66 protein-coding genes and 1 pseudogene (1 of these 67 only partly in view) are annotated in these 53028 nt (G+C 62.3%); 19 read left to right on the forward strand and 48 right to left on the reverse strand.

Annotated elements, in window-relative coordinates:
* The 6 genes and pseudogenes from A9K71_RS09115 to A9K71_RS09140 form a co-directional block, all read right to left on the reverse strand.
* A pseudogene (locus A9K71_RS09115) lies at positions 1–1228 on the reverse strand (hypothetical protein); the annotation flags it as partial.
* 10 nt (positions 1229–1238) lie between these two features.
* Positions 1239–1988 (reverse strand): DUF2612 domain-containing protein, encoded by a 750-nt coding sequence (locus tag A9K71_RS09120; protein ID WP_066993565.1) that lies wholly within the window; start codon positions 1986–1988, stop codon positions 1239–1241.
* 6 nt (positions 1989–1994) lie between these two features.
* Positions 1995–3431 (reverse strand): baseplate J/gp47 family protein, encoded by a 1437-nt coding sequence (locus A9K71_RS09125; RefSeq protein ID WP_066993567.1) that lies wholly within the window; start codon positions 3429–3431, stop codon positions 1995–1997.
* A gap of 3 nt (positions 3432–3434) precedes the next feature.
* A complete protein-coding gene (locus A9K71_RS09130; RefSeq protein WP_066993570.1) occupies positions 3435–3785 on the reverse strand; it encodes a hypothetical protein in 351 nt (116 codons plus the stop codon).
* On the reverse strand, positions 3782–4444 hold the full coding sequence (locus tag A9K71_RS09135) for a hypothetical protein (RefSeq protein ID WP_066993572.1): 663 nt from the start codon (positions 4442–4444) through the stop codon (positions 3782–3784). The genes A9K71_RS09130 and A9K71_RS09135 overlap by 4 nt, the downstream gene beginning before the upstream one ends.
* Positions 4441–5304 (reverse strand): hypothetical protein, encoded by an 864-nt coding sequence (locus tag A9K71_RS09140; protein ID WP_066993956.1) that lies wholly within the window; start codon positions 5302–5304, stop codon positions 4441–4443. Before A9K71_RS09140 ends, A9K71_RS09135 begins: the two co-directional genes overlap by 4 nt.
* A gap of 35 nt (positions 5305–5339) precedes the next feature.
* Between A9K71_RS09140 and A9K71_RS09145 the strand changes: the two genes are divergently transcribed.
* Positions 5340–5588, forward strand: a complete 249-nt coding sequence (locus A9K71_RS09145) for a hypothetical protein (RefSeq protein WP_066993574.1) — start codon at positions 5340–5342, stop codon at positions 5586–5588.
* 133 nt (positions 5589–5721) lie between these two features.
* On the forward strand, positions 5722–6189 hold the full coding sequence (locus tag A9K71_RS09150) for a hypothetical protein (RefSeq protein WP_066993578.1): 468 nt from the start codon (positions 5722–5724) through the stop codon (positions 6187–6189).
* Between the two features lie 192 nt (positions 6190–6381).
* Here the strand turns inward: A9K71_RS09150 and A9K71_RS09155 are convergent, their stop codons facing one another.
* The 19 genes from A9K71_RS09155 to A9K71_RS09245 form a co-directional block, all read right to left on the reverse strand.
* Positions 6382–6690, reverse strand: a complete 309-nt coding sequence (locus A9K71_RS09155) for a hypothetical protein (RefSeq protein WP_066993581.1) — start codon at positions 6688–6690, stop codon at positions 6382–6384.
* The gene (locus tag A9K71_RS09160) at positions 6690–7265 is read right to left on the reverse strand and encodes a phage baseplate protein (RefSeq protein ID WP_066993584.1); all 576 of its coding nucleotides are present in this window, start codon (positions 7263–7265) and stop codon (positions 6690–6692) included. Before A9K71_RS09160 ends, A9K71_RS09155 begins: the two co-directional genes overlap by 1 nt.
* Positions 7265–9385 (reverse strand): phage tail tip lysozyme, encoded by a 2121-nt coding sequence (locus A9K71_RS09165; protein WP_066993587.1) that lies wholly within the window; start codon positions 9383–9385, stop codon positions 7265–7267. The genes A9K71_RS09160 and A9K71_RS09165 overlap by 1 nt, the downstream gene beginning before the upstream one ends.
* 93 nt (positions 9386–9478) lie before the next feature.
* On the reverse strand, positions 9479–9991 hold the full coding sequence (locus tag A9K71_RS09170; protein ID WP_066993591.1) for a hypothetical protein: 513 nt from the start codon (positions 9989–9991) through the stop codon (positions 9479–9481).
* Between the two features lie 9 nt (positions 9992–10000).
* A complete protein-coding gene (locus tag A9K71_RS09175) occupies positions 10001–10432 on the reverse strand; it encodes a hypothetical protein (protein ID WP_066993594.1) in 432 nt (143 codons plus the stop codon).
* Between the two features lie 35 nt (positions 10433–10467).
* A complete protein-coding gene (locus tag A9K71_RS09180) occupies positions 10468–12426 on the reverse strand; it encodes a DUF3383 family protein (RefSeq protein ID WP_066993597.1) in 1959 nt (652 codons plus the stop codon).
* A 31-nt stretch (positions 12427–12457) separates the two neighbouring features.
* Positions 12458–13189 carry a hypothetical protein gene (locus A9K71_RS31995; protein ID WP_066993600.1) on the reverse strand — a complete coding sequence of 244 codons (732 nt, stop codon included), beginning with the start codon at positions 13187–13189 and terminating at the stop codon, positions 12458–12460.
* Entirely contained in the window at positions 13189–13461 is a 273-nt protein-coding gene (locus tag A9K71_RS09190) for a hypothetical protein (RefSeq protein ID WP_066993602.1), read from the reverse strand. Before A9K71_RS09190 ends, A9K71_RS31995 begins: the two co-directional genes overlap by 1 nt.
* Before the next feature lies 1 nt (position 13462).
* On the reverse strand, positions 13463–13855 hold the full coding sequence (locus tag A9K71_RS09195) for a hypothetical protein (protein ID WP_066993605.1): 393 nt from the start codon (positions 13853–13855) through the stop codon (positions 13463–13465).
* Positions 13856–13861: 6 nt separating this feature from the next.
* A complete protein-coding gene (locus A9K71_RS09200) occupies positions 13862–14443 on the reverse strand; it encodes a hypothetical protein (RefSeq protein ID WP_066993607.1) in 582 nt (193 codons plus the stop codon).
* Between the two features lie 17 nt (positions 14444–14460).
* Positions 14461–14904, reverse strand: a complete 444-nt coding sequence (locus A9K71_RS09205; RefSeq protein WP_066993611.1) for a hypothetical protein — start codon at positions 14902–14904, stop codon at positions 14461–14463.
* Positions 14905–14908: 4 nt separating this feature from the next.
* A complete protein-coding gene (locus tag A9K71_RS32000) occupies positions 14909–15280 on the reverse strand; it encodes a hypothetical protein (RefSeq protein ID WP_066993614.1) in 372 nt (123 codons plus the stop codon).
* Between the two features lie 12 nt (positions 15281–15292).
* Positions 15293–15718, reverse strand: a complete 426-nt coding sequence (locus A9K71_RS09215; protein ID WP_066993617.1) for a DUF4054 domain-containing protein — start codon at positions 15716–15718, stop codon at positions 15293–15295.
* A 33-nt stretch (positions 15719–15751) separates the two neighbouring features.
* The gene (locus tag A9K71_RS09220; RefSeq protein ID WP_066993621.1) at positions 15752–16183 is read right to left on the reverse strand and encodes a hypothetical protein; all 432 of its coding nucleotides are present in this window, start codon (positions 16181–16183) and stop codon (positions 15752–15754) included.
* Positions 16184–16479: 296 nt separating this feature from the next.
* Entirely contained in the window at positions 16480–16851 is a 372-nt protein-coding gene (locus tag A9K71_RS09225; protein WP_066993624.1) for a response regulator, read from the reverse strand.
* Positions 16844–18256 (reverse strand): PAS domain S-box protein, encoded by a 1413-nt coding sequence (locus tag A9K71_RS09230; protein ID WP_197504210.1) that lies wholly within the window; start codon positions 18254–18256, stop codon positions 16844–16846. The genes A9K71_RS09225 and A9K71_RS09230 overlap by 8 nt, the downstream gene beginning before the upstream one ends.
* A gap of 232 nt (positions 18257–18488) precedes the next feature.
* Positions 18489–19583, reverse strand: a complete 1095-nt coding sequence (locus A9K71_RS09235; protein WP_197504211.1) for a hypothetical protein — start codon at positions 19581–19583, stop codon at positions 18489–18491.
* 60 nt (positions 19584–19643) lie between these two features.
* On the reverse strand, positions 19644–20594 hold the full coding sequence (locus A9K71_RS09240) for a hypothetical protein (RefSeq protein WP_066993629.1): 951 nt from the start codon (positions 20592–20594) through the stop codon (positions 19644–19646).
* A gap of 72 nt (positions 20595–20666) precedes the next feature.
* On the reverse strand, positions 20667–22658 hold the full coding sequence (locus tag A9K71_RS09245; RefSeq protein WP_082980418.1) for a DUF2213 domain-containing protein: 1992 nt from the start codon (positions 22656–22658) through the stop codon (positions 20667–20669).
* A gap of 81 nt (positions 22659–22739) precedes the next feature.
* Here A9K71_RS09245 and A9K71_RS09250 point away from each other — a divergent pair, with 81 nt between their 5' ends.
* From A9K71_RS09250 to A9K71_RS09260, 3 genes are all read left to right on the forward strand, one after another.
* Positions 22740–23018 carry a type II toxin-antitoxin system RelE/ParE family toxin gene (locus A9K71_RS09250; RefSeq protein WP_066993632.1) on the forward strand — a complete coding sequence of 93 codons (279 nt, stop codon included), beginning with the start codon at positions 22740–22742 and terminating at the stop codon, positions 23016–23018.
* Positions 23018–23332: a HigA family addiction module antitoxin gene (locus A9K71_RS09255; protein WP_066993635.1), complete on the forward strand. Its 315-nt coding sequence runs from the start codon at positions 23018–23020 to the stop codon at positions 23330–23332. The genes A9K71_RS09250 and A9K71_RS09255 overlap by 1 nt, the downstream gene beginning before the upstream one ends.
* Before the next feature lie 107 nt (positions 23333–23439).
* Positions 23440–23691 carry a GlsB/YeaQ/YmgE family stress response membrane protein gene (locus tag A9K71_RS09260; RefSeq protein WP_066993638.1) on the forward strand — a complete coding sequence of 84 codons (252 nt, stop codon included), beginning with the start codon at positions 23440–23442 and terminating at the stop codon, positions 23689–23691.
* A gap of 55 nt (positions 23692–23746) precedes the next feature.
* Here the strand turns inward: A9K71_RS09260 and A9K71_RS09265 are convergent, their stop codons facing one another.
* From A9K71_RS09265 to A9K71_RS09290, 7 genes are all read right to left on the reverse strand, one after another.
* Positions 23747–24568: a phage minor head protein gene (locus A9K71_RS09265; RefSeq protein ID WP_197504212.1), complete on the reverse strand. Its 822-nt coding sequence runs from the start codon at positions 24566–24568 to the stop codon at positions 23747–23749.
* Between the two features lie 269 nt (positions 24569–24837).
* Entirely contained in the window at positions 24838–26286 is a 1449-nt protein-coding gene (locus tag A9K71_RS09270) for a DUF1073 domain-containing protein (RefSeq protein WP_095828317.1), read from the reverse strand.
* Positions 26287–26411: 125 nt separating this feature from the next.
* Positions 26412–28061, reverse strand: a complete 1650-nt coding sequence (gene terL, locus A9K71_RS32455; protein WP_066993641.1) for a phage terminase large subunit — start codon at positions 28059–28061, stop codon at positions 26412–26414.
* A gap of 5 nt (positions 28062–28066) precedes the next feature.
* Entirely contained in the window at positions 28067–28702 is a 636-nt protein-coding gene (locus A9K71_RS09280) for a helix-turn-helix domain-containing protein (RefSeq protein WP_066993644.1), read from the reverse strand.
* A gap of 250 nt (positions 28703–28952) precedes the next feature.
* Positions 28953–29102, reverse strand: coding sequence for a hypothetical protein (locus A9K71_RS31315; protein WP_156752618.1), 150 nt, complete (start codon positions 29100–29102; stop codon positions 28953–28955).
* On the reverse strand, positions 29092–29832 hold the full coding sequence (locus A9K71_RS09285) for a ParB/RepB/Spo0J family partition protein (RefSeq protein WP_066993647.1): 741 nt from the start codon (positions 29830–29832) through the stop codon (positions 29092–29094). Before A9K71_RS09285 ends, A9K71_RS31315 begins: the two co-directional genes overlap by 11 nt.
* Positions 29810–31123, reverse strand: coding sequence for a hypothetical protein (locus tag A9K71_RS09290; RefSeq protein ID WP_066993650.1), 1314 nt, complete (start codon positions 31121–31123; stop codon positions 29810–29812). Before A9K71_RS09290 ends, A9K71_RS09285 begins: the two co-directional genes overlap by 23 nt.
* A gap of 97 nt (positions 31124–31220) precedes the next feature.
* Between A9K71_RS09290 and A9K71_RS09295 the strand changes: the two genes are divergently transcribed.
* On the forward strand, positions 31221–31472 hold the full coding sequence (locus tag A9K71_RS09295; protein WP_066993653.1) for a hypothetical protein: 252 nt from the start codon (positions 31221–31223) through the stop codon (positions 31470–31472).
* A 158-nt stretch (positions 31473–31630) separates the two neighbouring features.
* On the opposite strand, the gene A9K71_RS09300 is transcribed toward A9K71_RS09295, so the two are convergent.
* The 4 genes from A9K71_RS09300 to A9K71_RS09315 form a co-directional block, all read right to left on the reverse strand.
* On the reverse strand, positions 31631–32212 hold the full coding sequence (locus A9K71_RS09300) for a hypothetical protein (RefSeq protein ID WP_066993656.1): 582 nt from the start codon (positions 32210–32212) through the stop codon (positions 31631–31633).
* A gap of 104 nt (positions 32213–32316) precedes the next feature.
* The gene (locus tag A9K71_RS09305; protein WP_066993659.1) at positions 32317–32682 is read right to left on the reverse strand and encodes a nuclear transport factor 2 family protein; all 366 of its coding nucleotides are present in this window, start codon (positions 32680–32682) and stop codon (positions 32317–32319) included.
* A 63-nt stretch (positions 32683–32745) separates the two neighbouring features.
* Positions 32746–34119: a tetratricopeptide repeat protein gene (locus tag A9K71_RS09310; protein WP_066993662.1), complete on the reverse strand. Its 1374-nt coding sequence runs from the start codon at positions 34117–34119 to the stop codon at positions 32746–32748.
* A 101-nt stretch (positions 34120–34220) separates the two neighbouring features.
* On the reverse strand, positions 34221–35483 hold the full coding sequence (locus tag A9K71_RS09315; protein WP_095828316.1) for a tetratricopeptide repeat protein: 1263 nt from the start codon (positions 35481–35483) through the stop codon (positions 34221–34223).
* A 749-nt stretch (positions 35484–36232) separates the two neighbouring features.
* Between A9K71_RS09315 and A9K71_RS09320 the strand changes: the two genes are divergently transcribed.
* From A9K71_RS09320 to A9K71_RS09370, 11 genes are all read left to right on the forward strand, one after another.
* The gene (locus A9K71_RS09320; RefSeq protein ID WP_066993668.1) at positions 36233–36499 is read left to right on the forward strand and encodes a hypothetical protein; all 267 of its coding nucleotides are present in this window, start codon (positions 36233–36235) and stop codon (positions 36497–36499) included.
* Complete coding sequence (locus tag A9K71_RS09325; RefSeq protein WP_066993670.1) at positions 36496–38067, forward strand: DUF4942 domain-containing protein; 1572 nt, start codon at positions 36496–36498, stop codon at positions 38065–38067. The genes A9K71_RS09320 and A9K71_RS09325 overlap by 4 nt, the downstream gene beginning before the upstream one ends.
* 65 nt (positions 38068–38132) lie before the next feature.
* Positions 38133–38489 (forward strand): hypothetical protein, encoded by a 357-nt coding sequence (locus A9K71_RS09330; protein WP_066993672.1) that lies wholly within the window; start codon positions 38133–38135, stop codon positions 38487–38489.
* Positions 38474–38923, forward strand: coding sequence for a hypothetical protein (locus A9K71_RS09335; RefSeq protein WP_066993673.1), 450 nt, complete (start codon positions 38474–38476; stop codon positions 38921–38923). The genes A9K71_RS09330 and A9K71_RS09335 overlap by 16 nt, the downstream gene beginning before the upstream one ends.
* Positions 38924–39134: 211 nt before the next feature.
* On the forward strand, positions 39135–39626 hold the full coding sequence (locus A9K71_RS09340; protein WP_156752619.1) for a hypothetical protein: 492 nt from the start codon (positions 39135–39137) through the stop codon (positions 39624–39626).
* 293 nt (positions 39627–39919) lie between these two features.
* Entirely contained in the window at positions 39920–40522 is a 603-nt protein-coding gene (locus tag A9K71_RS09345) for a DUF6011 domain-containing protein (RefSeq protein WP_066993678.1), read from the forward strand.
* A gap of 47 nt (positions 40523–40569) precedes the next feature.
* Positions 40570–41070, forward strand: coding sequence for a hypothetical protein (locus A9K71_RS09350; RefSeq protein WP_082980420.1), 501 nt, complete (start codon positions 40570–40572; stop codon positions 41068–41070).
* On the forward strand, positions 41067–41591 hold the full coding sequence (locus tag A9K71_RS09355; protein WP_156752620.1) for a hypothetical protein: 525 nt from the start codon (positions 41067–41069) through the stop codon (positions 41589–41591). The genes A9K71_RS09350 and A9K71_RS09355 overlap by 4 nt, the downstream gene beginning before the upstream one ends.
* 134 nt (positions 41592–41725) lie before the next feature.
* Positions 41726–42619, forward strand: a complete 894-nt coding sequence (locus A9K71_RS09360) for an ankyrin repeat domain-containing protein (RefSeq protein ID WP_066993683.1) — start codon at positions 41726–41728, stop codon at positions 42617–42619.
* Positions 42620–42770: 151 nt separating this feature from the next.
* Complete coding sequence (locus A9K71_RS09365; protein ID WP_156752621.1) at positions 42771–44234, forward strand: ParB/RepB/Spo0J family partition protein; 1464 nt, start codon at positions 42771–42773, stop codon at positions 44232–44234.
* A 353-nt stretch (positions 44235–44587) separates the two neighbouring features.
* Positions 44588–45895, forward strand: coding sequence for an SEL1-like repeat protein (locus A9K71_RS09370; protein WP_066993690.1), 1308 nt, complete (start codon positions 44588–44590; stop codon positions 45893–45895).
* Positions 45896–45941: 46 nt separating this feature from the next.
* Here A9K71_RS09370 and A9K71_RS09375 read toward each other — a convergent pair whose 3' ends face one another.
* The 12 genes from A9K71_RS09375 to A9K71_RS32005 all read right to left on the reverse strand — a co-directional run bounded on the left by A9K71_RS09375 (position 45942) and on the right by A9K71_RS32005 (position 51816).
* On the reverse strand, positions 45942–46205 hold the full coding sequence (locus A9K71_RS09375; protein WP_066993693.1) for a hypothetical protein: 264 nt from the start codon (positions 46203–46205) through the stop codon (positions 45942–45944).
* A complete protein-coding gene (locus A9K71_RS09380; RefSeq protein WP_066993696.1) occupies positions 46202–46483 on the reverse strand; it encodes a hypothetical protein in 282 nt (93 codons plus the stop codon). The genes A9K71_RS09375 and A9K71_RS09380 overlap by 4 nt, the downstream gene beginning before the upstream one ends.
* Positions 46480–47604 (reverse strand): SAM-dependent methyltransferase, encoded by a 1125-nt coding sequence (locus tag A9K71_RS30155; protein WP_245299572.1) that lies wholly within the window; start codon positions 47602–47604, stop codon positions 46480–46482. The genes A9K71_RS09380 and A9K71_RS30155 overlap by 4 nt, the downstream gene beginning before the upstream one ends.
* A 21-nt stretch (positions 47605–47625) precedes the next feature.
* The gene (locus A9K71_RS09390; RefSeq protein WP_066993699.1) at positions 47626–47961 is read right to left on the reverse strand and encodes a hypothetical protein; all 336 of its coding nucleotides are present in this window, start codon (positions 47959–47961) and stop codon (positions 47626–47628) included.
* 90 nt (positions 47962–48051) lie between these two features.
* Entirely contained in the window at positions 48052–48360 is a 309-nt protein-coding gene (locus tag A9K71_RS09395) for a hypothetical protein (RefSeq protein WP_066993702.1), read from the reverse strand.
* Positions 48360–48785 carry a hypothetical protein gene (locus A9K71_RS09400; protein WP_066993707.1) on the reverse strand — a complete coding sequence of 142 codons (426 nt, stop codon included), beginning with the start codon at positions 48783–48785 and terminating at the stop codon, positions 48360–48362. The genes A9K71_RS09395 and A9K71_RS09400 overlap by 1 nt, the downstream gene beginning before the upstream one ends.
* Entirely contained in the window at positions 48775–49470 is a 696-nt protein-coding gene (locus tag A9K71_RS09405; protein ID WP_143749650.1) for a hypothetical protein, read from the reverse strand. The genes A9K71_RS09400 and A9K71_RS09405 overlap by 11 nt, the downstream gene beginning before the upstream one ends.
* 5 nt (positions 49471–49475) lie before the next feature.
* Positions 49476–50378, reverse strand: a complete 903-nt coding sequence (locus tag A9K71_RS09410) for a helix-turn-helix domain-containing protein (RefSeq protein WP_066993713.1) — start codon at positions 50376–50378, stop codon at positions 49476–49478.
* A complete protein-coding gene (locus tag A9K71_RS09415; protein ID WP_179294524.1) occupies positions 50375–50623 on the reverse strand; it encodes a GIY-YIG nuclease family protein in 249 nt (82 codons plus the stop codon). Before A9K71_RS09415 ends, A9K71_RS09410 begins: the two co-directional genes overlap by 4 nt.
* 131 nt (positions 50624–50754) lie before the next feature.
* Positions 50755–50964, reverse strand: a complete 210-nt coding sequence (locus tag A9K71_RS09420) for a hypothetical protein (protein ID WP_066993719.1) — start codon at positions 50962–50964, stop codon at positions 50755–50757.
* A 95-nt stretch (positions 50965–51059) separates the two neighbouring features.
* A complete protein-coding gene (locus A9K71_RS31320; protein WP_156752622.1) occupies positions 51060–51611 on the reverse strand; it encodes a hypothetical protein in 552 nt (183 codons plus the stop codon).
* Positions 51580–51816, reverse strand: a complete 237-nt coding sequence (locus A9K71_RS32005; protein ID WP_066993725.1) for a helix-turn-helix transcriptional regulator — start codon at positions 51814–51816, stop codon at positions 51580–51582. Before A9K71_RS32005 ends, A9K71_RS31320 begins: the two co-directional genes overlap by 32 nt.
* A 75-nt stretch (positions 51817–51891) precedes the next feature.
* Between A9K71_RS32005 and A9K71_RS09435 the strand changes: the two genes are divergently transcribed.
* Both A9K71_RS09435 and A9K71_RS09440 read left to right on the forward strand, forming a co-directional pair.
* A complete protein-coding gene (locus tag A9K71_RS09435; protein WP_179294523.1) occupies positions 51892–52515 on the forward strand; it encodes an XRE family transcriptional regulator in 624 nt (207 codons plus the stop codon).
* A 262-nt stretch (positions 52516–52777) separates the two neighbouring features.
* Positions 52778–53028: the 5' portion of a hypothetical protein gene (locus tag A9K71_RS09440; RefSeq protein ID WP_156752623.1), read on the forward strand. It continues 931 nt past the right edge of the window; the window shows 251 of its 1182 coding nt (coding positions 1–251); its start codon is at positions 52778–52780; the stop codon falls past the right edge of the window.

Here is a 53028-nt window from a genome sequence, read left to right on the forward strand (position 1 = left end):
CCCCTTGCCCGCCCGCTCCAAATGAGTTGGTGCCGCTGGAAGAACCGCCAATGCCGCCGGTAGCGACGGCAAGAGCGCCGAAAGAGGTTGTTCCGCCGGTACCGCCGATGAGATCGGAACCGGATGATGGATTGGGGACGCCACCGGCACCGATGGTGACGGTCTGCTGCGAGACCGGACCGAAATAGACCGCCGTTCCGCCCGCGCTTCCGCCGCCGCCAGTGAAGCCGTTTGTCGTGGCATTGCCGCCGCCTGCGCCGCCTGCGCCCGTGACAAAGACGAGCATGCTCTTGGCACCGGCCGTCGGCACGTAGGTTCCGCTCGCGGTCATGACGCGCATGGCCTTCATCGCGCCAGGGAGAATTGCGGCGAGCGCGGAGAGCGTGACCTCGCGGTCCGCACCGTCCGACACCACATGCAGCGGAAGGCTGTCGTTCAAGGAAAGTGCGCCGGTCGGTGCCGGCAAACTCGTGATGCTCAGCGAAAGGACCTGCTGATCGGTCGCGGCAAGGCCCGCATTGGCGGCCACGGTCACAGCAGGGTTGAGCAGACGGAACGACGTCGTCGCGTTGTTGAACTCAAGGATGCCCATGGCGCTGGCCGGCCATTGCTTTGCCGTCAGCGCGGTGCCGTCCATGTTGACGATCGGATGGGTGCCCAGACCGTCAATGTTGCCCGTCATGGCGCCGTTGTTGTCGAAGGCGGCCTTCTGGACGACGAAAATCTGGCCGTCGACATAAGCGCTCGGCGCCGGCAGGACCGCGGCGGTGCAGACATTGGCCGAGCCCGCGTCGGTACCGACCATGATGGGCGCGGATGCGGCTCCGATGTTGACCCAATTCGCGCCGCCCGTATCAGGGTCGGACGTATTGTCGTCGGCCGTGCTCAGCCAAACGACACCGGTCGCCGCGCCGGCCAGCAACGCGCTCTTGGGATACCCGCCGATCGCTGCCGAGAAGGCCGGATCGTAGGGAACCAGACCGCCTGCATTCTGCCACTGCGACCATTGCGTGATCTGCTGCAGAATGCCGTTCATGTCCTGGCCGAATGGCGGCACGCCGCCCGATCCGACCGGCAGGAAGTTGAGTGGCGGAAAGCCGTCGGTCAGGGAGGCCGCGCCATTCACAATCCCGATCTGCGAGCCGAGCGGGATGGAGCGGATGTAGCTCGGGCTCGCCGAAGCTCCCCAAGCTACGGGGAACTTGGCAGGCAAGGCGGAAAGCTTCATGGAAGGATCCTTAGATGATGACGACCGACGCCTTGACGCCGGTCGGCTTCGGCAAGACGCCGGAGTTCTGGACAATCGCGAGTTCGACAGGAGTCAGCTGGAATGCGAAGGTGTAGGTCATCGTCATCGTCTCGATCGACGAGCCCGCGTAGAACGATGCCTGGTTGAAGCCGACGGAGTTCAGCGATTCCTCGAAGCCGAACCATGTTCCGTAATTGCCGCCCTCGGTAACGTAGGCGTTGCCCCTATTAGGGAAGAGGCTGAGCAGGATCTGGTTGATCGCGGGGATCGAGCCGTTAGTGATGTTGGCTGCCGCCTTGGCGAAGATGAGCCGGCGGTATGCCTCGTCCGACAGCGCGAAATTCGAGGTCAGCGGAGCGCCGGAATAGAACGCGCCTTGCCCGAACGGATCGGCTCCTGGCCTCGCCTCGTCGAAGCCGAACCAGTCCCCGGTCGTGACCTGCAAAACCCGGCTGACGCCGACGATGCGGCCCCAGACGTCGAGCCCATAGCCCTGCGCCGTGTCGACGTTCCAGATGTAGTCGAAGAACGCATCGAAGTTGGCCGTCTGGTCGAGATACGAGAAGATGTTCCCGATCAGCTGCGTCAGCGTGGGCGCATTCGCATACTGGCTGATGACAGTGCGCCAAACGTCGAAAGGCGGGAAATCGCCGATCGGGCTGATGCCAATGGCGAATTGGCCAAAGCCGTTCGGTATCCCGGCCGGTGGCCTGGGATAGGGAGGTCCTGTGTCTTCCATGATCGATCAGGTCAGGGTGACGAAGATGTCGTTGGGGGAGATCGTCGGCACCTGGTCGATGTCGACGGCGATGTCGAAGCGATTGGGGATCGCGGCCGTCATGGTCTCGATTGACACGTTCTTGTTGTTCGAGACGACATAGGTACCGGTGCCGCCCGAGCCGGTGCCGAGCGCGGTGATGGTGGTGCCGACGGTCAGCGCGCCGGTGGTGTCGGAAATGATCTGCCCGACCGCCGGCGCACCCGACGCAACGGCGGAGACCGTCAGTATCGTTCCGGCGATCTGGCCCGTGAAGACGGCGCTGGGGTTGTTGTTCGAGCCTACCTCGATCGAGATGATCTGCGCCCACAAGCCAAGGGCAGCCACGGGCGCGTAGAAACGGCTCGCAAATAGCGTGGTGCCGATCTTCGCGCGCGGCCCACCATCGCCGCCAGCAAAGGCGCTGACGATGGCATTCTGGATTTGCGTCGCGGCATCGGCGGGGACGAGATGCGTGTTGACGATGTTGACCGCGAACAGGATCGCCAAGGGATCGGGGATCTCGAAGCTCACCCGATAGGCAGGGTACGGTGGGACATAGCCGGGGCTCTGGTCGTAGACCGTGACCGTCGTATTGCCGTTGTATGCGCAGCCGGGCGCTTTGCGCGACCAGATCGCTTGCGCGACATCGTCAGCGTCGCCGCCGACCACCGCGACATAGAGCGAGTTCGGATAGATCGAGACGCCGCCAATGGTCTGGACGTCATTGCTGGCGTTCTCTGTCACGAACGCGTCGATGACGTTCGGCACCGCCAGCACCGCGCCCAGGACCGACGGAAGCGAGCCCTGCGAATTCAACGCGACGGAGGCAGCACGGCGGGCCTCGAAAGCCGACCGGCTCTCGACATTGTTGCCCAGCACGCCGTCATCCGGGTTCGTGATCGAATCCCATCCGGGGATCGCTCGAAAAATCTGGTCGAGGCTTCCGGCAGGGCATGGGATCGGCCCGACCACCAGGCACTCGAACGGCAAGGTGACAGTGCCGTCGACGCCGATGACGCCATCCTCGGTGCACAGATACTGGTTGCCATCTTCGGCAAGGGCCAACGAGCCCGTCGGGATGGCGACGCCCGGCAAGCCACTGCAAAGCGCCTGCACGACCGTCGGCTGGGCCGGGTTGCGCTCGATGAAGTAGATGCGCGCGATCGCATCCTGCATCCGGCCGGTCGCATAGGCGGGATCGACCTGGTTGGTGAAATAGAGGAACATCGAGTTGACCTCGTCGATGACCGCCGTCTCGCTGCTGGCGAGCTGCCCCTGCGGCGTGTTCAGCGCGGGATTGAGGACGCTGCCGAACGCGCCGTTGATGTCCTCGGTCACGCCCGCCAGCACCTCCGCGGCCGACGGGATCAGGAACCCCCTGTCCGTCCACTGCGGCGGGGGAACGTTGGTGGTGTCGACCATGTGCTAGAAGCTCGCTGCGGTGGTGTTGCCGGCCCCGTCCGTCACCTGCACTTGGCCGGTGACAGTCCGATCGGTCCAGGACTGGATGAAGGTCTGCGCCGAGACCACGCCGGGCACACTTAGGGCGGCGCGGTTGAAGTACGGCTTCATGAGCGAGACCGGCGGAGCCCTGCCCAGGATCTGGTCGAAAAAGGGAATGCCCTGTGTGGTGTCGTAGTAGAGCTCGCCCGCGAAAAGCCTGATCGCGCTCGCGGCGTCCTGCGCCAGCGCATAGGGCTCGTCGGCGACGGCGATGTTGCCCGACGCGTCGGACATCAGGTCCCATGTGTCGGTGTCGAGAAGGAGCGTCTTCATGTTCCGGGCTCCGGTGGGCCAGACGTCCCGCCGCCAGGCTGGACGTTGGTGTGGAGGTGGTTGAGGAGGCTGATGTTCTCGCCGCCCGATCCCGCGATGACGTCGCCCGTCACGCGCAGCTGCGCGGTGGTGATGGTGATGGAGCCGGCCGCAAACTCAATGATCTGCCCGTTCTTGTCGAAGAGCTTGATGCCGCTCTCGGTAAACTGGACGGCCTGGTCCTGGTTTGCCGGGTTGACGATGGTGCCCATGTAGACGCCGTCCGACATGTTGCCGCGGCGAAAGCTGCCCGGGTTTGATTGGGCTCCGCCATTGGCTTTCAGCGCCGAGATGTCGCGGTCGGATATGGCCATGTGGCCCATATCGCCGACTTTGGGATCGTTGATGATGCCGTTCGTGCCGCCCTGATTCCGCATCGTGGCGATGCCGTAGATGATGCCATGCGGCGTCTGGTTGCCCTGCCCGTCCGTCTGATTGATCAGCGGCATCACATCCACCGTGGGCGGCGCGCCGACGCCGCCACCATGCACTGCGACGACCTTGACCGGGATGCCCGTGCGTGCCTGCGCCAGCTCCTGGCGGATGAGGAAGCGCAGCCGGTTGATCTCGGCGGTGTCGTCAGACGTGGTCTGCTGACCGAAATAGCCTTGGCCGCTCATGCCGGCGCCGAGGCATCAACGGCGATGCATTCGAGGAGCATGAACCACTTTCCGTGGGGCATCATTGCCTCCAACTGATACTCAAGACGGTTGACCTTCCATGTGCCATTGGCCGGCGTCAGGTCGCTCTGGATTTGCACCTTGCCCTGGTACTTCACGGCCGGATTGTAGAGCGCGCGGACCAGCACGAAGGCCTGCTGGAAGAACGGGTAGCCGACCATGCCGGTGTCTTTCGAAATCAGCACCGTGTCGCTGTTTCGCGCCTTGCCGGGCGGCGTGATGACCATCGTGCCGCGATCGATGCCGACGTCGAAGCCGCCGTCACGCGCGATCGCCAGCATCTGCGTCCACGCGGTGCCCGGATAGTAGGGGTTGGCGAACTTCACCTTGACGCCGGCGTCTTCGAACGCCAGGCCCATCTGCCCCGTGAGAGATTTCATCATCTGCGAGGCGTCGCCGGAGCCCTTGATGGAGAGCGGCGGGATCGGCTTTGCGGCATGGAAGACGCCCGGGAGCGAGCTGATCCGGAAGCACACGTCGGGCATCGCCTGCGCGTCGACATAGGCGTAAACGATGGTGCCAGTCCACACGACGTTCTGGCCGGTCTCGTCGTCTCCAGCGAGCACCGAAATGCCGTTCTTGTACATCTGGAGATACTGTGAACCGACGGTGGATAGCTGGTTCATCAGAGCCAGAGGCAGGCCCCAGATTGAAATTTCCGCTTGCCCCGAGCCTTGCCCGGCGTTGACGATGTTGCAGGCGACGCGCAGCCCGAATACCTCCGCGGTGTTGCCGCCGCCTTCAAACTGACCGTTTGCCAGCTCGAACTCGACGGAAATTCGCTTCTGGCTAAACGCCATCTCGATCACCGCCTCACATGAAGAAAGTTACGCCCATGCCGAAAGTCCTTGCCGCCGCGAGCGCCGCCCTCCTGCTTTTCACCGTCGCGCCGGCGCTGGCGAAGCCGAACAAGGCCGCGCTCGAAAAGACCTATCTCGACCTCAATGAGCAGTGCCGCGGCGGCTCGGGCGATGATCCCGACACGATCAAGGCGTGCGATCAGCGAGAGGCGGTGGCGGCGCAGCTGAAGCAACTCCACACTTGCTTTGCCGGCGACCGGTTCCAACGCTGCCGAGCTGATTAGTTGAGGCCGACCGCCATCGCCTGAGCTAATGGAACGTTCGCTCCGCCAACAAGTTGGATGGGGGCATGGATTCGCTCACGCTTTGTCGGGAGGCGTGGAGCGCAAGTCCGGGCACCTTGAACGAGTAACGCTAATGCGTCGTACGATTTTGGCCTGCGTTTGCATTCTGTGCTCCACTGCCTTGGTCCAGGCAAAGCCGTGGCAGCATTTCGGGGTCAAGGAATTTGGTTTCATCTTTGATGTGCCACCCGGGTTCGCGCTGGCTCAGCGTTCGGATCAGGGCGCAGCTTTTGAAGGCGAAAGGCACGCGTTCCTAGCCGTGTGGGGTGCTCGGCTGGGCAAAGCCAGTTTCGAAGCCGAGATCGAGCATCGCATGGGGCAGGACGAAAAAGACGGTTGGAAATTGACGTATAAACGCCTGACGCCGAATTGGGCCAGCTATTCGGGGATCAAAGACGGTCAGATCAGGTATGTTCGCGCCATCCAAGTATGCGCCGACCGCGCGGCGCTGTTTACGATCAACTACAGCCGTGACGAAAAAGTGCCCTACGATCCGGTTATAGTTCGCATGGTCCGGTCTTTAAGGGCGGAAGGGTGCTAGGCCCACAGATCATTTCGCCGATCGGAGCGGGCGTGGGCTAGAAGCAGCGGCCCGACAGTTCCGCGTTGGGGTGCGTTCGGTCGAACTGCCGGGCCTGACCGGCTCTCGGTGTAGGGGACAGAGCCGGCTGAGGGCGAGCCTAAATTAGCATCCACACCTCGATACCTCATTTGATTAAAATCCACTGATTTCCTAGCGCGCCGGAAGCTCGCTCGCCGACACATAGGCGAGGCTGTAGCGCGTGCCCAGCCCGGTATAGTACGGGTCGGTGTCGCCCTGGTTGTCGATGAAGATGAGATCGCCAGAGAAGCCAAGGTAAAGCGACCGGACGATCCGGTTGAGGTTCTGGCAGATCACGCCGCCTATCACGAGCACGTTGTCGACATAGAGGTCGATGAACAGGCCGGGGTTCTTCTGGTAGAGGCTGATCTGCGAGACCTGACCGTCCAGCGTCACGCCGACCGCCTGGTTTGGCACCGCCTGCAGTGGGATGATGACCATCAGAAGCCTCCGGCCGGCAGCCCAGACGATGTCTGGAATTGCGCGAGCTGCGCGCTGCTCGCCGGCGCGGTCTGGACAGTGCCGCCGTTAATCTGAGAAGCGCCGCTCGGATCCTGGGTGTTCGACATGGCGGCACTGACGGCCTGGCGCACTTCGATCAGCCAGATATCGACCGACAGAAGCCCCATCCCCTCATTCGAGCGCCGGCTATAGTCGTAGTGGGTGATGTTGCAGGAGAGGTAGACCGCCTCCGGCGTCACCACGTCATAGAGGTTGGTGTCGCCGGCGACGGCCGCGATCGACGCCAGCATCGCGGCGCGGTTTGCGGCCGATCCGCCGGCGGTGAAGCGGAGCCGAGCATCGTAGGGTACCTGGACCTTGTCGTAGCTCTGAAAGGCCCCCTGCTCGACCGGGAAGTCAGAGATCGACCATTGCTGGCGATACTGCACCTCCACGATGTTATCGGCGATGATCACCGGCACACCGCCGAAGTAGATGCCCCAGGGTTGCAGGCCGAACGCGTTCGACAGCAACCCGAAGGCATCCTGGGTCAGAAGTTCAAGAATGCCGGCCATCACGCCAATCCACTATTTGCCTGCGCGGTGAAGAGACGCCGGCTGAGCGCGTCATTGATGTCGGCCGCAACGCCGTTGGCATCGGTGGCCTGGCTGTGAACCTCGACCTTGCCGATATGGGCCTCGACCGAGCTGGTCGACGTCGTGGCCGTGTGCGTGCTGGAGATGTTCGACAGCGCTGCCGACGCGGCGCCGGTGTTGATCGCCTTCATGCCCCGATAGGTTCGGCCGGTGTAGTTGTCCATGCCGTTCCAGGCATTGTAGCCCTCGGCGCGCTCGAACATCGATGCACCGGTAGCGCCCTGCGCGTCGGTCTTGGCATTGCGCAGCATGCTGCCGGCCCGGCTATCGGGGCCGTTCAGTTCGGACAGAGCGAACTGATACTGCGTGTCGGCATCGTTCCAGTCTTTGCCGCGCGCCTTCGCGAAGGCCATGAGGCGCGCCTTTCGCGAGCCCAGCCATTGCGCCACACCAGACGCGCCGATGCCGTTGACGGTCGAGGGACCGCCGGCCGCCTCGACATTCATCCAGCGCGAGATGAGGCCGCGCGCGCCGGCATCTGATAGGCCGCCGCCCGTGAGGGTCTGGTAAGCCTGCGATTGCCGTTCGGGCGTCCACCAGCCCCGGGTGCCACCAGAGGCGTGCTGGGGGCCAGTAGAACCGGTGCCGCCCACCATGCCGCCGACAAGGCCGCCGGCCTTGGACGATGCGCTGCCGCCGCCGAACGCAGCGCCGATGCCACTGAGGAGGTTGCTCCAGAAGCCGCCGCCAGAGTTGCTTTGCTCGGCCATCGTGACCGGAACCGGATTGCTCCTCGAGATCGGCTTGCCGTCGACGGCGATCTTGTCGTCGGCATCCTTACCGGGATGGCTTCCAGGCCCTCTGCGCAGATGCGCCATGAGCCAATTGCCGATCGTGCCGTGATCGGCAGCGTGAGGATCGGAGCGCAGGTGCGACCCGCCCCATTTGATCGCGGCCGCGCCGGCAAGAAGCATTCCAACGCCCGTCGAAATCGTGCCGAGGAACCCCAGGCCCGCGCGAGCACCGCCTGCGGCGACACCGCCACCTGCTCCTCCCGCCGCGAGCATGCGCATATTGGCAAGAACCCGGAGAAACTTTGCGCCGAGCCACAGGCCGAACAGGATCTCGGTGGCATGGACAATGCCGCCGACCCCGTCGACCACCTCTTTCGCGCCGTGCGCGAAATTCTGCATGCCCGTCTCGACGGCGTTCCAGTCGATCCTTTCGAGCCAGTCGATGAATTTCTTCACCGCGTCGACAATGCCGGTCCGGATCCAGTCCTGGTTCTTTTCGATCCAGGTCGTCATCCTGTCGGCCGCGTCGACCAAGACCGGGCCGAGCTTGTCATAGATGGCGTTGGCGAGTGCGATGATGTGCTGGAGCAATTCGTTCCAGCTAGCCTGGAGCTTTTGCGCCGCCTTGATCGCCTCATTGCTGGGCGAAAGGCTCTTCTCCAGTTTCCCCAGATAGACGTCGATGCCGGCGCCCATCTTGTACATGAGCTGTTCGGTCGCCGGGTCTATCCCCAGCGCCTGCGCGACATTGTGAGCCGCACCGGCGTCGATCTGGTGCAACCTCTGCAAAGCCGCCGCGACATCGGACAGATAGCGATCGAGCCCATGGTTGGGGTCGATCCGCATGCCGGTCCAGGCCTGCAATTGCGAGAATTCGCGCGGCAGCGCCTCACCGTTCTTGTTGAGGTTGTAGAGCTGCTTGTTGACGCGCTCCAGGGTCGACGCGGTGGCGTCGGCCGAGCCGCCGAAGCGTTCGGCCGCATTCTCCCAGGCCGCGATGCGCTGGGGCGATTCCCCAAGGCTCGACGCGAAGCGGCCCAGCGAGGCATCCGCATTGGTGAGCTTGCGAACAAAGTCGCTGAGCGCCTGGCTGCCGGTGATGACGGCGAAGAGTTCGAGCACGCGCCGCGTGATCAGGTTGACGGTCTCGGCCGCCTTCTTCGAGCTGTCCTCGATCTCCTTCCCGCCCTTGCGGAATTCATCGCGCGACTTTAGCCAGGCCTCGGTCTGTTTCTTCCGGCCATCTTCAAAATTCTTTGGATCGAGATTCAGGCGGACGATCAGTTCATCAATGATCGTGCCCATTGGCGCCCCTCTTTTTCAGCAGCATCAGGTTGTGGGCGTCGACCATCGCCACCTCGAGAAGGTCGTGGACGTCCTCGATCGACAACCACTCGTCTAGCTCGCGGAGCGAGGTTTTGCCCTTTGAGAGAACCTGACCGATGGCTCGGGAGACGTTGCCGTATTCGAGGAGGCGGACGCCGGCGACTGTGTCGAGATCGATTTCGACTGGCCGCCGGCTGTAAAAAAACTGACGTGAAGGTTGAAGACCTCCTGCCGGAGCTGAATCAGCGTCGCGATCTCCTCGACGTCACCCTCGATAAGCGGGCGCTGGATGGCCGGGTTGCGGGGATCGGGCTTGATGGTGACGCATTCCATCATCTCGTCGAGCAGCGGCTCGGCATCCTCGAAATCGATCTTGGTGATCGCCCGGATGCCCACGATGGCGATGCCCTGCATGCCCATGCCGGCGAAGTCGTCGGGGAGTTCGACGCCGGAGCGCGCCACGGCGAGCAGAGCGCGCATCGCCCATTTCTCCGCGCGCGTCGCCGGCATCTCCCGGATGTGAAAGGTCTTGCCCTGATCACGACCCTCATCGGGGATCGTGACGTCGATCTCTTTACGCGCCATGACTTACCCTCAGTTCGGTCCGCTTTGAACACTCTGCCAGCGGATCGCGAAACGGCGCGGCTGCAGGATCTTGGCGGCTGCTGGCATCGGCGGCAGGCTGACCAGAAAGCCCTTGGTCGAGATGTAGGAGCGGCCTACCGACGGCAGGGTCGTGCTGCCGTTCGCGGTATAGACGTCCTTCGCCTGGATCTGCGTCGCGGCCCAGGTCTCGAAGAAGGCGATCGACGGGGAATCGGCCTGCAACACGAACGTCTGGTTGATCGGGTTGTAGACGAAGCCACCCGACAGGATGCCATCGACGCCCATGGCGGTCTCGACCTGGTCGACGCTATCCAGGTCGTAGATGTTGTCGGCCGCGAAGCCTTGCAGTTGGACCGGTGTCGGGAAGAGGTTCGCCACCGCAAGCGTAATGACCGCGTTCGCGGCCGTCAGAGACGACATGATCTAAGCTCCTTGAAGGGGAATGGGGTTGCCGCTTACTGGACGAGGGTCGAGGTGAGCTCGATCACCTGGACGGACTCGCCATCCATGTACCAGAAGTTGATCGGCGGGCTCTGGCGGGCCTGGCGCACCTGCGGGGTGGCATCCTTCACCTGGAGATACCAGCCTTGCAGCTGGAGGGTGTCGCTCGCCTTGAGGCCAGCCGCCGAGTTGATCTGCGCGATCTGGAGCGCCGACAGCGTCACGCCGGCGCGGATGGCGCCGAAGTTGAGCGCCTGGTTGATCGGGTCGAGGCACGCCGCCTTGATCAGCTCAAAGCCGGCCGCGTTGTACGGTACCGAGTTGATGTTCTGGAGCAGCTCCATGAGGGCAAGCTGGAGCTGGTTGTTCAGCCAAATCTGGTTGATGTAGCTGTCCAGCCATTCGAACTCGCCCGACACCGTGCCGTTCTGGAACTCCAGGAACTGCTGCGCGGCCGTCGCGTAGGCGCCATAGAAGTTATAGCCGTTGGCGATCAGGTTGCTCGCGACCGTCGCCGTGGTGACGCCAGCCACCAGCCCATCCTGCCCTCGGAATGCGAAGGTGATGCGGCCGTTGGTCTGCTGAAAGTCGATCGAGGCCGCCGCGCCGCAGATGAAGGCGGCGATCTGCTCGGGCGTCGTCATGCCACCGGCAGGCTGGTAGATCGCGCAGGTGCCGTCGAGATTGGCGCTCTTGAGGATGTTGCCGAAGCTGGACGTCGCATCGTTGCCCTCGGTCGGCGTGATGTCCGTGTCCCATGCGATATAGGCGAAGCGCTTGTTGGTGTTGTTGACCCATTCGGCGAAAGCCAGCTTCTGCGCGTTGCCCGAACCGCCATCGGGATCGAAGATCGTCATGAAGGTCGCCCAATTCTGGGTGATCTGGGTGATCCCGGCCATGAAAGCGGCAGGCGTCGTTCCATCGGCGCCCTGGGAGAGGGTCGCGCCGGTAGCCTGCGTCAGGAAGAGACCGTCCGAAACCGAACCGGTGGCGAAGGCAGCGGAAGAGGCCGCGCCGGCAACGCCAGAGGTGATGACGAAGCGGCCGGCGACCGAGTCGTAGGAGACCTCCAGCGGCGTGGGCGCGGCCGTGATGGTCTCGCTCGCCACAGTCTGTGTCTGGTCGACGAAGTATGTGCCGGCCAGGCCCTCGCCGGTGCCAAGCTGCGTGATGTGCGTGCCGGCTGTCACGCCGACCCCGGCCAGCGTCTGGCCGACTGCCAGGGTGCCGGACGCGACGGCGCTGACCGTGAGCGTACCATAGGTCGCCGTGATCGCCCCGCTCGGCACCACCTGCTCGATCGACACCGCATACTCGCCAATGCCGCCCGGCGTGCCCGACAGCTGGGTCGTGATCTGCGTTCCGGCCGAGACGCCAGAGCCGGAAAGCGCAGCGCCAGCGACCAGCACGCCCGACGTGACGCCGGTCACGTACATGACGCTGCCGGCGATGGACGCAGTCACCGAGGCCGTCGTGGCGGCGATTGCGCCAGTCACGGATGCGGCTTGCGGCAAGCTGGCATTCAGGTCGGTCTGGATCAGCGCCGCGGCGGCCGAGAAGCTGTTCGCGCTCGAAAGGTCGATCGCGTTCGCGGTGCGCACATAGCCGTCGACATCAACCGAGAGCGTGCCGCTCAAAGCCTGGAGCTGCGCCAGCGAAAGCTGATTGGCCTTGCCGCCCCTCAGATAGGCCGCGACCGCCGCCGAGGGATACTGCGTGAAGAGGATGGTCGCGGGCTTCTGCGTCGAGTTGTTGAAGCCGTTGAAATAGACGGCCGCGATCTCGGTCTCCTCGGCCGATGCGCCGAAGAAGTTCGAGACCGACTTGCCGTCGTTCGGGAACGACAGCACCTGCCCAATCGGGACGCGGGTGTTTTGGGTCAGCACGAGGCCGTTCATCACGAGCGCCTTGCCGCCGGCGTTGAGAACGTTCGGGATGACGTTCACAAGCTGCGAGGCCGGAATGGTCGTCATGGACCAGGTCCTTTCTGTTTCGATTGAGGGGTCAGGCCGGGAAGGTCGCTTCGACGTTGGCGACGTCGACCACGGCCTGGTCGGCGAATTGCTGTGGCAGGCCGATTGCCTGGTTGGCCTGCAGATGCACGTCGACGACATAGCGGGTCTCGTATTGCTGCTCGCCGTTGAAGAACGGGACCTGCTTGGGATCGTCGGCATAGAGCGGCGCGCCATCCAGGCCGGCGTCGGCGAAGTATCGTGTCGCCCGCTCATCGCGGATCAGCGTGGCGATCGTCTGCGCCATGTCGGAAGCGCTGCCATCCGAGGCGCTGTGCACGTCGAGCTGGATGACGACGTCGGTCGGCTGCGTGATGGTCTCGGCGCCGCTCGAGAGCGTCTGCGCCGCCACGGTCTGCGCCGGCGTGACCGTGTAGGATCCAATGCCGCCCGGCGTGCCGCTCGTCTGCTCGCTGACGAGCGTGCCGGCAGTCACCTGTGTTCCGAAGACGGTCGCCCCCACCAGCAGCGCGCCGAACGCGACCTGAGTGACGGTCATCACCGTATCCGCGATCGAGGCCTCAAAGGCGCAGTCCTGATAGGTGTCGACGTTGGTCGAGAGGCGACCGCGATGGCTCACGGTCATTGTGACGAAATCGCCAGCCGGCTCCGGGACCCGGTCGTCTTGCGCCGATATCACTTCGACGCCGGCAGGCAGGTATTGCAGCAGAAAGCCGCGCAGGACCGTCTGGATGCCAGACTGGCTGGGGACCGGGCCGCTCATCAGACGCTGGTGCCGATCCCGCGCACCGTGGCCTCGCCGGCGCCGACCGGCTGGCACCACACCTGGTCGCCGGCCGCGAGCGGGAACGGAACGAAGCTCTGGGAGAGCAGGACGCAATTCGAGGCATCCGCCGCCGGCTGGCTGTCGGCGATCGCTGCCATCACGCCGCCTATGCTGGTCACCTGCAACAGCGCCGATGAATAGTTGGCCCCGTCGGCGACCTTAGTCCACTGGCCGGCGGGGCATGGCACCATGAAGGTTCCGTTCGCCATATCAGGCTCCATCCATTTGCAGGGTCAGGGCGCACTTGCACCAGTCGGGCCACGACTCGAGCACGAGTGCTACGAGCCAGGTGTCGCCTTCCGGGAAAGTGCCGGCGGGGAAGACAAAGAGATCGCCGCCGACTTGCAGCTCTCGCACCACGCCGAGGGCCGAACCGTTGAGGTAGACGGCGCGGCGCACGCCCTGAATGTTGAGCCCGTCGAGCAGCTGCAGATCGTTGTAGGTAAGCGACTGCGCCTGCAGAGAGACGCCGGGCACGTCGACAAAGCTCGGGGTGCGCGTGCCGTCGGCCGCCGTGGTGTAGCCGCTGGACCGTTTCAGCGTGGCGGTCACGAACGGGTTCACCGTCCCGATCGCCGCCGAGACGATCCCGTGCAGGTTCATGGTCGATCAGCCGACGCGGTAGACCGTGAAGGTGCCGGCGCCCGTGTTGCGGAAGCGCAGGATGCCGCTCGACGGGATCGTGGCGCTGCTATGCGCCGGGAAGTCCATCGAACCGACCAGCGTCATGCCGGCGTTGGTGGTGATGGTGGCATCCTCGGCATCGACGATGGAGGTGTTGATCACCGAGACGTCGAAGGAGTCGTTGGCCTCAAAGTCGGCCGGCAGCGCTGCCTGGAGCGCTGCACCGGTCGGGAGCTGCTGCACTGAGGCAGCGCCGGCGCCCTGCTGGATGGTGATGATGCGCGTGAGCAGATCGGCGGGCGTGAGCGTGCCGGAGACGGTGTGCGCTGCCGGGGCGCCCTGCGTGCTGCCGACCTGTGCGGTGGCCGTCCAGATGGCCGCGCCAGGGGTCGCATCGACGCAGACAAACGCGGTGTCGGTCGCGGTGTTCACCCAGGCCGAACCGACCTGATAACCCTCGCTCGAGTCGTTAGCGGCGGCTGGATCGGTCACGGCCGCGAAGTTGTTCTTGAATGCAAGGTCGGCTGGAATGTCGCCGAGGTTGCTCGAAAAAAGGACGGCCCTCATCGTAGTGGTCTCCGGGTTCAGGATTTCTTGACGGCATAGTCGACCGACGCCAGCATGTGGCCGGTGTCGACGAGCTGCTTGTCGTTGCCCTTGCGGGCGATGGTGGCGGGCTGCAGCGGCGGGCCGTCATAGGCGGTGATCGCCGCCTGCAACTGGCCCTTGATGGCCTCGCCCGTCTGGCCCAGCGTCTTTTCGGCGTCGTAGCCGTTCGCGGCCAGGAGGTCCCTCACGGCGTCGGGCCATTCGGGGCTCTTGTCCGCGATCATGCCCCTGAAGAACGGGCGGGGCGGCGTGTCGCGGGTGCCAAATTCATTCAGCGCTGCAACTAGCGGGACGGAGGTGCCGTCAGGATAGGTCGCGCCCTCCAGGAAGCCGACGTCGACCGACACGGCTTTCTGGAGGTTCTTCGCGATCTCGGCCAGCTTCGCGGCGAGCTTATCGCCGCCGGAAAGCTTCACCATCGCTTTACGCGCCAGGTGCGCTCTGATCGGCGGGCTGATCGGCGGCTTTCGCCTTTGCCTTTCCCTTCGCATCAACGGCGGGATCGGCGGGGCCGGTCGCTCCGGTGACACCAGTCGCGCCGGCGTCGGCCGCGGAACCCGTCGCTCCGCTTTCAACCGCCGCGCCGGTGGCGCCGGTGGCACCAGTGGTCGCGGTCGCGCCGGTCGCGCCGGGCGCGCAATCTGCGGCCGCCGTGGAGGTGGCGGGCCTCTCCGGCGGATCCACAAGAGGTGCCGGGGAAGCGAGGCGCAGGCTGCGCTCAAGGGTCTGGATGCGATCTTCGGCGTGCTTGCGGAAGGCGCGGAACTCGCGCTGCAATTGCTGGAGGAGGTCCATGGACGATGTCCTTTACTGATTGAGCCACGGGTTGAACGCGCGGCGCGGCCCGGGCATGTAGCGCATGGTCCGGTAGGCGGCAGTGGCCTGCCGGTAGGCCGCGCCGAATGGGGTTTGCATGAACCAGGCGTTGTTTGGCGTTACGGGGAAGTCGGCCTGTACCGATACGCTGCCCTCGGTAGCATTTGAGACGCGTCCCACGATCCCGGCCGGCGCCTGACCGTTGGCGCCGTACATGAGCTGGCAGATGTGAGCCACCATGAGATTGAGCAGCGTAGTCTGCGTCTCGGCCTTGGTGACGGGGCCACCGCCATCATTGCGGCAATAGAGAACCGCGACCGGCAGCGCGCCCTGCAAAACCTGCGGCTGGCTGAGCGTCGCGAACTGCGGGTAGATGGCTATGAAGTCCTCATAGCTGAAAGCGACAATGACGCCCATGCGGACCTCCCGTGTTCGCCGGCGTCACCTGGCTCAGGCTTCTTCCTTCTTGAAGGCCTGGATGCCGCGCGGCAGGTTGTTCGGATCGATCGGTTCGAGACCCGACTTCTGTGCCTCATGTTCTTTGATAAAGTCCTCGACCATGTCGGTCTCGACGTGCGCCCAGACGAGGTTGTTCCTGACCGCGTCGAGGTCCTTGTTCTGCTCGAGCCACTTCTTAAAGAAATCGGCATCGACCCCATAGGTCAGGGCGTAGTCGCTGTCTTGCGCCATCGGGGCGGGCTCTTTGCGGCGGTCGAAGCGGCGCAGATAGCCTTTCAGGACGACCGGCTCGCCGATCACCTGGGCGCGTTTCACCTTGCGGAAGCTGCCGCCGGCGGTCGGTTCGTTCTGCTCGACCATCTCGTGAAGGCGCAGGATTAGGCCGTGCGGCAGCTTGCAGGCGACGGTGACAGTGGTGGACATCGATTTGCTCCGGTTGGTGGAAAGCGGTTCAAGTCGCCGATGCCGGCCCCCTGCCTCGAGAGGGCGGCACGGGAGAGGTTTTCAGACTGGGGGCCTGACGCTTTAGCTGGCCGATCAGCGCGCTGCTGGTAGGCGTGTGGAAGATCATCAAGATCAAGTTCGGATAGCGAGATTGCAGCGGATCCCAGGTGTCACGCCTGGCTCAGCGCCTGTGGAACAGGCACCCTCGCAAGCAGCATCCGCAAACTACTATCCGTGAAGAGCTAAGTGGATAGGCATTATGTTCTCCCCGACCACTAGCCCAGCGATAGAAGGCGTGCGAGCGCTCGGGTGTCGATCGGCTTCTCGATGCGCGGCACTTCGGCGTACGCTTCAGGAATGGACCAGGCATCGTAACCCGTGGCAAAGATGAAGGGCACTTCACGTTCGCGAAGCGCGTCCGCGATAGGGAAGGCGCGTTCGCCGCGCAGGTTGAGGTCGAGCACGGCGCCGTCGATCCGGTCTTCCGCCCCGAGCAGCTCAAGCGCATCCTCGATTGAGCCCACCGGGCCGATTACGTTCGCGCCTCTGTCTTCCAGATCGCGGGCGAGATCAGCAGCGATCATGTACTCGTCCTCAACCACAAGAAGACGGCGGCCCCGCAGGGCATCGGGTTGCGGCTCATCCATATTGCTTCTCATCCTTGGTCACCGGTACGACGATCTCGCAGCGCACCCCGTCCGATCCGAACTCGAACTTCGTCTTAGCGCCGAGCTGGTAGGGAAGCGCCCGCTCGATCAGTTCGCTGCCGTAGCCCCTCCGCGTGGGTCCGCCCTCCGGCATGGTGACGCCGCTCTCGCGCCATTCAAGTCTCGCGCGTGGCTTCGACCCGTCGTGCTCTATGTTCCACCTAACGGTGAGCCGGCCCGACGGTTGGTGAAGAGCGCCGTACTTCACCGCGTTCGTCGCGAGTTCGTGCAGCGCGAGCGCTACGGATTGCGCGGAGATGGCCGGCAACGAGGTCGCGGGGCCTTCGATCGTGACGTTGCCCCCGTCCACGCTTCCGTCGCCGTGCGCGTGGAGCTCGCCTTGGATCAGTTCGCGCAGGTCGATCGGCTGATGGTCGGCGCGCGCGAGCAATCCTTGGACGCGCGAAAGCGCGCGTAACCGGCTCTCGTAATCCTCCGCAAACTCCTCCAGCGACGCGCTTGACCGCATCGTCTGCCGTGCGAGTGATTGGACGACCGCAATCAGGTTGCGCGTGCGGTGCTGAAGCTCGGCCAAAAGCACCTTCTGCTGGTCTTTGAGCGTGCGCAGGTCATGGATGTCGGAGGAGGTTCCGACCCATTCGAGTGCGGCCCCGCCGGCGTCGTCCAGGGGGGCGGCACGGGTCTGGTGCCAGCGATACTCGCCATCGGCCGATCGGCGGATGCGGTGCTCGCAATAGTATTCGCCTTTGCTCGGCGCCTCAGCCCATGCCGTCATCGTCGTGTCGTGATCCTCAGGATGGACGGCATCGAGCCAGCCGAAGCCGACGCTCTCGGCAAAGGCCAAGCCCGTGAAGACACTCCACTGTGGACTACCCCACGTCCGGTCACCGTTCACCTTCGAGCGGAAGACTAGCTGCGGGATATTGGTTGCGAGGAGCCGGAATAACTCTTCGCTCTGCTGAAGCTGCACTTCAGCACGGTGCTGGGCGGTCCGGTCGCGTAGGATTTTGACGTAACCTCGGGTTCTGTCCCCGAGCGGCATCATCAGCCCCGACGCCCAGAACCGCGTGCCGTCCTTCTTCATCTGCCAGCGCTCGTCCTCGGCTCGCCCTTCCGCGAGTGCGATCCGGCGCTCCTCCGCGGCTGCGCTCGTTCCGCCCTCCTCGGGAGGAAAGGCTACATCGGCAGACTTCCCGATGATCTCCTCATCGGCATAGCCGAGCACGCGCTCGGCACCCACGTTCCAGCTCGTGGTGATGCCGTTGGGATCCATGGTGAAGATCGCAAAGTCGGTCGCGCTGTCAAAGATGAGCTGCAACAGGTCGCTATCACTGAGCGGCCGCTGACCTTCGCCTTTTTCGTCTTGTTTGTCACCGTTTTGCACGCGTGGCCTCCGGCACATGGCCGGCACGCACCCCGCGGCCCAAACAACCGACCTTCAGCATGGGTGAACGGTAAACCGCCGAATGCCCGCATGGTTCCCGTCTTCCTAGCCGTGGCCGAGTTTCGCGCAGCCTGGGGTCCGATTCGACCAGGCGGGCTACCGGGCTGCTCCACCCCGCTTCACGCTTTGGTGCCAGAACGGTTACGATCCGGCACCAAGCGTTGTAGGATCGTTAGACGCCCAGCATCTGAGAGATGCCCATCGGCTGGCGGATGATCGCACCCCAGGTGCCGCTGGACATTTTCTTCTTCCATGAGGAGAGCGCGCGCACGATTGGATGAGCGCGGAGCTTTTCGTTGAACGCACAATAGCCGGTCTGCTGACCATCGATGCCGTCGGCAATGAACTGAACCACGTTGCCGGCTGATATGCCCGTCGGGTTGATCGCTGTCTTCGCCCTATATTGCACCGCTGAAACGACGCGAAGGTTCGGGAAGTTTTTCTTGAGCAGGTCCTCGACATTGACGTTGAACGAATTGGTCGCGGTCATGGCAAGCTGCGATTCCGGCGACATGGCCAGTGTCATCTTGGTGTTCTGGTCGACCAGGCCGGCTGTCTGGGTAACGAGCTGCAGCCACAGTGACTGGAGGTCGGAATAGATCTCATTCGCGGTGGCGACGATCTGGCCGTTGTTGATCCATTTCACACCGCCGTAAGCCTTCGGCGCCGGGGTGATCGGAGCCGCCAGGTTCGGGTCGTTGAGAAGGCCATAGTTCTGCAAACCCTGCACGCCCTTGAAGTAGGTCGTGTTGAGGAATCGTGCGAGCACGGTGACGCCGGCGCCATCCACTTCGCCAACCCAATTGACGCGGCCAAGGCCGGCGCGCTCGATCTCCAGTTCGCCATACTCGGAAATCGTCTGGAACAGATACGACTGGCGCTGCGGCCAATTCATGTTGGCGCCGGCTCGGCCGTTGTCGTTGTAGTCGCCATAGCTCGACACTTCGCCGGTCTGCTCGACGACGGGGAACATCGCCGTCTGGTCGATCCAGGTGCCCTTTCGAATTTCGCCGAAGATTTCGGCAGCTTTGGTTGGGGCGAAAAGGATGCGGTAGACCTCAGGATCCACAAGCGTGGTGAGGAACGCCGGAATGCCGGCGTTCGGTGCTGTCGCTAGCTGAGGTTGTGCATCCATCGCGAGGTGATTGGTGCGGAACGCCTCGACGATGTATGCGCGTGCATCGGGAAGGTAGATACCGGCCTGCTCGAACATCGAGCGATGCTGAGCCCACGCCGCAGCGGCCTGATCGAAGTCGTGAAATTTCATGGTGGTTATCCTCGCAGATCGCCGGCTTGCGGCGCATGGTTTCGAGATTGACGGGCGGGTTTAGCCCTGAGGCCAAGAGCTGATCTTCATCAGCTCGCCGGGCTGCGCGAAGGAACGCACGGTCCACTTGGTCTCGACATTGGTGGCCGCGGTGAGCGCCGCCGCGTTGACGACGGTGTTGACATCGACGGCATAGGTGCCAGCGCCGCCGGCCGGGCCGCTGAGCTGTTGGGTGATCGTGGTGACGGCGGTGATGCCAGCCCCGGTCAGCGTGTCGCCGACGCCGAAGACGCCTGCGATCGCGCCGCCCGCCGTGAACACGCCATAGGTGCCGGAAATCACTGTACCGGGGTCGACGTCCTGGTCGGGGATGTTGACTGCATACGTGCCCACACCGCCGGGGGTGCCAGTGAGCTGCTGTACGATCTTGGTGCCGGAGACGACGTCGGTGCCCGAGATCGTTGTGCCGGGATAGATCGTGCCGGAATTGAGCGCGGTGACGGCCAATACATTACCGTTGATCGAGCCGACGAGGCCACTGGTAGCGGCCGCGATAGAGCCTGCAGAAGCGGTCGCGCCATTTGGCGTGCCGGTGGGCGCGGCGGTTGCCGTTCCATCCGCGTAGTTGGCATAGACCTTCATGCCATACTGCGCCGGCGTAGCGCCGTTGTTCTTCACCCAGAAATCGCCCGCATCGAAGATGGTGATCGGGAAGCCTGCAGGAACCAGCATGGTTGATTCTTGCAGATACTGCTCGATGAGGCCCTGTTGTTCGCGATGGACGAAGCCGGCAACCGGGCCGGTGCCGAAGGTGTTGACCACGGCCGGCGCATTGTCGCTGTCGGCTAGGGCATAATTCAGCCAGGCGAAGCGGCCGATGACAGCACCTAGCGCGCCGCAGACCAGCGCGCCAGCGGCGGCAAGGACTGTAGAGCGAGGGTTGGTGGAAGCGAAATCGCCCTCGACAGCGGGGGCGGGATTGTAGGCAACCTGCGTCTGAAACCCAGACATGGGCGATCTCCTAAATGAAAAGAGCCGGCTCGCTGGCCGGCTCGACGGGCTTGGAAGGGGAAGCCGCTCGCCTTAGAGCGACTTGACGATGTGGGTCTTGGCGGCTGGGAAAAGTTCGTAGAACGAGTTCACCCCGGCAGCGTCCAGGGCGACGACCGGCTTCTTCGGTGCGCCGACGCTAGGTAGCGGCTGGGCCTTGAGAATGGCCGGCAGTGCCGAGGGATGGACACCATCGATGTTGACGCCGAGTGAGGTGAGCGCGGTGCGATAGACGGCATCCGCGTTATCATGGGCCATGGCGAGCTTGCCGATGTAGGGACGAACGGCCTCCTCGGCGGCGCGCACTTCGGCGGCCGACTTGAGCATCTCGGCGCGGACCTCGGTCTTGGCCTGCGCCACAGCCGCGGCGATTGCCGCGTCCATGGCCTTCTTGTCGACCTTGTCATCATCGTCCTCGTCGCCGTCCTCGGCCTTTTTCTTCTTCTCGTCCTCGTCCTCCTCCTCTTCGGAGTCCTCGGCTTTCTTTTTCTTGTCCTCCTCCTCCTCGTCGTCTTCGTCCATCGCTTCCTGGACCTCGACCTCGTCGAGCGCGACGAGAACCGCCTCGAGACCGTCGAGCTTCTCGTCGGCGGAGAGCTTGCCCTCGGCGGCCTTGCCGACTGCCTTGAGGATGGCCGGGCGCTTGGCCTTGAAGTTTTCGGCGGTAACTCCCGCGAGAGCCGCGCTGAATTCGATCTTCTGATCGCTGGCGAGCTTGGGCATGACGTGGGCAAGGATCGCGCCGTGGGCGACGGACGCCATGCGCGACAGCAGTGCTGTTTTCTTCATCGTGATGATCTCCATTTTGCTGTCGCCGACAACAACATCAGGCCCGGCGCGGCCTTCCTCAACCAAGGCGACGTGATTGGCGGAAATGTCCCGCATCACGCCGTCATAGGATTCTCCAGCCAGCCTGCCGGGCGTCATGTCGGCCCGGTAGCGATAGCTGCTCGAAAGTTCTTTCTGCCGATCGGATTCGATCAGCGCGATTGCAGCGCCATCCCAGATGCTGAGCGGCGCCATGAGATACGGGGCATGGAACTCGACGGCGTCGCCGAGCGCGCCGACCACGGCTTCGCGCGGGTGCTCCTTGGCGCTGATCGGAATGTGCTTGAGCAAGAGCGGCTTGCCGACGAAGGTCGGGGCGGCTTTCGCGAGCTCGTCCGCATCGCGGTAGAGGCGATAGATGCGCTCGGGATCGAGCCCCAGCGCCTCGAAGCCCGGGATCTCGCGGCCATAGTAGGGGCAGATGTTGGCCTTCGAGATCGGCGTCATCTCGACGCGCAGATGGCCGTCCTGGTCGAACGAGCGCACGCTGTTGCGATCCATGGCGAGGGCGTCTTTGGCCTGCGCCACCGCGCCCGCGCCGCGGCATTCGTCGCACACGATCCCAGATCCAGCGACTTCACCGGTGCCGCCGCAAATCGGGCAAGCGCCCTCGATCACGATGTCTTCGCCCCTCGTCCACTTCACGAAGTTGGACCGCAGCGAGTCCCATGCTTCGGCCGACATGTCGGCCGCGATACCAAGCCGCTCGCCCAGCATGTCGCGCAGGCCGGGATGCAGCGGCTCGGGCAGCGAGCGCAGGGGAGCCCAGGCATAGCCGGAATGCTCGGCCGACAGCTTCGGCGCGAACTTTTCGACCACCGGCTGGGCATAGGTGTAGTGCAGCCAGCCTTGCGGCGTCGGGCGCACGTCGAGCAGCTGAGCGGGGCCGGTCTCCAGGAACAGCTCAGGTCCCGTGGCTTCTTCCTCGGTCTCGCGCTGGGCGGTCTGGAGTGCCGTTTCGCCCTCGTCCGACTTGCCACCGGGCCAGCACCAATGGCCGGGCCAGCTGGTGTCGGTCGACGAGCGCCTGAGCACCAGGACGTCGCCATCGGGGGCGACCAGCATCAACGAGGCCGCCTGGCCCGCGCTGTCCTTGCCGATGAACTCTTCTGCGACCGCCTTCGGGATGCCGAGCACGCCCCGACCCTCGGCCGCTGCGTACATGGCGCGGCGCTGGGCCTCAGAGGTGGCTGGCATCGGTCAGACTTTCCGTTAAACTGTAAGGCGTAGCCTCACATTCTGGTTGACTTATGTGAGGCAGCGCCTTACACTTTCGGCATGATCAAGTCATTCAAAAGGAAGGCCCTGCAACGCTTCTTCGAGACCGGCAAAGCACGCGGCCTTAGCGTTCAGGATGACAAGCGTGTCGCTCGCATCTTGCGGGCTCTGGAAGCGGCAGCGCGGCCTCAGGACATGGACCTGCCCGGCTATCATTTCCACGGACTCGCCGGCCAAGACAAAGGCCGCTATTCTGTTCGGGTGACCGGAAACTGGCGCATCACCTTCGGTTGGGACGGCGAAGACGCTACCGACATCCATCTAGAGGATTACCACTGATGAACACTCCACACATCAAGCGCAGCCTGCCCGCAATGCATCCCGGCGAGCTTCTGCGCGAAGACGTGCTTCCGGCGCTCGACAAGCCGAAGTCGGAGATCGCGAAGCTGCTCGGCATTTCGCGCCGCACGCTCTACGACATCCTGGACGAAAAGCAGCCCATCACGGTCGCGATGGCTCTCCGCATTGGAAAGCTGGTCGGCAACGGTCCGGTGCTCTGGCTCAACCTCCAGCGCAACTATGATCTGGAGCAGGCCGAGAAGGCCCTCAGCGCCGAGATCGAGGCCATCCCGACGCTGCATGCTGCCGCCTGAGCCGTTATCGAGAGCACGGCGACCGTTCACACACGCACCCGAGGAACTTTATTCGTTTACCGCACGTTTTCCCGCCGAACCAATTTCGGTTCTAGGAAAGGGGAAACATGGAAACTGCAGGTGTCGGTTGGATAGCGGCTATCGTCATCGGCGGGATCGCCGGCTGGCTCGCCGAGATGTTCATGAAGAGCAATATGGGCGTGCTCATGAACATCCTTTTGGGGGTTGTCGGCGCCATCGTCGCTAACCTCCTTCTCGGATTGCTGGGCGTATCATTGACCGGATGGCTTGGCTATCTCGTCGCCGGCTTCATTGGCGCATGTATTTTGATCGCCGTTGCCCGAATGTTCAGACGCTGAACCGGCAAAACGGGCGCACTGAAGCGCGTGATCCCGTACGATCACGCGCTTTTCCTTAGGAGAAGCCCTTGATGATCGGCTTCCCGACGCATCGGCAACCGGGTTCCTCGCCCGGCCGGATGAAACGCTTGACGGCCGGGTCATACCAGCCGGTCGAAATCTTGTAGCGGACCTTCTCACGGCCGGCCTGTACATGCGTGGGCCGAGGTTCCTTGCCGCCGCCGCTGTGGTGCCACTCAGCTTCATCGATACCGAGTTCCAGCTGGCGCGCCGTGTTGAAGGCCGATGTCGCCTTGTTGTTCTGGTCGAGCGCGATGAACGCGGCGCGGCGCTTCGTGATCCCGGAATAGCGCTCCAGGTCCTGCACGAGGCCGGCGAGGTCGCGGCCGGTCTGGACCGACCTCATCACCGCGCCTTCGACCTGGTCGAAATACTGAGATGGGATCGACTTGATCAGCGCCACATTGGCGTGGATCGTCGCGTCGACAACGTCGCGCATCGCCGCCGTCATCTTGAACTCGACCGAGATGCCGCCATCGCGCAGGATCTTGCGTAGCGCCGCGCTCGAACGTTTCTCGACCGAGAGCGCGAAATAGTCGCCCAGCTGCTCGGACGCGACGTCGAAGCGCTTGATCCACTGCGCGGCAAGCTTGCGGATCGCTCGGCGCAGCGCATCCGCCGGCGTCTCGTCCTGCGCCAAGCGGGGCGTATTGGCCCGGTAGGAGGCTTTGAGCCAGTAGATCACGCTGTCGCTCATGACGTCGATCAAGCGCGTCAGCCGGCCCCCATAGGCCGTCTCAATCCCGACGTTGGGCCGGACGGGGCGAAGCACCTTTTCGTTGCGCTTGGCCGTCCGACGACTTTGCAGGCTGGACATCACGATCCCTCAGCGTCTCGGCGATCTCGCGATCGTCGGGCGTCTGTGCTTTGAGGAGTTCCCAGAGGTTGAGCGTGATCAAGCGGTGCCGGCGTTATCCTGGCGGGAGCCGCACTATCTGCCGGCTCCTCGGGCTTGGCAACACCTGCATCCCAGATAAACCGTTCCAACACGAGAACGGTTTTGAAGAACTTGTCGGGGTCTATCTCGCCCGACGTGCTTGCGCCCACCAGCTCGACCAGCCGAAGCCGGATTTCGCGGGCCCTCGCTCATGCCGCCTCGTTTTGTTCCTCCGACGCGCCCTTGACCACCAGGCCTTCCTCCTCCTCTTGGAGAAGGTCGGGCAGGTCCTCGACATCGATCGAGGAGAAGTCAGAGTCGGGATCGCCGCCAACGCGCTGGCGCGATTCCTCGGGCGAGATCACGCCGCCGTCAATCAGGATGACGTCGCGCTCGGCCTTGATCTTTTCAACCTCGGCCGCTTCCTTCTCGTTGGTCTCTTCGAGCTTCTCAAACTCGAAGTCGATGCCGGGGTCGGTCTCGCCCCAAAGCGAGATCATCACCAGGCCGAGAAGGCGGTGCAGCGGCTGCCGGAACAGGTGTTCCTGGAACGAGTGCACGTAGTCGTAGAAGACCTGGATTTCGCCCTCCGATGAGGCGTTGAGGCCCGCTGGCTGCGTGCCGAGCAGCTTCACCAGCGGAATGTGGCTCACCGACGCCATGTGCTCTTGCGCCTGCGCCTGGAGCACGTCGAGCCCGGAGAGCGGAGCCGCGACGTTCTTGAAGTCCTCGCTATCCTTATCGATCATCATCAAGCCGCGATTGGACCTGACCAAGTTGAAAAGTTCAGCGCGCCGAAAGAGCTGGTCGCCATCCGCCTGCAGTGTCTCGCCGAGATTGGTGGCGAGCAGGAAAACGCTGAACATCGAGATGATGTCGTTCACCGACTGGCGCGTCTCCAGCCAGTTGTCGACATACGGCTTGCACATCTGCGACAGCGACAAGCCGCCGAACGAATAGGTCGGCTTCAACAGGTCGGGCACTTCGCGCCCGATCAACGTGATGAGGCGTGAAGTGTGGACGATCTTGGCCTGCACATACCAGCTGTCGGGCCGATACCAGTTGTCCTTGAGCGGATCGCTCGAGTTGTAGTTGGTCGGATAGCACCAGACCGCCTCGACGGTGCGCAGCGCCTTGATCGGCTTCTTGGAGAACTTGGTGACGCTGAGCTTGTCCCAGCCGTCGCCGATCGGCTTTTGCAGCTCGTCCGAGTCGTCAGTGTCACCGGTGTCGATGTAGATGTGACCACGGCCGAAGAAGCCATCCTGCTCGGCGGCGCGGCAAAAGATGTCGCGCACGTTGAGGCGCTTGAACTCGGCCTCCAGCTCCGCGATCTTGTCGGCCTTATCCTCGCCGTCGTTCGAGGTGAAGCGGATCCATTTGCGCGTCATCTCGGTCGCGATGGTCTCGGAGATCACCCGGTATTCCGGGCGCTGAGCCAGCTCCGAGAGGTAGGCGTAGCCGAGGAAGGTGATCCCCTCCGAGAAGTAGCCGCTCAGCGCGAAGGCGTTCGCCCAGCTCTGAACCGCGCCGACGGCGCTGTCCATGGCAAGCCCCGTGTTGCCCGACGGGAGCACGCCATCCGGGTGCTTGGGCAGGGTGAAGACCGGCACCGGCTGCTTCGGTGCGGCCGCTTGCGCGCGGATCGCCGACAGCATCGCATCCGAGATGCGCGTGGGAGGACGCGCTCCTGGAGGAACCGCTGCCGGCGGCGCCGACGCAGGGACGTCGGCGACTGGTCCGCATGTCCAACGACGGCGCAATGCGCCCCAAAGTTTCTTGATCATCGCGGCCCCGGCTGGGCAGCGCGCCGAAGAACGTCGTCGCTGATCACCATGGCCCCCTTGATGTTGAGCAGCCTCGTAAAGGCTCCGGAAGATGCGTCGACCTGGTCCATCAGCTTGGAGGCTGGGAACAGGCAGAGTTCGTCGAGGTAGAGCGTGTTCCACTCACCTTCGACGATGTAGACGTTGCCGTGCTCGCATTGAGCGGCGAACGGCTCGGCGCGCGTGACCTTGTCGCCGGTCTCGCCCTCGGCATGCACCTTGTAGCCGGCGAGCTGGGCGACGAAATCCTGCACCTGCGCCTTGCCAGCCTGACCAGGATCTTGCGGCAGGCTGATGTGGACCGTCTTCCCGTCGAGCGCGGCCTGCGTCTCGATGGTCTTGCGGACCGACTTGCCTTCCTCGCGAAGCGTCACGACATGGCCGACATAGTACCGGCCCTCGGGATCGCGGCCGAGCTTGACGCCGGCGGTGCGCGCGCCAGTGCCGCCTCGAGTCCCGGCCAAGTCCCAATGGCGGACCCAGATCGTACCCTTCGGCGCTGCCCTGACGATGCGCCCCTCGAACCAGGCGCGCTGGAACATGCCGCCGGCGCGCGGCGCTGGGCGCTGCTGATACTGGCCCGCGACGGCATACGACGTCATGTCGTTGTAGAGCTGTTTCAGCTCATCAGGCGGGAAGCGGATCGGATCGAGGATCTCGCCGTCGACGGTGCGAGGATCCTGCCGCCAGACGAGCTGGAGCTTGATCGCCTCGATCTCGGCGCGACGCTCGTCTGGCAGATTGTCGTTCTCGCCGTACCAGTGTTGCTTGCTCGCGTCATAGCGCGCCAGGATCGGCTCGCCGACGGAGCTGGAAACCTTGACCGGGGTGTAGCAGCAACGGTCCGGCTCGAACTGCATCGGCAGGCAGAGATGAACATAATCCATCTTGCCGTCGAGGATGACGCCGGTGACGTCGGCCTCGTGCAGGCGCTGCATGATGACGATGATCACGCTGCGCTTCTGGTCGTTCAGGCGGTTTTGCGCGCCCTCGCGAAACTTGCGGGTTGTGGCGGTGCGCTCGGTCGCCGATTCCGCCGTCTCGGTCGAGTGCGGATCGTCGATGATCAGGCGATCGCCACGCTGCGAGGTGAGCGAGCCAAACGCCACGCCCTCGCGGGTGCCGGTGCTGTTGTTGGCAAACGAGGTCTCGGCCCTTCGGCTGAGATAAACCTCGGGCCAGCGATCCTGGTACCAGCGCGACAGGATCAGATCGCGGCATTTGCGGGTGTCGCGATTCACCGGCCCGTCGTTATACGCTGTCGACAGATACCGCATGCCGGGCCGGCCGGCCGGTCCCCATTCCCAGGCCTGCAACAGCACCGAGACGAGAAGCGATTTCGATGTGCCGGGCGGCACGTTGATGACGAGGCGGTTGCGGAGGCCCAGCTCGAGAAACTTGCCCTCGACCAGCGCTTGCAGATGGTCGCAAACCACCTGCATGTGCCAGTTCCATACCAGCGGCGTCTCTGGCTCGAGTTCGAGCCAGGCCATCTTAACGAACTCGGCGAACGATCCCTTGGCCTTGCGCCGGTCTCGCTCGATCAGCAGGTCTTCGAGGTCGGGGGCAATGAGCGGCGCGCGGGCGGCGGCAGACTTCTGCGCCATTCAATTCACCCTTGCGCTTCGGCGGCCTTCCGTCGTTGCGCTGCCGCAATCAGGACGTCCAACTCCTCGTCGGTGTAGTCTTTCGGGTTCGCCCGTGCTTGCGTCTCGACCGGACCGCCGTTCTTGCCGGTCTGCTCGACGCGGCGCACATAGCCCCGGTCCTTGCCTTTGAGCTCCAGGTACCAGCGCACGGTCTGCAAATCGCCAGAGCGAAGCGCGATCACCACCTGGCCCTCGGCAACGTCGAGCAGCTCGTCGGCGATCTCGGAATCGGCCTCCTGGATTTCAGGATGCTCGTTCAGGAAGGCGTAGAGCGTGGTGCGGCCGACGTTCAGCTTCTCCGCCGCGACCGTCTTAATGCCGCCGCACTGACGCAGCATCGCGATCACGCGCGGCACATCGCGCTCGGTCAGCTTCGGCGATGCCCCGCCCCGGTTGCCTTCCGCCGGCTTCGGCAGTGGCGTCGGCTCAGGTTTGGGAGCAGGCTTCGGCGCCACAGGGGGCGATGCCTTGCCGGCCGGCTTGTTCTTGCCGCGCGCCGGCTTTTTTTTCGGCTCGGCTTTCGGCTTCGCTGTGGCCGCTTCAGCCTTGGCCTTGGCCTTCGGCTTCGATGTCGTCACGCTGGTCGTGGTCTTGATCACCGGACGACTCGCGCGTGCGAGTGTTCGGAATGTTCGGGATGGCTCTTTTTTTTGCCACCCATCCCGCAACGCATGGACATCATGCCGCGAGCCGAACCGAATGCGATTGTGCTGGTCAAATCGGGCCGCAAAGCCTTGCTGGGCATAAGGTCTGCAAACATGCGCCGAAATGCAAACTGACCCATAATGCTTGACGCTGCGGCCACGCTAACCACCGGCACTACGTTACACACACACGAATGCATCTGGATCATGGAAGGAGGACGCGTGCGAGGCACATGACGAAGGTGAACGACAGGATGGCGAGCACCACGATAAACGGGGTGCCGAATGGCGGGCCGGCGATGGGCGCTTCGGGCTTGGGAAACGAGCCGCGCAAGCTGGGCAGTTCATGCCGCATCGGATTTGTCCTCCGCTTCCGCTTCGAGTTGATCCAGCCGCTCGCCGGCAAGGCGCGCCATGACCGAGAGGGCGATGCCCGAATTGACGATGTTGAGCTGGCTCTTGGTGCGCACGATGGCGTCGAAGAACTCGTCGAACTTCGACTGCGGCGCGGCATGGATGCGGAAGCGCTTGGCCCTTTTGGCGAGTGCCTCCAGCTCTACCTCGAAACGCACGCGGTCTTCCGGCAGGAAGGAGAACAGCAGCTCGTCGTATTTGATGTTCGCCCCGCCGAGCGCTGTCGCACCTGGTCCCTTGTCACCAGAGAGCACGCTGTCATCGAGACCGGAGAACTTCTTCGCATCAATGTCGAGCGAGGCGTAGAGCTGGGCAAGCAGCGACTGGTCATCCTCGCCGTTGATCGAGTTGTGGCTGAGCTGGATCGCCACCTTGCGCTTTTCGCTCAACGGGGTGGTGATCACGAGCGCGTCGACCATCGGCAAGCCGGCCTCGATCGCCGCGGCCGTGCGATGATGTCCCGACAGGATCTCGAGAGAGCCGTCCTTGTTCTCGCACGCCAGGACCGTGGTGGTGAGGCGGCCATCGATTTTGACGTTCTCGACAAGGCGCTTGAACATGGCCGGTGCCATGTAGTGCGCGTTCTTCTCGCGGCGGCGGAGCGTGTTCGGATCAACCTGGCGCGCCTCGATATCAAGGGCCTTCCAGTCAACGCTTGAAGTGCTTGCCATACCACCACTCGAACGCTTGTTGCGGCGTCTCGTCGATGCGGGCGCCGACGTAATGCAGGCGGAACTTGCCTTCCGGCTCGTCGATCTCTTCGCGCTTGGTCTGCTCGAAGATGCCGCGATATTTCATCGAGACGGGATGATCCGAGAACGCCGAGGTTTGCACCTTGTCGAAACGGTCGATGAAGCGCTTGCCCATGTCGCGCAGCAGCTCGCCGTTGCAGGCGAGCCTGGTGACTAGCTTTGACAGCCTGCCCTCGCGCGAGATGGCGAAGTCGGACAGCAGGTAGATCGACCGCTTCGCGAATTTGTCGAGGTTGTAGATCAGGCCGCCGACCAGCATGTCGTCGACCCGCACCAGATAGTTCACCATGCCGGGCGTGTGGGTGATGCCCTTCTTGAGGTAAACGTCCTTGAGGAACGTCATCTGGGCGGCATCGGCCCGGCCAATCGTCACGACCGAATCCGGCTTGATCTTGTCGATGTCGATCGGCTTGTAGCGGAACGGCGCCGACCGCGGCACGAGCTGCAGGTAGGACGACTTGCCTGTCGACACGTAGCAGTAGTGCGGATGGCCGCGCCCGGAGACGAATTCCAGCTCCGGTTTCAGATCGTCGTAAATCTGGTCCGAGAGGATGCAGTAGGGGACGCCCGCCTGCCGCACGCGCTCGATGAGACCGCGCAGCGCCTTGGGGTCGAACAGCTCATATCGGGGAGCTCCCCATTTGATGTTCTCGGCCAGGAACTCGAACATCTTTTCGTAGCCGCCTTTGTAGAACGGCGGGTAGGAGAAGATCGCGGCCTTGCGGTCGATCGCCTCCTCGAGATGCAGGATCCAGTCGCGCGGCGAATAGCTCTTGATCGGGATCATGCCCGGAAGCTTGCGGACCTTCTCCAGGGTGCGCTCGACATAGCTGCCGAAGTTCTCAACCAGGTGCTCGCGATGGCTGGTCTTGTAGGCGTTCGCCTTGCCGCCAGCGAAGCGGCCGAGATTGAACCCGACGGCCAACGCGGCGAGGCGCTGATCGGGCTCCCGAAAATTGAACTCGTTCACGAAGTCGAGCGCGCCGTGAAACTCATAGTCTATCGGCTTGCCCAGCACGTAGCCGGCGATGGCTGACGAGTAGAGGCTGACGTCGTTGGAATGCATCTCGACGCCGGGGAAAGTGGCGAGGGTGATCTGCTCGAACCGGAACGTTCCGGAGCAGCAGTTATAGACCCGTCCCCACTTGTCGACCTCAGAGACGCGAAGGATTTGCGCGATGCACTCCTTCGGCACAACGCCTTGAAACATAACGGCAAGGGCCTCGCTTTTTCTCTTGCATCGGGGGTGTAACCGAATAAGATATTTGTAACCAGAACGGTTACTCCCTGCCACGGACGACCGACCAATGACCCTCAACGACCTCGCCGCCAGCCTCCATCAGAAGTCCGGCTTCGGCGGCGCGCGCCTCGAAGCGATCACCTTCGCCGCTGCCATCGGCATGGCCCGCTACGCCGGCGCCGAGCACCAGACCTATTTCAAGCGGCGCTTTGCCGAATCCATCGAGAAACTAAGCTCTGATGACGTGCTCGACGTCGTGGGATTTGTGGCGAAAGAGGCCGGCATTCAGCCATCGCCGGACCGCTTCAACACCAACTGATTTTTCAGGGACCGGCCGAATCGCAAAGCAATATCAGGCTGCGCGATTTCTGCCTGCTCCCCTGGCTTTTTGTCAAGTGTGTTTTGCAACCATTTTGGCAACAATCCCTACCACGGAGACTCGGCGGGCATCTCAGAATCGGTAGGCATTTGTTCTGGCTACCTGAGCTTGTGGGACTTGAGCAGATCGACGAGGCCGTCAGCCTCAGACTGGACTGTCGATAGAGTCACCTCCACTGAACGCATTACCCGCACGGCTAAGCTCGCTACCATTTCGGGCGCTTCCGCAGAATCATGTACTCCGAGCGACATCAGGCGGCCGTAGAAGTTGGCAACCTTGAAGGCCATTTCCGGTTCAAGCAACCCGATGCTCGCAACGTAAGCGTTGAAAATCGGTGTCTCGAATCGGAAGGAGATGCGTGGCCGCGTTTTCTTGTCTCCGCTTTCCTTGGCGATAGCCTCGGCGATCTGGATTTGTGCGGTCAATAAGCGCGATGCGTCCGCAAGCGCCAACCCAAGTGCCTGCACTTCGCCAAGAATTGCGTTGACGACAGACGCGAGCTTTTGTCGGCGGTCCGCCTCGGCATCGGCTTTGGCGAGAGCCTCTTCGTGCGACCGCCGCCTAGCGGATTCCTTTGCCAGCGCCCTTTGCGAATAGATTACTCCTCCGAAGCCGATCAACGCCGCGAAGAGAGCAACTAGCGGGCCCAAAATACCTTGGTAGTTTATGATCCAATCCACGCGCGCCCGGCCTTTTAGCGATAGCTTAAGGACCTGAATGTTGCAGTCAATGATCCGGGCAATTCACGCCCTCGGCGGGGTCGCGCCCACTTCGCGGGAAGAGGTCAATCGGTGCTATTGAGGGAGCACATTCGTATCAGCCACGAACCGTTGCCTTGTTGCTCGAAGATAGAGACCGACGTACCGTTTCCGGTCTCAAGACCTTCCGAATAGCTTGCGAGACTCCAAGCCAATTCGCCCGACATACCTGCTTGTATGACCCTCATCGTCTTGTCGCCTGCTTCTCCGTGGCCCTGTGTCCAAGCTGCATGGAGGGCCGCAATCTCATCACGGCCGCGAGCTGGGGGTGCATAGGGCGAATGCACCTCGGCGTCGGGAGTGAACATCGCTCCTAATGCTGAAGCGTCGGCGGCACGATAGGCAGCGACATAGGCTTCCCAGAAACGCTGCAGTTCTTCGTGAATCGCCATTGGCATCCCCCACTGCGATAAGGTTAGGCACTCAGACCGTCCCGTTGCGCAAGACTCCTCGCCTTAGTCGAGCCCGGCGAGGGAAAGCCCGTAAGAAAGTTTATCGCGGGTGCCCTGGCTGACAAACTCGTTCACAACTTGAATGCGAAGAGTTTCGTGATCAGGTACAACCTGTAGCGCCTTATTCAGTTCGGCTGTAGCTTCATTCATCCTGCCAAGCCTAGCGAAACAGATCGCAAGGTAGGCGGCGATGTACCAGAATTGCCTCGTCTGACGGGCGAAAGCTTGAATGGCTTCGGCGTACCTTTCCAGCACTAAGAACGCCATTCCGCGGATCTCCCAATGCCATGGCGGCGGAATAGGGTCTCGCAAAAGGGCCTCGTCCATGTTCCGCAGAGCCTCTTCGGCGTCGCCCGTGCGAACGAGCCACTCTGAATAATAGGCCAGCGCTTTCGTTTCACCCGGATTAAGGCTTAGAGCGCGCTGGAGATGAGAGCCCGCTTCGTCATACTTCTGCTGACATGTCAGAGCCATGCCCAAAAGTGCTTCAGCAGAAGCGTCCCCCCTATCGAGCAGCACGGCGGCATTCGCATACGCGACCATCTTTTCGAGGGTTTCGTCATCGGGTTCTTGCAACCAATCGATGTAGGCACAATAGCTCATTGCGGAATGAGCTTGCGATGAACTTGGATCAAGGGCGAGCGCCCTCTCTGCAAAGGGCCTGGCGCGGGCTGAATCATGCAACTCATCGTACTTTCGCGCCAACAGGATACATTCATACGCGGCCAACGTCGGAACACTCCGAGGGGCCGCGTGACTTGCTATTGCCTGCCCGAGGCGCGCTTCAAGCGTCACCGCAACCGTCCTGACAATGTCGTCCTGCACGGCGAATATGTCTACGACATCGCGATCATAGCGCTCGGCCCAAACTTCATGCCCAGTAGGAGCATAGGTCAGTTGAACAGCCACCCGGACCCTGCTCCCCGCTCGCCGCACACTGCCCGTCGCGACGTAGTCGACGTTCAGCTCTTTTGCGACGGCCCTGATATCGACGTTTTCACCCTTGAACGCGAATGACGAATTTCTCGCGATGACCAACAAGCCTCTAAATCGCGAAAGTTCGGTCAGGATGTCCTCGGATATTCCCTCGGCGAAATACGCGTGATCCGATCCGCCCCCGACGTCGGAGAATGGAAGTACCGCGATAGATGCGAAAATTGGGACCGGCGCGTGTGGCGGAGCATCGAGCTCCAGTCCTGCGCCCATCCTGTCGACTATCTTCGCCCCAGCGCCGGTAGAGGTTCGATCTTGTCTCAGTGAGTTTTGTTGGGATGGCCCTTCATATTGCGAGAACGCGTCTAACAGAAGCGGGTCTATGCCCACTAGGGGAAGCGTAAGCGTTGGCTTTTCGTCGGGCATAACGAAAGCTACTTTCATCCACCATTCGAGTTTACGGGTGTTGTAGTGCCTGTCAATGGGAAGAGGCCGGGAGCTTATCCGAGGCGCTTTTTCGATGTTTGCGAGAGGACCCGCGTTGCCTACTCTGGTAGGCCCGCCAAACGCCAACCACCAATGAATGGCTGCCCAATGCTCACCTCTCTGAAGGGTGAGTTCGCCGCCAGATCACCGAACCTCCAATTTGGATTGACCGTAAGAAATAGACGAGCTTCCTCCTGTGCCTCAGAGAGGCGACCGGAAAGGGCAAGCGCGGCAATCAGAGACTCTCTCGAACCCGTCCCATAGGTTTCTTCCCGGCTCAAGGACACTACAGCTTCTTCGTACTGACCGGAGGATATTTGCGCCATTCCCATGATCCAGAAATACCCACCCGGCGGACGAGGATTCAAACGCAGTGCCTCCGCACAAGCCACCAGCGCCGCTTGCGGATTGCCTAAGTAGAATTGAAGCTCACCTTTCAACGCAACCGCATGTGCGTCGTTGGGATTTAGCCGAACCGCAGCATCTAGTTGGAGCTTTGCTTCATCCCAATTGCGCTCATAAAGCTGAACGTAAGCTAGAATCGCGCGAGCGTGAGAATCATCCGGGTCGATTTCCACCGCTCGTCGCGCGTGCACCAGAGCCTTGGCGCGGCCGGGCATCTGCGGCCCTCCCCAAATCATCCAGCCGTGTAGCAGTGAGACGGCAAGATTGCTGTGGGCCTCGCAATAATTTGGGTCCAGCGAGACAGCACGCTCCAGATCAGCAGACGCCTCATTGGTGTCTGATCTCGAAATGTCCCATTTTCCTCGCGACCTAACGCAAAGGTCATAGGCCTCGAGATTGGATGGCTTTGACCGCGAAGAAATGTTTTTTACGCCTATCTTGCCGGAAATCGCTTCCACAACTCGTCGGGTAACTTCGTCTTGCAGCTCAAAAATATCAGATAGTTCCCGATCAAAGCGTTCGGCCCAGACGTGATTGCCCCGGTCTGCACCGTCGATAAGCTGCACATTGATGCGAAGGCGTTTGTCGGATCGCCGGGCGCTACCTTCAAGTATGTATTTGACACCTAGGTCGCGAGCGATCTCACGAACATCAGCGGATTTGCCTTTGTATGCGAACGTTGAATTGCGTGCGATGACGAGAAAGCCCGAGACATTTGATAGGTCCGTTATGATGTCTTCGGTCAGGCCGTCGGTGAACTGCTCCTCAGCGGTCTCGCCACTTATGTTCACGAAAGGAAGGACGGCGATACTGTTATTGGGGACAAAGGCCGTCAGACGTTCTGGCACGCTTGCGCCGAGGCTTGCGAGCGCAGTCAGATAAAGGGGATCGGCAGAAACGATGGCTTCTTCAGCCACAACTGACCTCCGGCAGCTCCGGCGACACGCTGCTCAGTTGATATCGACTCCCAGAATTGCGCAAGAGCAATTGGAAAAGCTGGTCCCGCGGCCAGGCTGGCGCGCTCGGCTTTGGCGCTCTGATGCTGCTCACACGAGCCAAGCCCTCGACGTCAGATTGAAGCATTGCAACTTGAGCCGGATTGGCTTGCTCGCAGTTCGCCTGGTTAGGCGAGTTTGGCGGTCGCCCACCCTGTCGACGGCCGGGCAACATCGCCCGGCGCGCTTGCAGGCGTGCTCATCATGGGCCTTCTACAGCAGTCGCATCTTGGGCGTGCTGGTCGCCCCCGGCGCGGTCTGGGGCGCCATCTACTACAAGCGCGAGCAGCGCGACTAGCGCGATCGCGACCGCTAGGGCCGCATCCTGACAACTGCACTGGGCGAACACGATTTTTTGTCCGTGGTTGCATTGTAACCAAATTGGTAACTGACTAAGTTACTGTGGTTACAAGGTTTTTCCCTACCACGGTTGAAAGATGCCCTACTGCGACGACTGCCTAACCCCTTTTCCCTTCGACAGCAGTGAAAGCTGCCGCTGCTCTTCCTGCCGCGACCGGCTCGCCGACCTCCAGGCGGCCGAAGCGGACATGGAAGCTGACGCACCAGCAGAAGGAGGCGCGATGCACTGAGAGAGGCAAACAATCCCTTCGATAGGGCGGCGGGAGGAAGTCCCGTCGCCCACCAACCCGCTACCACAGAGACCAGAGACCATGACCGACAAGATGACTGAATACGAGTTCACCCTGCTCGACGGCAGCAAGCGCTACGAGTTCGTGAGCGAGCTTGGCGACGCGTTCGCCTTCCAGCGCATGTACAAGGCGCGATCCTTCAAGCCGGTGGACGCGCCCGACCTATGGGACACCGCCGCCCGAGCCGCAGGTTGGGAACAGAGAGACAGCCATTTCACGCGCTGCGGTGTGTCGATTGCATACGTCGATTGGAAGACTCTTTGCATCGCAGAAGGGATCAGCCCATGAACGCGCTCATCCCGCGCAACACGATCGAGCAGATCGTCGCCTATCGGGACGCCGCGGTCGCGGCCTATCACGGGGCGTTCGCCTCAATGGAGCAAGCCGACCGGGAATTGAAGAAGGCGGCGGCGCTCTGGAAAGCGGCCGCCGGAGATCATGCCTGCTCTCGATACGGAGACCGCGACAACCACGAGGTCAGGGCATTTTTCGAAGCCGTCGATTTGCCAGACGCCGAGCAGTGGAAGCGCACAGCAATCCGCCTGATCGATATCTCGTGCTGGCATTACCTGGTCCAGATGACCGACCTCGAGATCCTGATGGACAAGCAGGCCAAGGACGAGCTGCGCGACACTCTCAGGTGGGTGCCGGAGCGCTACGACCACCGGCACGGCGACGGAAAGGAACTGGTCAATCTCGACGAGATCATGGGGATCCCGCCGGTGACCGTCGACAACGTGTACGCCACGATCGACAAGTGGGCCGGCGAATCCGAAATGATCTTCCGCCGGGGCATCGCCACGGCGTTTTCCAAGCTCGATCGCCGTTTCCGTTCGCACGACGGCTTCAAGGTCGGCAGCCGCATGATCCTGCCCTACGCCTTTGACCGCGACCACGGCAACGTAACGTGGGGCGGAACATGGGAGACGGTGCGCGATATCGAGCGGACGTTCTCAATCCTCGACGGCAAGAAGCCGACCTACAACAGCATCGAGAACCAGGTGCGAGCCGAGCGCAGGGGCTTTCAGCCTCAGCAGTCCGAACATCACGGCGAGTATTTCAGGATCGTCGCCTACAAGAACGGCAATGCCCATCTCTGGTTCACGCGTGACGACCTGGTGGAAAGGGTCAACAAGATGCTCGCCGAATACTACGGCGAGGTGATCGGCGACGGGCAGACCCAGGAACCCGACGACCTTTTCCGCAACCGGAAGACCACGCCGGCTAAGAACTTCGGTTTCTTCCCGACGCCCGACGCCGCGGCCGAGGAGTTGCTTAAGAGCATTCCCCTTCTCCAGCCTATCGAGAAGCCGCGCCTTCGGATCCTGGAGCCCAGCGCCGGCACCGGCAATCTGGCGCGCCGCTGCCTGACCGGCATCGAAGATTTCGCCGATCATTACGGATATGGGGACGCGGCCCGGATGGACCGCTGGCGCAAGGAATACCGCTTCGACAACCAGGTCGATTGCGTGGAGCTACAGCCAGCGCTTGCCGCCGCGCTCGAGGCGCAGGGCAAATACCGCAAGGTGTACGCCGCCGACTTCCTGGCGCTGCGCCCCTCCGTGACGGGAAAATACGATCGCATCATCATGAACCCGCCGTTCGACATGGAGCGCGATATCGACCATGTCGTGCACGCCCTCGACTTCCTGGAAGACGGCGGGTGCCTCGCGGCCATCATGTCGGCCGGCACCGAGTTTCGCGAAACTCGCAAGGCCATCGCTTTCCGGGCCTTGATCGAGAAGCTGAACGGCCAGTTCCGCGATCTGCCGCACGGATCCTTCGCCGAGGTCGGGACCTACGTGAACACCGTCACGGTCAAGCTATGGAAGGACGGCCGCAGAAATTACTTTTAGCTTGACCATATTGTAACCAAATTGGTTACATCATAGGATCGTTATCCCTACCACGGAGTCCAAAAGTGTTTCGCCCGTTACCAGAAGACGAGGAGGAGCGGCGGCGCCGGCTCCCCACCATCAGCCAGGCCCTCGACATGTGGTCGTCCTGGCATAGCGACTGGTCGCCCCTCGGCTGCACCGGGGATTACGCCCTGGACATGCGGCTCGCAGATGCATTCCGCAATCTGCTCTACCGGCCGGAGCTTCGCGACCGGCTTGACTGGATCGAGCGACAGCTACGCGAGCCCCGCCATCGTGCGGCCGACGACCGCTACCAGGCCGAGCTGATCAAGTGGTGGCTCGAATTGTTTGCCAGCGAGACGCTCCCCACCATCAACCAACGCCTCGAGGCACGAGAACTGCAATGCGCTTCATCCTGATCGATGCCACACTCCGGCGCGCCATCGACTACCAGACGCCGCGCCCTCTGGGGCACCAGCTCTTCTGCGAACTTCTTGAGAGCGACAGCCTCGACCGCGTGGAGTTGGCGCCGGGCCTGGACCTCTGGCTCTCAACCGGACCATGGCGAAGGACGTTCCAGTTTTTCCGCTCGGGCGCCGAGTTCGCGGGCAATGGGATCCTGGCAGGACGAACGCTGCTCGACGACGTCAAGAGCTTGCCGCGCGCCATCAGTTTCGAGACGGTGACGGCGTGGGTCAATTATCCCGAAGTGCGCTTCGAGGCGCCGCAGCCGCGCCGGAAATATCAAAGGCCGACCGGGTTGCCCCTGATCGGCCCTCCTCTCCATCCCTACCACAGGACAGCGCCCGAAGGCGCTGGAGAGAACCCATACCTAATGCAGATGTACGGGTGAGGCAACGTACCAAAATGGTAACACACAGTGTCATCTTGGTTGCTTGAGAAGTTCACCGGATTTACATTTGGACCTGTCCAAAGCCCTACTACCGAAAGAGTCGAAGATGCGCATTTTCACCAGCTCCTGGCTCACCAAGCTCCCGCCCGAAATCCAGAAAATCGGAGTGTCGAGGGGCACGCCGCGAGGATATCCGGCGGGCTACCGCAAAATGCCCGAACTCGCCCCAGGCGAATGGTTCAAGACCGCCAGCGAGCGCGAGTATAAGCAGCTCTACTTCGAAGGCCTCGACAGGCTCCATCCTGGCCGGATCGTCGCCAAGATGGAAGACCTCTCGGGCGGCAGGGACGTCGCCCTGCTCTGCTACGAGGCCCCGACCGACAACCAGTATTGCCATCGCGCCTACATCTCGGTCTGGCTGAAAGAAAAGCTCCGGCTCGAAGTGTTCGAACATGGCCTGGAGGCCGAGGGCTGCGGTTGGCACCATCCCAAGCTGCCGGCGCAATACCGCCTCCGCCAGCCGCCGCAGCCCCTCCAGGTCGCGTCCTACCTCGGCGCCGAGGCGCCCGACCGCCAGGGCCGCGTCTGGAAGGTGATCGGCATCAACCCGGAACACGTCGATCAGGCAATCGTGCAATCCGGCGACGACCAGCTCTCGATTTCCGGCGCCGTCCTGGAATCCCGCTTCAAGCAGGTGAACTGACCACCGCCGAAGTACTTGAAATTATTCGGCTTTTTGGCTTATGCCCACTTGTAACCGATTTGGTAACAGGCTAAGTTATTGAAGTAACTTAGAAATTCAGATCGGTGCAGCAGAAAGCCGTTTCCTTTCACCGCTGCAGCCTTCGCCGGAACTCCCCTTTCAGCAACGGGCCGGCGATTGGTGACTTCTCGTCAAACTGACCGGCCGAGTGAAATCGAACCGGGGACGGGCCAGGCCTAGCATAACCGCCGGAGCCGCACCGATCTGGGAAATCCCTACCACGGAGACCAGACATGAACCTCGAAATCGAAGCTCTGCGCCAGTCAGCCCCGAAGCTGCACGGCCGCGACGCGGAGTTCGCCGCATCCCTCCTGCACCAGTATGACAGCCGCTCGAGTCTCTCGGAGCGGCAGTGGCCCTGGGTGGCGACTTTGACCCAGCGCGCACAAGCCGGCGAGCCCGCGGCGCCAAAGGCCAAGGTCGGCTCGATGGATGGCCTGATCGCGCTGTTCGACACGGCGATCGCCAACAAGCTCAAGCATCCGAAGATCCGTTTCGACGTCAACGGCGAGACGGTCGTCCTTGCTCTCGCTGGGGAGCGTTCCTCTCACGCCGGCCAGATCAACGTCTCGTCGCCGGGCTCGTTCGAGAGCCGCGACTGGTACGGCCGCATCGACCGCAAGGGCGAGTTCACCCGCTCGCGTCGGTCGCCCGGTCCCGACGGCCTGGTCTCGGCTCTGACCGCTCTGGCCGAGAACCCTTCGAAGGCCGGCGCCGCCCACGGCAAGCGCACCGGCAACTGCTGTTTCTGCGCGATCGAGCTGACCGACCACCGCTCCATCGATGTCGGCTACGGGCCGGTTTGCGCCAAGCGCTGGGGACTGACGTGGGGTTGATCCCCGCGCCTTCCTCGAGACCCAACCCCCTACCACGGAGAAAGACAATGACCATCAACGTGACGCCGGCCGAGATGCTGGCGATCTGCAATGCTCTCGCCGCCTCGGGCAACCAGGCGCTTTCCGCCCGGCTGGCCGAGGATGCCGAGATGGGCGAGCCGAAGACCGGCTTCGACGAAGCGATCGAGAAGGCGCTGGCGCGCCGGTCGCACGACACCGCGAACCGCATCCGCGCCGAACGCCGCATCGCCCGCGCCCTGGTGAAGGCCTGCCTCGACCGGGGCTACCTGATTTCCGTCTACGACAGCGAGGATTGGGTGGTGAGGCGTTCCGACGACAAGGCGGCAATCATGCTGGCGCTGTTTTCGACCGACGAGGATGGCATCCATCTGCGAAGTCCCACCGGCGACAAGCTCGGCTGGTTCCAGCTGATCTATGGCAATTCGGGCTACGATGTCGTGTCCGACCATGCCGACAACGAAATCTGCAATGCGATCTGGGACGAGGTCATTTCGCCCTTGGCCGACAAGCTCGAAGGGGAAATGTGATGGACGCGATTTACATCAGCATCGCCGCCAAGGGCACGATGGAATCGCTGAACAGCGCCGCGCGAGGCAAGGGCGAAGTCGTGCTTTCGTTCTACGGCCCGAAGGGAGGGTCGCGGGCGTGTGAAACCCTCACGCTCGAGTCCGCCGCCACGCTTCGCGACGAGCTCGTCGAAAGGCTGGCCTTCGACCACGCCAGCAACACCGTCGACGCTCTGACTCAGGCCGAGTCGTTCATTTCCGGCTTCGAGAGTGATCCGCTGCAGAAGGGCGTCGGTGACATCCTGGCCAGCTTGCGCGCCGCGATCCCGCGCGAACAGGCGCGGCCGGACATCCTTGCGGCGCTCAAACTCTGCGTCATCCGAGACCCAAGCCTGAAAAGCAATGCGATGGTGACCGAAGCCATTGCCAAGGCCGAGCCGACGGCGGCCGCCACCAATCGTCCCGGCGATCAGGCCGCAATCTATGCCGAAGAGACCGGCGTCGACTACGCGGCCGCGCTCGTTCACTGCAATATAGACTGAGGGTGGCCGGCATGAACATCGACACACCACCACCGTCCAGCCGATCGTCGTCCCCTCTTCATATATTAGCGTGTACTAACTCTCTGGGTTCGGTTAAATTGCAGGGTGAGATACGAGCAGCCTAGAGGGGTGCAATGATCAAGCCGGGACGCATGTGGACGCTGTGGGTTTCGTGCGCCCTCCTGGCCCTGCCCGCGCAAGCGAGCAGCTTGGGGGATTTGGTCAAGGATGGCGACGTCGCGGCCGTGACCTCCGCCTTGGACAAAGGCGCAGATGTCAACGAAATCGACGGTGTTACGGCGCTCTACATCGCCTCCGAACGTGGAAATGTCGAGTTGGCAGCGCTGCTGATCAAGCGTGGGGCAGACGTCAACCTGCCTGTCAGTTGGCAAAGAACGCCACTCTACGCCGCCAATAAGGGTGGGCATGCTGCCATCGTCAAGCTGCTGCTAGACAACGGGGCCGATCCAAATCGGGTGGCGAAAGCGCAGACGCCGCTGCATGTTGCTGCCGAAAATGGCTGCCTTGAGTGCGTTATCCACCTTGTCGGCGCCGGAGCAGACGTCAACGCCCTGACGTCGAATGGAAGTCCGCCGATACATCTGGCCAAGGTCGGAGGCCACGAGGACGTCGCGGCGTACTTGCGCGATCATGGCGCCGCAAGACCGGCCATCGCGCCGATTTCCGCACTCCTTGCATCAGCAAACGCTCAATCGGGCAAAGAGATATACGACAGCACCTGCGTCGCCTGTCATCTTTCGCCGGGCGTCAAGGTGCCCAAAAAGGTCAATCTGTGGGGCATCGTCGGGCGCGAGAAAGGATCCCAAAGCGATGTCCAGTATTCGGCGGCTCTGAAAGACGCTGGCGGCAAATGGACCTTTGAGGAGCTCAATCTCTTCATCTCGAATCCCTCGCTCACGTTGCCCGGTACGGACATGTCTTTCCCGGGTTTGAAGGAGGGAAACAAGCGGGCGGACCTCATTGCCTACCTGCGGACCTTGAGTGATGCACCGCTGCCGCTCCCTTGACCGCTGTTGTTGGAAACTTTGATACCAGCCATGCTTCCGCTTCCCTGATCATCAGACGCCGAGGCAGGATTACCATTTTGCACGGCTTCGTTGCTGGCGGTCGCGCGCGCAAGCGGGGGGCCCGCTGATCGGAACTTTTCTTAGTAACCACTTGTATCCATATCGGTTACATACTAAGTTATTGATGTTGCTAGGAAATTCCCTACCACGGAGCCCGACCATGAAGAAGCGCATCCCCCTCAACCTTGTTATCCCGAACCTCGACCAGCCGCGCAAGCATTTCGACCCGGTGAAGCTTCGCGAGCTGGCTGAATCGATCCGCGAGCGCGGCCTTATCCAGGCCATCACGGTTCGCCCGGTTTTCCTGACCGACGGTCGAATCGAAGAAATCACATCGGAGAACATCGCAGAATGGAACACTTTGCTCGACCTCCAATCGAAGTCGTCGCCTACACGGTCGGCTTCATCGACGGAGAGGGAACGATCAGCGTCAAAGGCAACCGGTTCCGCGTCGTCGTCAGCCAGTCAGTCACAAACGACGGCGCAACGATCTGCCGATGGTTGCGAGACGCATGGTGCGTCGGCACCGTCGCTCCATCACACCGAGTCTTTCACGGGAAAACCTGGGAGCAATAGTTCTGGACCGTCGCGGCGGCGAGAGAGGTCAAGCACGTCATCGATTGTTGCCTTCCCTACTTCCACGTCAAACGAAGCGCGGCAGAGCAAGTCGGAGTTAGAGTCAACGACTTCCTCAACAACGGGCATCGGTGCCGGTGGTCGCCGGAGGAAATCAAATTTCTCGGAGATCAATGGTGGCGGCACGACGACTGGATCGGCGAACAGCTCAGACGAAGCGCTACAAGCGTCCGACATCAACGTCGAGCCCTCGGCCTCGCCAAGCCGCCGGGCGGTCTATGAGATCGTCGGTGGGGAGCGCCGCTGGCGCGCTCACCAGCTGATCGAGGCGGCCGACATTCTGTGCGAGGTCGTCAAGATCGACGACAACGAGATGGCGCTGCAGGCGATCGTGGAAAACCTCGCCCGCGCCGACATCAAGCCGCTGGAGGAAGCGCGGGCGTTTCACGCGATGATCGACCGCGGCTGGACGGTCGAGCAGCTGGCGAAGGACATCGGCGTCCAGCCGACGCGCATCAAGGCCCGCACGGCGCTGCTTAATCTGGACGAGACGATCCAGAAGCTGGTCGATAGCGGTGCCTTCCCGCTCGGCCATGCAAACGACCTCGTCGACCTCCCCACGGCCGATCAGGTCAACATCGTGAAGCTGTTCTCCAGCGGCAAGCTGAAAGACTGGTCGAGCATCAAGGCGGCGGCGCAAGCCGTCCGCGACAGGATCGAGCAGGGCTGCATGTTCGACGACGACAGGCCGGAGCCGTCGAAGGACGATATCGCCGCCATGAGCAGGATGGAGAAGACGGTCGAGCGGATCATCGCCGCGATCGCCGGCGGCTTCAAGGACGGCGAGTGCATCGTCTTGAAGTCGGTCGATCCCACCAAGGCCGACAAATGGGCGGACACGCTGGCGGCGGCGTCGCGCTCCATCCGTTCGATGGAGTCGCAGCTGCGCCAGGCACATGCCCGCACCATGCTGATGTAGAATCCGGGTCGGCCGCTTCCCCCTCGGCCGACTTGGTAGGGAGGCCGTCGCGACTGGTCCTCGCGGCGGCCGTTTTTTGCGTAGCGGCCCGTGGAAGCGACCCTACTCCCCAACCCCGCCGCGCGCGTCCTGGCTAGCCCTGTGGCCGCTGGCGCCTTATTCGCGATCTTGGCATCCCTGATTTGCGCACCGAGTGCAGCGCTCGTTGCATCCGTAACGGCGGGAACCGACCTGCGCGCTGAGCGATGGCGACCGGTCAAATACTTGTGTCTTGCGCTCATTCACCGAGCATCGTTTTTGAACTGGCCTTGACATTCCGCAGAGAGGCGATCAGCCAATATGGACGGCCTGAAATGACTAATCCGGAAAGGCACAAAGTAATAATACTGGCTGCAACCTGCGCCGGAATATCAATTGCAACTTCCTTTTCCCACGCGCTTGCAGGCGATTTCATTATAACAGAGCAAGAGACGTGTGCAGCAGTCGGTGATCTCGCCGCGAAGCGACAGGAATGGGAAAATGACGCTACCTTAGGCAAGCCGTCGGCGCTCAACAATCTCGGGTTTTTGTACCTGATGGGGTGCGGCGTGAAGCAGGACGCGGAGCGCGGAAGGGAATACCTTGAGCAGGCCGCCGACAAGGGCGACGCGCAAGCGGAACACAATCTGGGCTACCTCTATGATAAGGGCGGCATCGGCGTGGCTCAAAACAGCGCTCTCGCCTTTGCATGGTATACCAAGTCGGCGGCCAAGGGATTTGCTCAATCGGAATTGAGCCTGGCCACAATGTATCGGAATGGCCAAGTAGGACCAAAGGATCCGGTCCGGGCCGTCGAACTCCTCCGCCAGGCGGCGGGCCAAGGGTTTGCCCCTGCCCAATTTCAGCTCGGCGCAGCCTATGAGAGCGGCGAAGGCATTGAGAGAGATTATGCGCAAGCGATGATGTTGTATCAGAAAGCGGCAGCCCAGAACGATCCCACGGCGCTGGCGGCAATTGGCTATTTGTATGAGTATGCCCGGGGTGTCCCACAGGACTTCGTCGCTGCCATGCGCTGGTATCGGGCTGCCGCCGCGGTAGGCAACCCCATCGGGGAAAACAATCTAGGCGGACTTTATGACAGCGGTAAAGGCGTCGCACCCGATGCCGCACAGGCCGCCATTTGGTTCGCAAAGGCGGCAGCGCAAGGACTACCTGCGGCCAATACCAATCTTGGCGCCCTCTACGCCTCCGGTCGCGGCGTCGTCCAGGATTATCAGCGTGCCGTTAGGTTGTTTGAAGTCGCGGCGGAAAAGGGAGAGGCCCAAGGGCAACAGAATCTCGGGGTCAGCTACCTGAACGGAAAGGGCGTCCCACAGAGCGACACCGAGGCCTTTTTTTGGTTTAGAAAGGCGGCCGAGCAAAATCATGCTGGAGCCCAGCACAATTTGGGACTCATGTATGCGACGGGTCGTGGCACTGCTGTCAATTTCCCGGAGGCCTTTGCCTGGCTGAAGAAAAGCGCCGACTTGGGCAATGCAGTCGCGCTTAACGACTTGGGTAATCTCTACGAGAAAGGTTTGGGGGTAGAAGCGGACCGTTCGAAAGCACTCGAACTGTACAGAAGGTCGGCCGCACTTGGCGTCGCAAAAGCTAAAGAAAACCTGCAAAGATTGCTCAAATAACCTGTGATCCTCAGATCACCGTCGGGGGAAGTCGCCCCCGGCAATTCTACACCTTGCCGCACGCGTCCTGACCGTCCTCTGTGGCCGCTGCCGCCTCATTCGCGATCTCGCTTTCCCTCAATTTTGCGCACCGGGCGCAGCGCTCGTTGCATCCTGCATCGAACAGGAATCCCGCCGGCGCATCCTGGCTCCCGCAGAGTGAGGTCGCGAGCCCTGCGCCCTCGCGCCGGAAGAAGTGGGCTTTGCTCCCTTCGAAGGCTTTGCGCGCCCAACCTTCGCGGAAGCCTTTCAGTGTCGGCGTGATGGTCATGGCACACGCCTTTCCACCGGTATCATTCGGCCCTTGCGGAAGATGCGCTCGGCCGCGTCGCGGGCCGTGGAGATGGTTTCGCCGTCCCGCCTTAAATGCCCATTGAAGTAGCGCAACAGGTGATCGGTGACCGCCTTCTGCGCCTCCAGTTCGGTCTCAAACACCTTCGGATGGCCCTTGTCGCCGAGTACCGGCTCGGCCTTGCCATCCTCGGCAAAGCGCAGCATCGCGTGGTGCCCGCCAGCGACCGGAACGGTGAAGCCCGCGAAATGGTTCAAAGCATGCTCTCCTGACGATTGGATGCGAGCAGATAGTCTTTCCAGTCGACGCGGATTGTGATGGTCGGCCCGGCGTAACTGCCATTCTGGTCCATCTCCCAGACGAACCATGCCAGGTTCATGCGGCTGCTGGACTCGTTGCCGTCCCAGCCGTCGCGATGCATCATCGGAAGGCGCCGCGTGAAAGCGTAGACCCGGGCCGGCTTGCATTCGTCCATTGCGTAATTGCGGTCGGCATCATCGAAGCCGCAGAAGAAATTCAGGTTGAGCAGCAGCGCCATCTTGCGCGGACGATGCACGCGCAGCGCATGCGCGACGAAGGCGTTGAGCGCAGGGCCATAGGGCGGATTTGTCGCGATGTCGGGTCCGAAAGTATACCAGCCACCGCCGCCCAGCTCGCTCGCGAGAACTTCGGGCGTGCTCGTCAGGAAATCCTCGACGCGCTGCAAAACGCCCAACGCGGTCACGGTTCCATAGTCCACCAGGTCGGAAATCTCGACCTCGTAGCCGGCCGCCTCGAGCATCTTCACGATGGCGCCGCGGCCGCAGGCCTTCACCGTAGGCGAGAACGACTCGAGCGCGAGCAGCGCATGCATCGCCTCCGGGCATGTCTCGTAGAGATTGTTGCCGCGCTCGGCGGCCGTGGCGGTGTCCGTGCCGATCGCCACGCGCAAGTTGGCCCGGCTCGGCTCGAGCCCGGCGGCCACGCGGCCGGCGATCGCGCGCTCCACGATCCCAGGATCCCGCCGCTCGGCATCGGCCAGCTTGCGCGCGTCGTGGATTTCCTTGCGGGTGAGCCCGGCTTCAGCTGCGGTGAAACCGTTCCCCTCTGGAACGGTTTTCGGTCTGCCGCCCTTCGAAGCTTCCCCTCTTTCCTGGGCGGCAGTCCATTCGGTGGCAATCGTGATCTTCGCGCGCGTTTCGATCAGCAGCGCGTCACCCTGGAGCCGGCGCGCCTTTCGGATCAGATGCTCGCCGGCATGGAAGCGGGTGGCGTAGCTCCCTGCCGCCTTCGCCTGGTCATAGGCGCCAGCGGCCAGCATGCGCGCCGATGCGACGTCGCCGTCGTCGAACAGCATCCGAGCTCGCTCGATGACATGAGCGAGTCCGGAATCGTCCAAGGGGACAACCGCCTCCATGGGTTACGCCATTTCGGACAGCTTGGCCCGGGCCGGATCGAGCACCTCGAGTGTCGTCCTGATCTGGTGGAGATCCGCGTCGGTTTCAGCGTGGCAGTTATCGCGCACCATCTTCGCGAGAGCGACGACGCGCTCAAACTCTGCCGTGGCGGCCGCCTTCACCCCCTCCAGCTCGGTTTCCTTGCGCCGCATCTGATCGACGAAGCGCTTGAGCGTTTTGCCTGTGTTGGCGATCATCGAGCGGACCGACGGCGGAGCGTCCTGCTCCAGCTGTTCCTCCAGGGCGCTCGAAATATCCTCCTCAGTCACTAGGGGCGTTTGCACTGCTGGCATGTCCATTTCAGTTGATCCTCAGGTAGATGCCGCGACACGACACGCGCGGAATTGCGCGGCCGCGAAGACGGCGGATGAAACGGGAGAGGCGGGCGATCATTGCGCTTGCTCGCCGTATTGCTCGGCGACGATGACGCCGACGATCTCGTCGACGTAGTCGTCGCTCCACCACTTGCCTTTCTTGGCGCCGATCACCTGGCCCTGCGCCGAGCGCGGAGCGCGGTAGGCCAAACATTTGCCGAGCCCGACTCGACGTGCATCAGGAAAGCCGATCATCAACGCTTCCATGGCGATATGCCGCGAGCGCATGCCGAGTTCGCCGGCGCACAGAGCAAACGGGTCCTCTCGGTGCGGCCGGCAGGCCATAACGATGGCAAGGGCGATCTGGTCGGCTGTCGGGAACATCAGATGATCCCCGCCGCAAAGCGGTCGGCAGCGCGAATGGCTTGACCTACGAGCATGTGCATCATCTCGGATTGCGACCAAACGGGAGACCTAAGGGATGCGGCCTCGGCCAGGATCAGGCCGTGAAGCACGTCGAGACTTGCCCGGTACCAGTGCTGGCCAAGATGGCAGTTGGCGAGAGTCCGCTCGGCACCCAGCACGATGGTGCGCGCCACGGCGAGCCCCGGCGTCCAGACGACGTGCGCGAAATGAAGCCTCTCCCACCGGCCGGGCTGGAGCTGCGGGAGATGCGCCTCGATGTTTTCGGCCGTCGCAAGCCGGAAGACGCCCGGGTCAGCCTCAAAGCCGACGGCGCAGATCGCGGCATGGCCGGCGTTCTTGCGCCGATCGACCAGGTTCCGCGGCATCGCGATGTCAACCGGCATTGTTTTCCTGCTCCTCGCGCCGGCGACGTTTTTCCTCGCGCTTGCGTTCCCTTCGAAGCTGGTCGATCTCCCGAACGGTCTTGCGCCGGAAACTGCGGCTGGTGCGAACCAGGCCGAACTCCTTTTCGATGCCGACTAGGATTTGGCCCAGGACCCGGCTCTTGACGTCGTGCAGCGCCTGCCGCGACATGACCTCGACGCGGTGCCGGTCCCAGACGCGCGTGCAGAACTTGACACCGTGGCCGCCGGCATGCGCCAAGAACGTGCGCTTGTAGCGCTGCGCATCCTGCCCTTGCCGCCCTGCCCGCACGAAGCGGAGAAGGTCCATGATGTCGACCATACGGTCGGCGGCCGACTGGTGAACCACGATGCGAACTTCCGTGGTGTCGTACTGTGGCATTCCGTCGGCCATGCGCGACAGCTCGCGCACATAGGCTTGATGCTCGGTCTCTCGCGACGACGGCATGGCCGATCCGACCTTGGAGACCATGCGGCGTTCGACGTCGGGCATGTTTCGGGCCGTGTCGACGGCGTCGGCAAACAGTATCCAGAGCAGGTCGCGCGGTGTGGGCAGGCCACGCTTGTTCTTGGTGAAGAAGATGTCCTCGGCATGCCGCATGTGCTCGATGAAGCGGTCAATCCGCTTCTCCAGCTCGGCGGGCGTATCGAGGAAAAGGCGCTTCATTTTCATCATGCACGACCCGCCGAAGCAGTATCCGTTACGGTTCCAGATGTTGCCATTTTGGTTACACTTTGGGCAAGCGAAAGATCGCTCGGCCACCGTGTTTTGCGTAGGATGCGACGACACTTAATCGTGCTTTGCACGCCCGGCTCACCATAGTGGCGGCGGATCGAGCCCAGCCATGCGCCCCACTCGGGCCGCTCGGGCGTGATCACGAAATCCCCGTCCTTGTCGATGGGTGGCGCGCCATGGAACTCGAGGAAGAGCTGCTTTTTCAGGAAGGGGATCATTAGGGGCTTTTCCTTCCGAAGGATCATGGTCGTTCGATAGGTCTCCGCCGTCGCAATCGCCAGCGCCTTGCCGTCAGCTTCAAGGCTTGCGAACGTCTTCGCAGCCGCTTCCCGGCTGTCCGGTCGCATCTTCTCTGGCCATGAGGACCACAGCATATCGAAATCCCCTCCGCCCGGCGCGTCAGCGCGCCCTGGAGGTTCTCTTACTGGTTCCCTTACAGGGTTAGTGTCCGGATTCCGGACACGGCTATAGGCATTTTCCGGACACGGCTCGCCCTCTTTTCCGGACTCGGCGCCGTGTCCAGATTCCGGACTCGGCTCCACCACATCTTGTGCCGTGACGAAATCGGCCTCGAATGCGAACCGATAGCGCGTGTTCTCCTGCTGTTTGGTGCGGGGGTTGATATGCTGCTCCCGGCGAATTAGGCCGGTCAGCTCCAGGATCTTGAGATGCTCATTGAGCGCAGAGCGCGACATCTCGCAGTCATAGGCGAGCTTGTCTTGGGACGGGAAGCAGCCAAGGTCGGGGTTGTGGCGGTCGCAGAGATGCCAGAGGACGATGCGCGTGGCAGGTTTGAGCCCGCGCTGGGTTATGGCCCAATTTGTGGCGGCATGGCTCATGCTGGCAGTGCCTCAACTGCCGCGACCGCGGTTTCGACCGGGCAACTATACCACTCGCCAGACAGGCGCCATTTGGCCAGGGCAATGTGGGTGAGCCGCTCAGCGTCCTGATGGTCTGCGAAGTGCCGCTGGAACACCACCACCGCTTTGATGGCCTTGTTGCGATTGACGGCCTTGCAGCGGCGGGTGGGATCGGTCGACATCCCGATCTTGACCCCGCCGAGCTCAGCCGTCATCACATACACGAAGCCCGGATCCTCGCAGACCGGTCTCGGGCCATGCTTACGAATTATCGTCATGTCGCTCTCTCAACTGCGAGGAGCGGCAATCCTACAAGCTACAAATGGTATTGCCGTTCAATCTGGTAGTTCATTGCCTATCCGATCGAGGCCAATACAGCCGACAGGATTTGTTTAGTCATGCTCGGGCCGGCGGTTTCCCCCAGATATGCTGCCGCTGCCACAAGATGCACCGTAGCAGCTCGCTCGGCCGCAGCTGATCCGATGTTTCTTGCTGTTTGGCAAAACTCAGCCATCACTTTCTTTACTTCGCCGTTTACCACCTGCCCGCCCTCTGTCTGCTTCATTTTTATTAAACCTCCTCGGAATGTTTCAGTCTGAAACATTACGTGCGGACATACGGCTCAACTAATGGACGGAGGAAATCACACCTCCGTCAAAATCAGCCTGAATTCGAAGCTTTCGCGATGACGGCTACAGGATCGTTAACTGGCCCAACATCCGAGCCGGTCTTTTGGCACAAGCGGTTGTAACGGCCGAGAAGGTCGAAGATCGCTTTGCCGTTCCAGTTGGAAGCGGTGCCATACCAAGCCTCTCTCACCCGCCAGTGGCCGCGCGGGTAGCCCAGCGCGTCACAAGCGGCGTTGATTTGGGCTTTGATGCCCATGCCTGGTTTGATGGTTCCGGCGGCTTTGAACACCACCTGTTGTAGCTCTGCAGCGATGTCCTGCATCGATTCCTCACAAAAAACAGGAGAAGGAACGACGACCCATCGGGATTCTCGGATGCCTTGTCGGACACATCCAACAATTTCCCCGCCATCATCGCTACAACCGCAAGGGGAAAGCCGATGGCCCATGACGATGATTGCTGGAAACCGCTTGGAGTTGCGGCCTGGGAAGTTGTTGAACGCGCCGACCAATTTCGGACGGAACGAGGAACCGTGTTGATCGTATCTCGGGTCAAGCCGGAGCCCGGCGCCGTGCAACGACATCTGCCGCCTCCTTGCCCAACCAGTGGTTTGCGTTCACCTCACCGTCGGACATAACGACGATGCGGTCGAGATATGGTTGCCTGGGCATCCGGCCGGCCTCGTACCGATCGACTGTCAGCCGCGTACAATCGATCATCCGGCCCACGTCGGCAGCGCTCAGATTGCGGTCCAAACGCCATTTCGTCAGTTGATGCAGGTTTTCCATGGCCGGGTTTTGTCACCAATTTGGTTACACGTCAAGGTTTGTAACCAAACTGGCACAGTTTCGCACGAATTCGTTTTGAGCTACCGCATTGATATGGCGAATGGAATTAAGCACTTCCGGGAAAAGGCTGGGATCAGCAAGGCCGAGCTGGCGCGTCGCGTTGGCACCACAAGGCCGCAGATGGGCCGTTTGGAAGAAGAGGACGGCCCCAACGGACGGAAGCTCACCTTGAAGTGGGCAGAGCGAATCGCGCCGCACCTGAACGTGAGGCCGGAAGAACTTATGTTTCCAGAGCTTGCGGAGGTGGACGTAAGCAAATTCAGCCACGTATTCGAGATCTCCGCCGGGAAGAGCCGCCCGGCAGCGCCAGGACTGGTGATCGATCCAGAGTTTTTGACGCGGATGCTGCCGAACTCGGAGGGCCACAACCTTCGGTTCATGATGGTCGACGCCTACCAGGCCAATGGCATTGTTGCCAAAGGGGATGCGCTTGTGATCGATTTGGACGACAACATCCCCAATCGACCGGGCCTCTTCGCCTTGGAGATCGCCGGCGCGGTGCAATGGCGCTACCTTTCGCCCACGACGACAGGCGCCGTTCAGGTGCACAGCGACAACCCCGCGGCGACCAACGAAACCGTGCAGCCGGCGGACTTGAAGGTCATTGGCCGCGCTCGGCTCAGGATTTCCACACTCTGATCTGCTTTTTTTTGCCCCGAATGTAACCATTTCGGAAACACCCCTTGCAAAGCGTACCAAACCGGTTACGATCCTGATCACGCAGAAGGATCGCTAGACGATGGCCCAGTTGCCCCTGGTTGTATTTTCCCATCACGCCTCGCGGTCATGTGTTGAGTATCTGCGCGCTCCCGGCCGGGCTGGTGTGACCCCCCGCACCATTCGCCCGCACCAGCTCGGCCGGGTTCTCCCGATCTAAGCAGCACTGCACCCCGCGACAGCTTTGTCGCGCCCATTGTGTTGCCAAAATGGTTTCACGTGTAACACAAAAGGATACAGACGGATGACGGCGGACCAATACGCATGGTGGCGTCAGGCATTGAAACTGGCGGGTGGATATCGCGAGCTGACCCACGATCAGCTGCTCCTGCTCGCCCCTTCGGCCGACAGCCCGGAGTCAGGATTTTTCAGGAACCGTCCGTTCAAGGATGCGCCTCTGGTTCCCGTTGCAATCTGGCGCGATGCGGCGGGCAG

The organism is Mesorhizobium sp. WSM3873 (assembly GCF_001672445.1).
In the GTDB taxonomy this organism is placed as follows: domain Bacteria; phylum Pseudomonadota; class Alphaproteobacteria; order Rhizobiales; family Rhizobiaceae; genus Mesorhizobium.

Bases quoted from the DNA above. Each gene is read 5' to 3' on its own strand.
- A9K71_RS09120 (WP_066993565.1), bottom strand. From the start codon at position 1,988: ATGGAAGACACAGGACCTCCCTATCCCAGGCCACCGGCCGGGATACCG.
- A9K71_RS09125 (WP_066993567.1), bottom strand. From the start codon at position 3,431: ATGGTCGACACCACCAACGTTCCCCCGCCGCAGTGGACGGACAGGGGG.
- A9K71_RS09130 (WP_066993570.1), bottom strand. From the start codon at position 3,785: ATGAAGACGCTCCTTCTCGACACCGACACATGGGACCTGATGTCCGAC.
- A9K71_RS09135 (WP_066993572.1), bottom strand. From the start codon at position 4,444: ATGAGCGGCCAAGGCTATTTCGGTCAGCAGACCACGTCTGACGACACC.
- A9K71_RS09140 (WP_066993956.1), bottom strand. From the start codon at position 5,304: ATGGCGTTTAGCCAGAAGCGAATTTCCGTCGAGTTCGAGCTGGCAAAC.
- A9K71_RS09145 (WP_066993574.1), top strand. From the start codon at position 5,340: ATGCCGAAAGTCCTTGCCGCCGCGAGCGCCGCCCTCCTGCTTTTCACC.
- A9K71_RS09150 (WP_066993578.1), top strand. From the start codon at position 5,722: ATGCGTCGTACGATTTTGGCCTGCGTTTGCATTCTGTGCTCCACTGCC.
- A9K71_RS09155 (WP_066993581.1), bottom strand. From the start codon at position 6,690: ATGGTCATCATCCCACTGCAGGCGGTGCCAAACCAGGCGGTCGGCGTG.
- A9K71_RS09160 (WP_066993584.1), bottom strand. From the start codon at position 7,265: ATGGCCGGCATTCTTGAACTTCTGACCCAGGATGCCTTCGGGTTGCTG.
- A9K71_RS09165 (WP_066993587.1), bottom strand. From the start codon at position 9,385: ATGGGCACGATCATTGATGAACTGATCGTCCGCCTGAATCTCGATCCA.
- A9K71_RS09170 (WP_066993591.1), bottom strand. From the start codon at position 9,991: ATGGCGCGTAAAGAGATCGACGTCACGATCCCCGATGAGGGTCGTGAT.
- A9K71_RS09175 (WP_066993594.1), bottom strand. From the start codon at position 10,432: ATGTCGTCTCTGACGGCCGCGAACGCGGTCATTACGCTTGCGGTGGCG.
- A9K71_RS09180 (WP_066993597.1), bottom strand. From the start codon at position 12,426: ATGACGACCATTCCGGCCTCGCAGCTTGTGAACGTCATCCCGAACGTT.
- A9K71_RS31995 (WP_066993600.1), bottom strand. From the start codon at position 13,189: ATGAGCGGCCCGGTCCCCAGCCAGTCTGGCATCCAGACGGTCCTGCGC.
- A9K71_RS09190 (WP_066993602.1), bottom strand. From the start codon at position 13,461: ATGGCGAACGGAACCTTCATGGTGCCATGCCCCGCCGGCCAGTGGACT.
- A9K71_RS09195 (WP_066993605.1), bottom strand. From the start codon at position 13,855: ATGAACCTGCACGGGATCGTCTCGGCGGCGATCGGGACGGTGAACCCG.
- A9K71_RS09200 (WP_066993607.1), bottom strand. From the start codon at position 14,443: ATGAGGGCCGTCCTTTTTTCGAGCAACCTCGGCGACATTCCAGCCGAC.
- A9K71_RS09205 (WP_066993611.1), bottom strand. From the start codon at position 14,904: ATGGTGAAGCTTTCCGGCGGCGATAAGCTCGCCGCGAAGCTGGCCGAG.
- A9K71_RS32000 (WP_066993614.1), bottom strand. From the start codon at position 15,280: ATGGACCTCCTCCAGCAATTGCAGCGCGAGTTCCGCGCCTTCCGCAAG.
- A9K71_RS09215 (WP_066993617.1), bottom strand. From the start codon at position 15,718: ATGGGCGTCATTGTCGCTTTCAGCTATGAGGACTTCATAGCCATCTAC.
- A9K71_RS09220 (WP_066993621.1), bottom strand. From the start codon at position 16,183: ATGTCCACCACTGTCACCGTCGCCTGCAAGCTGCCGCACGGCCTAATC.
- A9K71_RS09225 (WP_066993624.1), bottom strand. From the start codon at position 16,851: ATGGATGAGCCGCAACCCGATGCCCTGCGGGGCCGCCGTCTTCTTGTG.
- A9K71_RS09235 (WP_197504211.1), bottom strand. From the start codon at position 19,583: ATGAAATTTCACGACTTCGATCAGGCCGCTGCGGCGTGGGCTCAGCAT.
- A9K71_RS09240 (WP_066993629.1), bottom strand. From the start codon at position 20,594: ATGTCTGGGTTTCAGACGCAGGTTGCCTACAATCCCGCCCCCGCTGTC.
- A9K71_RS09245 (WP_082980418.1), bottom strand. From the start codon at position 22,658: ATGCCAGCCACCTCTGAGGCCCAGCGCCGCGCCATGTACGCAGCGGCC.
- A9K71_RS09250 (WP_066993632.1), top strand. From the start codon at position 22,740: ATGATCAAGTCATTCAAAAGGAAGGCCCTGCAACGCTTCTTCGAGACC.
- A9K71_RS09255 (WP_066993635.1), top strand. From the start codon at position 23,018: ATGAACACTCCACACATCAAGCGCAGCCTGCCCGCAATGCATCCCGGC.
- A9K71_RS09260 (WP_066993638.1), top strand. From the start codon at position 23,440: ATGGAAACTGCAGGTGTCGGTTGGATAGCGGCTATCGTCATCGGCGGG.
- A9K71_RS09265 (WP_197504212.1), bottom strand. From the start codon at position 24,568: ATGTCCAGCCTGCAAAGTCGTCGGACGGCCAAGCGCAACGAAAAGGTG.
- A9K71_RS09270 (WP_095828317.1), bottom strand. From the start codon at position 26,286: ATGCTGTCGGCGATCCGCGCGCAAGCGGCCGCACCGAAGCAGCCGGTG.
- terL (WP_066993641.1), bottom strand. From the start codon at position 28,061: ATGGCGCAGAAGTCTGCCGCCGCCCGCGCGCCGCTCATTGCCCCCGAC.
- A9K71_RS31315 (WP_156752618.1), bottom strand. From the start codon at position 29,102: ATGCGGCATGAACTGCCCAGCTTGCGCGGCTCGTTTCCCAAGCCCGAA.
- A9K71_RS09285 (WP_066993647.1), bottom strand. From the start codon at position 29,832: ATGGCAAGCACTTCAAGCGTTGACTGGAAGGCCCTTGATATCGAGGCG.
- A9K71_RS09290 (WP_066993650.1), bottom strand. From the start codon at position 31,123: ATGTTTCAAGGCGTTGTGCCGAAGGAGTGCATCGCGCAAATCCTTCGC.
- A9K71_RS09295 (WP_066993653.1), top strand. From the start codon at position 31,221: ATGACCCTCAACGACCTCGCCGCCAGCCTCCATCAGAAGTCCGGCTTC.
- A9K71_RS09305 (WP_066993659.1), bottom strand. From the start codon at position 32,682: ATGGCGATTCACGAAGAACTGCAGCGTTTCTGGGAAGCCTATGTCGCT.
- A9K71_RS09310 (WP_066993662.1), bottom strand. From the start codon at position 34,119: ATGAAAGTAGCTTTCGTTATGCCCGACGAAAAGCCAACGCTTACGCTT.
- A9K71_RS09320 (WP_066993668.1), top strand. From the start codon at position 36,233: ATGACCGACAAGATGACTGAATACGAGTTCACCCTGCTCGACGGCAGC.
- A9K71_RS09325 (WP_066993670.1), top strand. From the start codon at position 36,496: ATGAACGCGCTCATCCCGCGCAACACGATCGAGCAGATCGTCGCCTAT.
- A9K71_RS09335 (WP_066993673.1), top strand. From the start codon at position 38,474: ATGCGCTTCATCCTGATCGATGCCACACTCCGGCGCGCCATCGACTAC.
- A9K71_RS09340 (WP_156752619.1), top strand. From the start codon at position 39,135: ATGCCCGAACTCGCCCCAGGCGAATGGTTCAAGACCGCCAGCGAGCGC.
- A9K71_RS09345 (WP_066993678.1), top strand. From the start codon at position 39,920: ATGAACCTCGAAATCGAAGCTCTGCGCCAGTCAGCCCCGAAGCTGCAC.
- A9K71_RS09350 (WP_082980420.1), top strand. From the start codon at position 40,570: ATGACCATCAACGTGACGCCGGCCGAGATGCTGGCGATCTGCAATGCT.
- A9K71_RS09360 (WP_066993683.1), top strand. From the start codon at position 41,726: ATGATCAAGCCGGGACGCATGTGGACGCTGTGGGTTTCGTGCGCCCTC.
- A9K71_RS09370 (WP_066993690.1), top strand. From the start codon at position 44,588: ATGACTAATCCGGAAAGGCACAAAGTAATAATACTGGCTGCAACCTGC.
- A9K71_RS09375 (WP_066993693.1), bottom strand. From the start codon at position 46,205: ATGACCATCACGCCGACACTGAAAGGCTTCCGCGAAGGTTGGGCGCGC.
- A9K71_RS09390 (WP_066993699.1), bottom strand. From the start codon at position 47,961: ATGGACATGCCAGCAGTGCAAACGCCCCTAGTGACTGAGGAGGATATT.
- A9K71_RS09395 (WP_066993702.1), bottom strand. From the start codon at position 48,360: ATGTTCCCGACAGCCGACCAGATCGCCCTTGCCATCGTTATGGCCTGC.
- A9K71_RS09400 (WP_066993707.1), bottom strand. From the start codon at position 48,785: ATGCCGGTTGACATCGCGATGCCGCGGAACCTGGTCGATCGGCGCAAG.
- A9K71_RS09405 (WP_143749650.1), bottom strand. From the start codon at position 49,470: ATGAAGCGCCTTTTCCTCGATACGCCCGCCGAGCTGGAGAAGCGGATT.
- A9K71_RS09410 (WP_066993713.1), bottom strand. From the start codon at position 50,378: ATGAGCCATGCCGCCACAAATTGGGCCATAACCCAGCGCGGGCTCAAA.
- A9K71_RS09420 (WP_066993719.1), bottom strand. From the start codon at position 50,964: ATGAAGCAGACAGAGGGCGGGCAGGTGGTAAACGGCGAAGTAAAGAAA.
- A9K71_RS31320 (WP_156752622.1), bottom strand. From the start codon at position 51,611: ATGTCGTTGCACGGCGCCGGGCTCCGGCTTGACCCGAGATACGATCAA.
- A9K71_RS32005 (WP_066993725.1), bottom strand. From the start codon at position 51,816: ATGGAAAACCTGCATCAACTGACGAAATGGCGTTTGGACCGCAATCTG.